Here is a 55,989-nt window from a genome sequence, read left to right as displayed (position 1 = left end):
GGGGGGACCAGGAGGTTCCACGTCTCTTTACTTTCTTTACCCGGGGCGCCCGGGTGGAGTAGCGGGCCTCGGAAAAACGGGTGACGGGAGGCGGATGCGCGCGGGACCATGGAACTCATGTCCGGTCCCTATCCCATCCGCGGTTCGGTCCTCCTGCCCGAGGCCGAGCTGATGTGGCGTTTCTCGCGGTCGTCCGGGCCGGGCGGGCAGCACGTCAACACCAGTGACTCGCAGGTGGAACTGCGCTTCGACCTCGCGGGGACGGAGTCCCTGCCGCCGGTGTGGAAGGAGCGGGCCCTGGAGCGGCTGGCCGGCCGGCTCGTCGACGGGGTGCTCTCCGTACGGGCCTCGGAGCACCGGTCGCAGTGGCGCAACCGGGAGGCCGCGGCCGTGCGGCTCGCGGCGCTGCTCGCGGAGGCGACGGCTCCGCCGCCCAAGCCGCGGCGGCCCACCCGTATCCCCCGCGGCATCAACGAGCGGCGGCTCCGGGAGAAGAAGCGCCGCGGCGAGACCAAGCAGGGGCGCTCCGGACGGGACTGGGGTTAGCCGACCGCCGCAAAGGCGGGCGGGCGCCCTCACCCCAACTGCCGGTAGCGCCCCCGGAAATACGTCAGCGGCCCCCCGTCCGCGCTCGGTGCGGTCGCGGTCAGGACGCGGCCGATGACCAGCGTGTGGTCGCCTGCCGGTACGCGCTGTTCGGTGCGGCACTCCAGGTTGGCGAGCGCCCCGCCCACCAGCAGGGCGCCGGACGCCTCGCCGCGTACATACGGGATGCCCTCGAACAGCAGGCGGTCGCTGACGCGGCCCTTCATGGCGAAGCGGCCCGCGATGTGCCGCTGGCTCTCGGAGAGGATCGAGACCGCCCACAGCGGCTGTTCGGCGAGCAGGTCGTCCATGCGGGAGCCCTCGCGCAGGCTGATCAGGACGAGCGGCGGATCCAGGGACACCGACATGAAGGCCGTGGCCGTCATGCCGACGTCGTCGCCGCGGGGCCCCTCCGGGTCGAGCGCCGGTTCGTGCGCGGTCACCAGCACCACACCCGAGGCCAGCCGGGACATGGCGGCGCGGAACTCGTCCTCACTCACCCCCTCAGCATGCCCGCCGTCATGGGGGAGGTGCGGGAGGGGCGGGGCGGAGGGCGCAGCGGGTGCCGAGGGCACGGGCGGGGCGGAGTGGAGGGAAGGAGTGTTCAGCACATTGCTGAACGCTAATCGTGGGCCACGGCCCCCACATCGGACCAGGGTCGCAAGCGAGGACTAGGACCGAAGGCCGACACTGCGGCCGACCGCGTCCGGGTGCACCGGCCGCCGGCAGTGACGGCGCGCACGGCCGACCGGCGCTCGCGATTTGCGTTCACTAACACTTCTCGGCCCCTCGCGTCGAGCCCGACGCGCTGTCGCCATTGGTCTCCACCTCCTGTGACTTGAGTCACAGGAGGCATTATTTGTTGACCCTGTGTACCGAGTGGACAGCTCACTGTGATTCAGTGGCGGGAGGACGCTGCAAGAAGTACGCCGATGACACTACTGGAGTTGCTGTCGAGGTCTCGGGGAGAGCGAGCATGGAGACCGAGTCGGAGCCGTACGTCCGTCTTGCGACCCTGCGGCAGCTGCATCGGGTGATGGCGGACATGAACACGGCGCGCAGCCTGGCCGACACACTGCAGACCGTCGCCGACGGCGTCGTGAACGGCCTCGGATACGAGCTCGCCGCCGTCAACCTCGTGCGCCCGGACGGCGATCTCGTCGTGGCCGCCTTCGCGGGAAACGCCGCCGCCGACGCGCTCATGACCGGCCGCGTCGGCTCGCGCACCTCCTGGGAGCGCCGCCTCTCCATGGGCGAGGCCTGGGACGACCTCCGGTTCATTCCGTACACCGAGGGCTGGGTGCTCGACGACGACGACGTGCCCCAGTGGCTCACCGACGGTCCCGAGCCCCGCTTCGACGACGAGTGGCACCCCCGCGACCGCCTCTTCGCGCCCATGTACGCGACGGGCGGCGCCGGCGGGGAACTGCTCGGAGTGCTCTCCGTGGACCGCCCGCGCAACGGCCGCCGCCCCGGCGCATGGGGGCGCGAGGCGCTGCAGATGTACGCGTTCCATGCCGCCATTGCAATCAGCAACGCCCGGCTGCGCGCAAACATGCAGCGCGCCCTGGTCCGCCTCGAGCGCGAGCAGCAGGCCCTGCGCGCCAGCGAGGAATCATTCCGGCAGGCCTTCGAGTACGCGCCGAGCGGCATGGCCATCGCCGAGATGGGCGGTGACCAGCACGGACGCATCCTGCGGACCAACGACGCGCTGTGCCGGCTGCTCGGGCGTCCCGCCTCCGCCCTGCGCCGCTACTCCTTCTCCGATCTGGTCCACCCCGAGGACATCGGCACCCTGCTGCGCACCTCCGCCGAGGGCGGGCGGGCGGAGCTGCGGTTCGTCCGGCGCGACGGCACGTATGTCTGGGTGTCCCTGCGCAACTCCGTCGTCGCGGACGCCGCCGACGGGCCGCGCTTCCTGCTCACCCACGTCGAGGACATCGAGGAGCGCAAGCGCCGCGAGCTGCAGCTGGCCCACCGGGCCAGCCATGACTCGCTCACCGGCCTGCCCAACAGCGCCGAGCTGCGCACCCGGCTCAGCGCCCGGCTGTGCAGCCGCCCCCAGCATGTCGCCCCCAGCTCGGTGGCCGCGCTCGACGCGGCGTTCGGCGGGCCCGGAGCGGGCCCCGGTGACGGCGCGTACGAGATGACGTACGAGATGACGTACGAGAGTGGGTACGACACCGGGTACGAGGCGGACGCGCACGGCTTCGACTACGGGCACGGCTCCGACTACGGGCACGCCTCCGACCCGGCCGACCGGGCCTTCGGACCGTACGACCACCATGTGCACGCCGTCGCGCCGGTCGGCGTGGACGACGGGACGAAGGGGCTCGCCGTCCTCTTCTGCGACCTCGACGGCTTCAAGTCGATCAACGACCGGTTCGGGCACCACACGGGCGACGCGGTGCTGATCGAGGTCGCACGGCGCCTGACCAGCGGCGTCCGGGACGGGGACACGGTGGCGCGGCTCGGCGGCGACGAGTTCGTGGTGCTCGCCGACGGGCTGGGCCCGGCCGACGCGCAGGACCTCGCGGTGCGGCTGCGGAACGCGATCATCCCGCCGATCCGGGTGGACGGCCGGGCGGTGCGGGTCGGTGCCAGTTTCGGCATCGGATGGGCACAGTGCGGCATGTCCACGGACGAAGTCTTGAAATCAGCCGACGAGCGGATGTACGACGAGAAACGGTCTCGTCCCAAACAACATCGTCGTGCCGGTTGAACCGCAGGTCAGCGCGGTGGTGAGGCGTAGGCCACCCTTGTGCGCGCCTGGGAGCGGGTAGGCTCGCAAGGTCCGCTGTCTTGCATGTGGTGAGGAGTGACCAAGGGATGACGCCCGGCAACAACGGCGCGAGCACGCCCGAGGACGACGACCCGTTCGGCTACCTCTACGCCGACGGTCAGGCGTCCGGGGCCACCCCGCCGACCGGTGGCGGCGGCTACGGGTACCCGGGTTCCCGCTCCTCGTACAACCAGGTCCGCCCGGTCGGCGAGCGGCAGTACGGGCAGCAGGCACCGCAGGGCTACGGGCAGCAGACGCAGCAGGCCCCCTACGGGCAGGTCCCGCAGCAGTCGTCGCACGGCCAGCAGAACGCCCACTACGCGGCGCCCGAGACGCTGCCCGGCGGTGCGCCCACCACGCAGTACCAGCCGGCGCCGGACCACTCCGGCCACGGCGGCCGGGGGCGCGGCCCCAACACCCGGGGCCTGCTGATAGGCGCAGTCGCGGTGGTCGCCGCCGTCGTCATCGGCATCGGCGTCGCGGTGTTCAACGGCGACGACTCCGATAACAGCGGGGACAACCAGGCGGCATCGACGCCGACGGCGACAAAGTCGGCCGAGCCCAGCCAGTCCGCGACCGGGGAAGCCGACGACCCGGCAGAGCTGCCGGCTGCGGACGCCAAGGCGCTGCAGCTGGGGACCGGCGTGTCCACGGCCTCCGACGTCGAGGGCGCCGACGCCGGCGGCGGCGTGTACGTGACGGGGCTCAACCAGGTCGGTGCCCAGGTCACCTGGACGGTCAACGGCATCCCCAAGAACGGCGTGTACACGCTCTTCGTGGGCTACAGCGTCGCCGGCGAGGACGCGAAGATGACGCTCATCGTCAACGGCAAGGAGTTCGGCTCCAAGCTCAACATGGGCAACTTCGCGGGCGCCGCCAAGGACGACTGGGCGAAGGGCTGGACGCAGACCTTCGCGTATCCCAGCCTCACCAAGGGCACCAACACGCTCACCATCTCGTGCCAGGACGGCGACCAGTGCAACGCCCTGCTCGACCGGGTGTGGCTGAAGGCCGGGCAGGTCAAGAAGTAGGGCACCGGCCCCCGGCGGGAGCGGTTCGAGCGGGCGCGGGCCTCAGGCCGGCGCCCGCTCGGTGGTTTCAGGCCCTCCGCGCCGGGGCCTGCTCGGTGGTCTCAGGCCGCCGTCGCCCGTTCCGTGACCGCGACCCGCGGCAGCAGCTCCTCGTAGGCCGCGCGGTCGAACTCGCCCGCCACCGGCGCCCGTACCGTCGCCGCGGACAGGGCCGCCGCCCGGGCCAGCCGGTCCGGCCACGGAAGGTGCTCGACGAGGCCCGACAGCAGACCGGCGACCGCCGAGTCCCCGGCGCCCGTCGGATTGCCCATGACCTTCGCGGGCGGGGTGGCGTGCCAGTGGCCCTCCGGGGCCATCGCGAGCAGCCCGCCGACGCCCAGCGAGGCGACGACGGCGCGCGCCCCGCGGCGCCGCGCGTCCCGGGTGGCCTGCAACGGCTCGTGGGAGCCGGTGAGTTCGGCGAGCTCGTCGGCGTTGGGCTTGACGAAGTCGGGGCGGGCCGCGATGCCGCGGCGCAGCGGTTCCCCGCTGGTGTCCAGCAGGACGGGTACGGAGGCGGCACGGGCGGTGCGGACGAGGTGGGCGTACGCGCCGACGGGCACCCCGGGCGGCAGACTGCCGCACAGGGCCACGGCCGACGAGGACCGCAGCAGGTCCTCGTACACCTCCAGGAAGGCGCTCCACTCGGCGGGGGCTATGACCGGTCCCGGCTCGTTGAGCTGAGTCGTGTCACCCGTCGTGGCGTCGACGACGGCCACGGTACGTCGGGTGGCGCCGGAGACCGGTACGAGCGCGTCGGTGATGCCCGGGACGCCGGTCAGCGCCTCCTGCAGGGCGCGGCCCGTGCCGCCGCCCGCGAAGCCGGTGACTGCCACGGGATGCCCCAGGGCCGCCAGCACGCGTGCCACGTTCAGGCCCTTGCCGCCCGGCCGTTCGGTCACCTCGGTGACATGGTGTGAGGCATGGGGGCGCAGGGACGGGACGCGGTAGGTGATGTCGAGGGCGGTGTTCAGCGTGACCGTGAGGATCACCTGGGCCTCCCCCGCGAAGTGACGTGGAACAACATGGCTGAAGAGCCGTGGAACAACATGCCTGACGAACCGTGACGTGCGTGGAGAACGGTGGAACCGGCTTGCCGGCTTGCAGAATGCGCTTGCCGCCTGCCGCGCACGATCATGCCAAAGCGACGGCGGTTGGCCCAGAGTGCCGGGCCAACCGCCGTGAGTTCGTTATGCGTTGAACTGGCTGACACCTGTCGAACAGGTCGCCGTGCGACAGCCTCCCGGCGCGGGGACACCGTGAGGCCATGGGGCGCCGCGTCAGCCCAGCCGGGGTTCCACCACCCAGGAGCCCTTGCGCATCACGCCCTTGAGCTCGAAGTCCGCGTCGAGGACCACCAGGTCCGCGTCCTTGCCGGGCTCCAGCGAGCCGACCCGGTCATGGACGCCGAGCAGCTTCGCCGGGACCGCTGAGATGGCCTGCACGATGTCCTCGACCGGCAGCCGGTCGATGGTCACCGCGCGCTTGAACGCCCGGTCGAGGGTCAGGGTCGAGCCCGCGATCGAACCGCCCTGGACGAGCCGCGCGACACCCTCCCGCACCTCGACCTCCAGCGGCCCCAGCAGGTACGTCCCGTCGCCGAACCCGGCCGCGTCCATCGCGTCCGTGATGAAGGCGACCCGAGCGGCGCCCGCCCGGTGGAACGCCAGCTCCAGCGCGGCCGGATGCAGATGCGTGCCGTCGTTGATCAACTCGACGGTGATCCGCTCGTCCTCGAGGAGCGCGGCGATCGGGCCGGGCGCGCGATGGCCGAGGGTGGGCATCGCGTTGAACAGGTGCGTGGCGACGGTGGCACCTGCGTCGATGGCCTCGACCGTCTTCTCGTACGTCGCGTCCGTGTGCCCGACGGCCGCGATCACGCCCTGCTCGGCCAGCATCCGTACGGAGTCGATGCCGCCCGGCAGTTCGGGGGCGAGCGTGACCATCCGGGCCTGCCCGCGCGCCGCGTCGATCAGCTTGCCGACCTCGGCCGGCTCCGGGTCGCGCAGCAGCGCCTCGGAGTGCGCGCCCTTGCGGCACGGGGAGATGAACGGGCCCTCGAAGTGGATGCCGGCGATGTCGCCCTGCTCTGCCAGCTCCGACAGCAGCCCGGCACGCTGCGTCAGGAAGTCCGTCTCGCCGGTGACGGTGGAGGCGACGAGCGTGGTCGTGCCGTGCTCGCGGTGCGTGCGGACGCCTTGGAGGATCTCCTCGACCGTGCCATTGGTGAAGGAGGCGCCGCCTCCGCCGTGGCTGTGGATGTCGACGAAGCCCGGGACCAGCCAGTGGCCTGTCAGATCGAGGGCGGGGGCGTCCTCGGGCGCCTCTGCTGCGATGCGCGTGCCGTCGACGACCACGCGGCCGCCGTCCACGATCCCCGTGGGCAGCACCACCCGGGCACCGGCGAGGACATTCCTAATGGCCATCAGGTGGTTACCTCCGAAGGGGGCGTAGGGGTCGGCGACTGGTCGGTCGCGGTGGTGTCGAGCAGATCCCGGGCGAGCAGGCCGGCGCCCAGGCATCCGGCGCTTTCTCCGAGGGCGGCCGGGACGATGGAGGGCAGCTTCTGGAACGTGACGCGCTGCTCGACGGCGGCCCGCAGGGGCGTGAACAACGTTTCCCCGGCCGCCGCGAGACCGCCACCGATGATCAGGGTGCGCGGGTCCAGAAGGGTGAGCGCGGTGACGAGCCCGTCGGCGAGCGCGTCGACGGCGTCCTGCCAGACAGCGGCGGCCCTGGGGTCGCCGGATTCCAGGGCCTTCGCACAGTCCGCGGCGTCCGCGTCCGGGTCGCCGCAGGCCTCAGCCCACGCCTGTCCCACGGCGGATGCCGAGGCCAGCCGCTCCAGACAGCCGTGCTGCCCGCAGGGGCACGGGGTGCCGCCGGGGCGTACGACGATGTGGCCGATCTCGCCCGCGAAGCCGTGGGCGCCCGCCTCGACGACGCCGTCGATCCCGATCGCGCCGGCGATACCGGTGCCGAGCGCGACGAAGAGGAACCGGTCGGCGCCCTTGCCCGCACCGATCCGCCCCTCCGCGAGCCCGCCCGTGCGTACGTCGTGGCCGAGTGCGACGGGCACCCCGCCGAGCCGCGCGCTGAGCAGGTCGCGCAGGGGCACGTCGCGCCACCCGAGGTTGGCGGCGTACGCCGCGACGCCCCGCTCGGAGTCGACGATGCCGGGGACGGCGACGCCCGCGGCCGCGGCGGGCTCGCCGAAGTGCTCCTCGCCGTGGGCGCTCAGCTCGGCGGCGAAGCGGAGGATCGTCTCGACGACGGCGTCGGCGCCGCGTTCGCGGCCGGTCGCCCGGCGCGTCCGGTGCAGGACCGCCCCGTCCACCCCGATGAGGGCGGCTTTCATCCCGGTGCCGCCCACATCGAGGGCGATGACGTGTCTCACGGTGAACAGTCTCGCGCGTAGACCATGAAAGGTCTAGTCCAGTTGCGTGGGTCTAGTCCACCTGACGGGGCGTCGTATGCGAATGAGGGGCTTGTGCGAGTGTGCCGTGGAGAGCGGTTTCTCCGGATTCAGCCCTTCCGGAGCGCCACCACATTGGTGTAGACCTTACCCTCAGCCAGTCGGGACACTCGTTCATGAAAAGCTTTCACAGGTGTCACAAGGCACGACTGGAACAACATGGATCACAAGGGTGGGAAACGACTGTGCAGCGACGCTCGAGGGGTCTGATGGCGGCGGTGGCCGCACTGGGCATGACGGCGTCGCTAGCGGCCTGCGGCGCGTCCGAGGGCAGCAGTGACGTTACGCTCACGCTCGTCGCCGCCGACTACGGCGACTCGGCGGCGAACAGCTCCCAGAACTACTGGGACAAGCTCGTCAAGGCGTTCGAGGCCAAGAACCCGGACATCAAGGTCAAGGTCAGCGTCTACTCCTGGAACGACGTCGACCGCAAGGTCAAGGACATGGTCGCGGGGGGCAAGGCGCCCGACATGGCGCAGATCGGCTCCTACGCCGACTACGCCGCGGCCGGCAAGCTCTACAGCGTCGACGAGCTGCTCTCCATACCCGTCGAGGCCGACTTCCTGCAGCAGCTCAGCGATGCCGGAGAGGTGAACCGCATCCAGTACGGCCTGCCCTTCGCCGCCTCCACCCGGCTCCTGTTCTACAACAAGACGCTGTTCAAGGACGCGGGCCTCACCCCGCCCAAGACCTGGGCCGAACTGCAGGCCGACGCCCGCGTGCTCAAGTCCCGTGGCGTGAAGATCCCTTACGCCCTGCCCCTCGGCCCGGAGGAGGCCCAGGCCGAGACGATGATGTGGCTGCTGAGCGGCGGTTCGAACTACACCGACAGCGTCGGCGCGTACGACATCGACTCGAGCGAGAACGTCCGGACCTTCGACTGGCTGCGGGACGACCTCGTCGGCGAGGGCCTCACCGGCCCCACCCCGCCCGGTGAGCTCAACCGCGCCCAGGCCTTCGCGGCCTTCACGCGCGGCGATGTCGGCATGCTCAACGGCCACCCCACGCTGATGAAGATGGCCGCCAAGAAGGGCGTGAACTTCGGCATGGTGCCGCTGCCCGGGATCGACGGCCAGTCCAAGGCCACCATGGGCGTCGCCGACTGGATGATGGCCTTCAAGCAGAACGGCCACGCCAAGCAGATCGGCACGTTCCTCGACTTCGTCTACTCCGAGAAGAACGTGCTCGCCTTCTCCCACGAGTACGACCTGCTGCCCGTCACCACGTCCGCGTCCGACGCGATGTCCGAGGACAAGGACGACCGGCAACTCGCCGGATTCCTGGAGGAACTGCCGGACTCGGAGCTCTACCCCGTCGACAAGACCTCTTGGGCCGATGTCAGCGCCGACGTCAAACGGCAGATAGGCAAGGCCGTCTCCAAGAACGGCAACCCGGCGTCGATCCTCGGCCAGCTCCAGCGGCAGGCGGCGGCGGCGGAGAACGCGAGCTAGGCCGACGGGCCCCTGGCCCTGTCGGCGGCGGGCGGTACGGTGCCAGACGTGGAGAGCGAGCACAGGGACGACGGCGCGCGGGGCGGGCTGACCGAGCGGCAGCGCGCCGTGCTGGCGCTGGAGCGCCGCTCCTGGCCCGCGCCCGGCGCGAAGGAGCGCGCGATAAGGGAGCAGCTCGGCATGGTCCCGGTCCGCTACTACCAGCTGCTCAACGCCCTCCTCGACGACCCCCGCGCCCTCGCCCACGACCCGGTCACGGTGAACCGCCTCCGCCGCATACGCGAATCCCGGCGTACGGAACGGTGACGCGGGGGATGGCCGGGGCCCTTGCTGGATAGGGTCGACGCATGGGCAGCCACAGCCAGCAGGACTCCTTGCCGACTCCCCGCAACGACGCCGGCCGCCGCGGACTCGAGGCGATCCTCGCCCACCCCGAGCAGGCCGTGATCGGGGTCGACTTCGACGGGACGCTCGCCCCGATCGTGCCCGACCCCGAACAGGCGCGCGCCCACCCGGACGCCGTCCCGGCCATGTCGGCCCTCGCGCCGAAGGTGCGTTCCGTGGCGGTGATCACCGGCCGCCCGGCCGATCTCGCCGTCCGCTACGGAGGGTTCGCCGACGCGCCGGGCCTCGACCACCTCGTCGCGCTGGGGCACTACGGCGCCGAGCGCTGGGACGCCGTCACCCGCACCGTGCAGGCGCCCCCTCCGCCGCCCGGCGTGGCGGCCGTCCGTACCGAACTGCCCGGCCTCCTGGAAGCCCTCGGCGCCTCGCGCGGCACCTGGATCGAGGACAAGGGCCGCGCCATCGCCGTCCACACCCGGCGCGCCGAGGACCCCGAGGCCACCCTCGAAATGCTGCGCGCGCCGCTCGCCGAACTCGCCGGCCGGCACGGGCTCATCGTCGAGCCGGGGCGCCTCGTCCTCGAGCTGCGGCCGCCCGGCATGGACAAGGGCATGGCGCTCACCGAGTACGTACGGGAGGTGGGGGCCGGGGCCGTCCTGTACTGCGGGGACGATCTCGGGGATCTTCCCGCGTTCGCCGCCGTGGAGAAGCTTCGGGAAGAGGGCGTGCCGGGGTTGCTCGTGTGCAGCGGCAGCGCCGAGGTGCCCGAGCTGGCGGGACGGGCCGATGTCGTGGTGGACGGGCCGGCGGGGGTGGCACGGTTCCTGGCGGCGCTGGCTGCCCGCTTGGGTTGACGCGCGCTGCCGCCGCTGTGGGCAGTCGTTCCTCCCCCAGCCAACGCTGGGAGGTGCCCCCTGGGTGCGCCGGGCTCACAGCGAAGTAACTGCGGTCAGGCGTCCAGGGCGTGCAACTGGTCCAGGAACCACTGGGTCGGCGGAAGCGCGGTCGCGGACGCCGCCAACCGCTTCGAGCGCTCGATGCGGTCCCCGTCCGAAAGGCCGAGCGCCTCGTGCAGCGCCTCGGCCGTGCCCGACACGTCGTACGGGTTCACGGTGATCGCGTCCTCACCCAGCTCCTCGTACGCCCCTGCCTCCCGCGACAGAACCAGGGCGCACCCCTCGTCGGAGACGACCGGCACCTCCTTGGCGACGAGGTTCATGCCGTCCCGGATGGGGTTGACCAGCGCGACGTCGGCGATCCGGTAGGCGGCCAGCGAGCGGGCGAAGTCGTCCTTGAGGTGCAGCTGGACGGGGGTCCAGCCGGGCGTGCCGAACTGCTCGTTGATCTCCTCGGAGAGCCGGCGCACCTCGGCCATGTAGTCCCGGTAGACCGCGAGATCCTGCCGTGAGGGATAGGCCATGGCGACGTGTACGACCTGCTCGCGCCACTCGGGGCGGGTCACGAGGAGCTCCCGGAAGGCGAGCAGGCCGCGCACGATGTTCTTCGACAGCTCGGTGCGGTCGACCCGGACGATGCTCTTGCGGCCCGTACCGACCTGAGCGCGCAGGACGGCCATGCGCTCCTCGACGTCCGGCTGGTGCGACCGCTCCCGCAGGAAGTCCGCGTCCGCGCCGAGCCCGTGCACCCCGATCCGGGTGTCGGCGAGGGCGTCCGGGCCCAGCAGTTCCATGCAGCAGGTGGTGAACGCGTTCGCCCAGCGCCAGGTCAGGAACCCCGCGCGGTCCGCGCCGAGGATGCCCCGCAGCACCTCCCGCGCGATGTCGTCCGGCAGCAGCCGGAAGTAGTCGACCGGCGCCCACGGCGTGTGCGAGAAGTGCCCGATCCTGAGGTCGGGGCGCAGCTCGCGGAGCATGCCCGGCACAAGCACCAGGTGGTAGTCCTGCACGAGCACCGCCGCGCCCTGGGCCGCCTCGCCCGCCAGCGCCTCGGCGAAGGCCCGGTTGTACACCTCGTAGGAGGCCCACTGAGCCCGGAACTCCGCGCCGAAAGCGGGCTCCAGCGGCGTCTGGTACAGCATGTGGTGCACGAACCACAGCACCGAGTTCGCGATGCCGTTGTACGCGTCGTCGTGCACGTCCGGCTCGATCCCCAGCATGCGCACGTGCTGCCCGCCCGTGTCGGCCGGGTCCAGCGTCCCGCCCGTGCGGCGTACGGCCTCGCGGTCGCCTTCGCCCAGAGCGGAGCACACCCACACCGCGCCCGCGTCCGGGCCGATCGCCGACAGGCCCGAGACGAGACCGCCCCCGCCGCGCTTGGCGGTGAGCGAGCCGTCCTCCTGCAGCGTGTAGGAGACCGGGCCGCGGTTGGACGCGACGAGGACCTGAGCACCCTGAGTGGAAGCCATACGCCCAAACTTAGCCCGGCCCGGAAACGCTCAAACGTACGGGCGACTCGGCTGGTCCCATAGCCGTATACGGTCCCCGCTACGGGTTACACGGCGATCACGGACGGCGACCTCCCGCCGGGCCCGGCAGCAGCGCACCGAGGCCCGCGGTCAAGGGTTCGCACTGCTCCGGCACGGCCGGTGAGAGCACCGCACCCCGAGATGTTCATGGCGCGGTTACGCGGCGCGCCGCTCCGCGTACTCCGCGATCTCGGCCATCGGGGGCCGCTCCTCCGTGTCCACCGAGTACGTACGCGGTTCGAATCCGCTGTCGCCGCGCTCGAACTGAGTGAGGACGGGACGTACGAGATGGCCGCGGGCCAGGCGCAGCTGCGCCGTGCGGTAGATCGCGGCAGCCATCCGCCCCAGCGCCTGGCCGTCCTGGTGCCGGTGCTTGCGCACGCCGACGTCGACCTGGGCGAGCGCGTCCAGGCCCCTGAGGTGCAGGGCGTCGACGAGCATGCCCAGCTCGACGCCGTATCCGACGGGGAACGGGAGCTGCTCGAGCAGGGACCTGCGCGCCGCGTACTCACCGCCCAGCGGCTGGACGAACCCGGCCAGCTGAGGCCAGTGCATGTTCAGTAGCGGGCGGGCCATCAGCTCGGTGACCCGGCCGCCCTGCGCGGCAGCACGACCACCCTCACCTGCGGCGTTGCCCGACGAGAGCTCGGCGCCGAGCGGACGGTCGTACATCGCCTTGACCAGGTCCACGCCGGGCTCGGTGAGCAGCGGGCCCACGATGCCGGAGACGAAGTCCGCCGAGAACTCCTTCAGGTCCGCGTCGACGAAGGCGACGATGTCCCCGCTGGTCACGAGCAGCGAACGCCACAGGACCTCGCCCTTGCCGGGGAGCGCGGGTATGCGCGGCAGGATCGCGTCGCGGTGGACGACGCGGGCACCGGCCGCCGCGGCGACCTCCGCCGTACGGTCCGTCGAACCCGAATCGACCACCACGAGCTCGTCGACGAGCGGCATCGCCGGCGTCATCAACTCGCGGCGGATCACCTCGACGATCTCGCCGACCGTCTTCTCCTCGTTGAGCGCGGGAAGCACGACGCTCACCGTCTGTCCCGTGGCGCGCTTCGCTGCGACCAGCTGACGGAGCGGACGGTCGGTCACCGACCAGGACCGTGTACTCAGCCAGCGCTCGACTTCATCAAGCACGTTCTGGTGCCCCCTCACTGGGACCACTCGGTGGCCCGTCACTGAGACCACTGCCTGTGATCCATCTCGCGGTTCGGACGACTACCTCAACTGTCCTGGCCTTCGGTTACAGTCTTGAACAACGCGCATGACCATCGCATGTCGGGGGTCATGGCGCGAACAAACGCTCCGGGACCCGCACGGCCCGGCGCCATACCGCTCATCCAGAGGGGCAGAGGGACACGGCCCGTTGAAGCCCCGGCAACCCTCCAGCCGGTTCTCGTACCGATCACCGTTGATCGCCGATCACTTTTGATCACAGTCGCGAGGCCCCGGCTAGGGAAGGTGCCAAATCCGTCTCGCGGCGAGATGCGCCGCGAGGAAGATGAGGAGAAAGGGCCTCGCCTCCATGGCTGCGCAGACTGTTGCCACCACCGACACGGACACCGCCGGAACCGACACCGCCAAGGCTGTCGACCTCGGACCCGCATCCGCCCTCTCCTGTCGTGAGTGCGGCGAGCGCTTCCCGCTCGGCCCGATCTTCGCCTGCGAAATCTGTTTCGGTCCGCTCGAAGTCGCATACGACCTGCCGACCGGTGACCCCGAGAGCCTGCGCAAGCAGATCGAGGCCGGTCCCGACAACATCTGGCGGTACGCCCCGCTGCTGCCCGTCCCCGCGGACGTGGCCACCAAGCCGAACCTGAACCCGGGCTGGACCAAGCTCGTCAAGGCCGACAACCTCGCCCGTGAACTCGGCGTCACCGGCGGCCTGTTCATCAAGGACGACTCCGGCAACCCGACGCACTCCTTCAAGGACCGCGTCGTCGCCCAGGCCCTCGAGGCCGCCCGCGCCTTCGGCTTCACCACGCTCTCCTGCTCCTCCACGGGCAACCTGGCGGGTGCCGTCGGCGCCGCCGCCGCCCGCGCCGGCTTCCGCTCCTGCGTCTTCATCCCGCACGACCTCGAGCAGGGCAAGGTCGTCATGGCCGCGGTGTACGGCGGCGAGCTCGTCGGCATCGAGGGCAACTACGACGACGTGAACCGTTTCTGCTCCGAGCTCATCGGCGACCCGCTGGGCGAGGGCTGGGGCTTCGTCAACGTCAACCTCCGGCCGTACTACGGCGAGGGCTCCAAGACCCTGGCGTACGAGATCTGCGAGCAGCTCGGCTGGCAGATCCCGGACCAGCTGGTGATCCCGATCGCCTCCGGCTCCCAGCTCACCAAGATCGACAAGGGTCTGCAGGAGCTGATCAAGCTCGGTCTGGTCGAGGACAAGCCGTACAAGATCTTCGGCGCCCAGGCGGAGGGCTGCTCCCCGGTGTCGACGGCCTTCAAGGCCGGGCACGACGTGGTGCGGCCGCAGAAGCCGAACACCATCGCCAAGTCCCTCGCCATCGGCAACCCGGCCGACGGCCCCTATGTCCTCGACATCGCCCGCCGCACGGGCGGCGCCGTCGAGGACGTCAACGACGAGCAGGTCGTCGACGCGATCAAGCTGCTGGCCCGCACGGAGGGCATCTTCGCCGAGACGGCGGGCGGCGTGACCGTCGGCGTCACCCGCAAGCTGATCGAGAACGGCCTCCTGGACCCGTCGCTGACCACGGTCGTCCTCAACACGGGCGACGGCCTCAAGACGCTGGACGCGGTCGAGCCGACCACGGGCCCGACGGCGACGATCCGTCCGAACCTCGACGCGTTCCGCGCCGCGGGTCTTGCCGGTTAGTCGTCGTAGGGGCATGTGATCGTGGCCGGCCGCCGGTCGTGGTCCGTCCTCGCGCCCACGCGGCGGCCGCCGCATGTCGATACAGCCCGCGCCTCTTCAGGGCGCACCCGTTCCTCCCTCGAGGTGAATCATGAGCGTTACCGTCCGCATCCCGACCATCCTGCGTACGTACACCGGCGGCCAGGCCGAGGTGCCCGCTGAAGGGGCCACGCTCTCCGAGGTCATCGCCGACCTGGAGAAGAACCACGCCGGGATCGCCGCCCGCGTCCTCGACGACCAGGGCAAGCTGCGGCGGTTCGTGAACGTGTACGTGAACGACGACGACGTCCGCTTCGAGCAGGGTCTGGAGACGGCGACCCCGGACGGCGCCGGCGTCTCGATCATCCCGGCCGTCGCCGGAGGCTGAGCACCGCACGCTGAGTCACCAGAATTGCCCCCTCCGCGAGAGAAGCGGAGGGGGCAATTCTGCATGGTTGAGCGCGGTACAGTTGGGGAACTCGGTTCGCCGCTCTTGTCCGGTGCATATGACTTCGCGCCCGGCAGTCGATGAGAAGTAGCCAAAGTGCACGACTCTTTTGCGTCGTATATTCCTTTTGCCGGGCCCGACTTGCCCTGAGTACTGGCGGATTCTCCGCATATTCCCGATCGGGTGTGCCCGGATTTCTCGTCCGATTGACCTGTTGCAGACGGCAGTTGGGCAGATACATTCAGCCGCGGTCGACGCGTTCCGGCGCACACCCCCAACCGTTGGGGGGTGAGGTCTGACCCGGGTCCGCGAAGTGCGGTCCTGTGCAAGGGCCAGTAATAGGGGAGTTAGGCATGGCTCAGGGCACCGTCAAGTGGTTCAACGCGGAGAAGGGGTACGGCTTCATCGCGGTCGACGGTGGTGCGGATGTATTCGTCCACTACAGCGCGATTCAGATGGACGGCTACCGCACCCTGGAAGAGGGCCAGCGGGTCGAATTCGAGATCTCGCAGGGTCAGAAGGGACCGCAGGCGGACATGGTCCGCATGGCCGGCTGAAGCGCCGACTGACTGCAACGACATTCACGCAGGGCCCGTATCCCGGTCGGGGATACGGGCCCTGCGGTGTGCCCGGGCGTTCGCGTTCGGGCGGGGTCTGTCAGCGGCGCGTGTCTCTTTGGGGTGCGTCGCCCGGTCGCCACCCCTCAAGGAAGCTCTTCGGGCGCTTGCGCCCACCCGTCTCCCGGCCACCACCCCTCAAGGAAGCCCTTCGGGCGCTTGCGCCCACCCGTCTCCCGGCCACCACCCCTCAATGAGCCCTTCGGGCGCTTGCACTCTCTGGGGTCGAGTGCTAATCATTGGCGTTAGCACTCTGAGAGTGAGAGTGACAACGAAGGACCGGGTCGGTGAGGCCCAGCAGGCCGGGTGGGGCAAGGAACCACGAGGCAGGCAGGCCGTCCGTCGCGGGCGCCAGCGCGGTCCGGAGAAATCCACCCCAGTCCGGGAGGACCACTTCACATGGCCAAGATCATCGCGTTCGACGAGGAGGCACGGCGCGGTCTCGAGCGCGGGATGAACCAGCTCGCCGACGCCGTCAAGGTCACCCTTGGCCCCAAGGGTCGCAACGTCGTCCTCGAGAAGAAGTGGGGCGCCCCCACGATCACCAACGACGGTGTGTCCATCGCCAAGGAGATCGAGCTCGAGGACCCGTACGAGAAGATCGGCGCCGAGCTGGTCAAGGAGGTCGCGAAGAAGACGGACGACGTCGCCGGTGACGGCACGACGACCGCGACCGTCCTGGCCCAGGCGCTCGTCAAGGAGGGTCTGCGCAACGTCGCCGCGGGTGCCAACCCGATGGCCCTGAAGCGCGGCATCGAGAAGGCCGTCGAGGCGGTCTCCGCCTCCCTGCTCGAGCAGGCCAAGGACATCGAGACCAAGGAGCAGATCGCTTCCACGGCCTCCATCTCCGCCGCCGACACCCAGATCGGCGAGCTCATCGCCGAGGCCATGGACAAGGTCGGCAAGGAAGGCGTCATCACCGTCGAGGAGTCCCAGACCTTCGGTCTGGAGCTGGAGCTCACCGAGGGTATGCGCTTCGACAAGGGCTACATCTCGGCGTACTTCGCCACCGACATGGAGCGTATGGAGGCGTCCCTGGACGACCCGTACATCCTGATCGCCAACTCCAAGATCGGCTCCGTCAAGGACCTGCTGCCGCTCCTCGAGAAGGTCATGCAGTCCGGCAAGCCGCTGCTGATCATCGCCGAGGACGTCGAGGGCGAGGCCCTGTCGACCCTGGTCGTCAACAAGATCCGTGGCACCTTCAAGTCCGTCGCCGTCAAGGCCCCGGGCTTCGGTGACCGCCGCAAGGCCATGCTCGGCGACATCGCCATCCTCACGGGCGGCGAGGTCATCTCCGAGGAGGTCGGCCTCAAGCTGGAGAACGCGACCCTGGACCTCCTGGGCAAGGCCCGCAAGGTCGTCATCACCAAGGACGAGACCACCATCGTCGACGGTGCCGGCTCCTCCGAGCAGGTCAACGGCCGCGTCAACCAGATCCGCGCCGAGATCGAGAACAGCGACTCCGACTACGACCGCGAGAAGCTGCAGGAGCGCCTGGCGAAGCTCGCCGGCGGTGTCGCGGTCATCAAGGCCGGTGCCGCCACCGAGGTCGAGCTCAAGGAGCGCAAGCACCGCATCGAGGACGCCGTCCGCAACGCGAAGGCGGCCGTCGAGGAGGGCATCGTCGCCGGTGGCGGCGTGGCCCTGCTGCAGGCGTCGCAGGTCTTCGAGAAGCTGGAGCTCGAGGGCGACGAGGCCACCGGTGCGCAGGCTGTGAAGCTCGCGCTCGAGGCCCCGCTGAAGCAGATCGCCGTCAACGCCGGCCTCGAGGGCGGCGTCGTGGTGGAGAAGGTCCGCAACCTCACCCCGGGCCACGGCCTGAACGCCGCGACCGGTGAGTACGTCGACCTGATCGCCGAGGGCATCATCGACCCGGCCAAGGTGACCCGCTCTGCCCTGCAGAACGCGGCCTCCATCGCCGCGCTGTTCCTCACCACCGAGGCCGTCATCGCCGACAAGCCGGAGAAGGCCGCGGCCCCGGCCGGCGGCGGCATGCCGGGCGGTGACATGGACTTCTGATCGACCTGTTGGTTGATCAACCGTCCTGCAACGTTCCGAGGGCGGCACCCCTTCTCCCAAGGGGTGCCGCCCTCGGGCGTGTCCGGGATCACAGCGGGGCGCGGAAGGCTCGGTGGAATGCCGTGGCCGGCCGGGCGGTTGACCCGTATGAGAGTCGATGCACGTGCACATATCTGCTCGGGTGTTCGACACCTCGTCCGCCAGTCATTCCCCGATTCCGAGGAGCCCCCACGTGACCGTCACGGCCTCCGCCTCCGCATCCCGCGCGGCCCAGATCCTCTCCCGGCCCGTCCAGCTGAACGGCCTGACCGTCCCGAACCGGATCGCGATGGCGCCCATGACCCGGCAGTTCTCGCCGGGCGGCGTCCCCGGGGAGGACGTGGTGGGCTACTACGCGCGCCGGGCGGCGGCAGGCGTCGGACTGATCGTCACCGAGGGCACGTACGTCGGCCACGAGTCGGCCGGGCAGAGCGACCGTATCCCGCGCTTCCACGGCGAGGAGCAGCTGGCGGGCTGGGCGAAGGTCGCCGAGGCGGTCCACGCGGCGGGCGGGACGATCGTGCCGCAGCTGTGGCACATCGGCATGGTGCGCAGCGCGGGCGAGCCCCCGTTCGCGGACGCCCCGGCGGTCGGCCCGTCCGGCATCCGCCTCGACGGCACCGAGGGCACCGGCAAGGCCATGACCCAGGGCGACCTGGACGACGTCATCGAGGCGTTCGCCGAGGCCGCGGCCGCCGCCGAGCGGACCGGCTTCGACGGCGTCGAACTGCACGGCGCCCACGGCTACCTCATCGACCAGTTCCTGTGGTCCGGCACCAACCGCCGCACGGACGCGTACGGCGGCGACCTGGTGGCCCGTACGAGGTTCGGTGCCGAGATCGTGGCCGCGGTCCGCAAGGCGGTCTCGCCGGACTTCCCCGTGATCTTCCGCTACTCGCAGTGGAAGAGCGACAACTACGACGCCCGGCTGGCCGAGAGCCCGAGTGAGCTCGAGGCGCTCCTCACCCCGCTCGCCGAGGCCGGAGTGGACGTCTTCCACGCCTCAACGCGCCGCTACTGGCTGCCCGAGTTCGACGGCTCCGACCTGAACCTGGCCGGCTGGACGAAGAAGCTCACCGGCAAGCCGGTCATCACGGTCGGCTCGGTCGGCCTGGACGGCGAGTTCCACGGCACCTTCCGGGGCGAGGGCGCGCCGGTCAAGGGCATCGACAATCTGCTGGACCGGCTGGAGCGCGAGGAGTTCGACCTGGTCGCGGTCGGGCGGGCGCTGCTGCAGGACCCGGAGTGGGCGGCGAAGGTGCTCGGGGGCCGGTTCGACGAGCTGAAGCCGTTCGGCGCCGACGCGCTCAAGTCGCTGAGCTGAGGCCCAAGGCGACGGTAGTGTCCGGGAGATGAGGATCCTTCATCTCTCGGACACTCACGTGAACCGCACGGACGCTCCCAACCGCCATGGGGTCAACGCGACCGACTCCCTGCGGCTGATGCTCGCCGAACTGCGCCACCAGCAGGGGATCGACGTGATCGTCGTCACCGGTGACGTCGCTGACGACGGGGCGGTGGAGGCGTATGCGGCTGTGCGGGAGCTGATGGGGGAGTTCGCGCGGGGCATCGGGGCGCCGGTGTTCTACACGACCGGCAACCATGACGAACGGACGGCCTTCGGCAAGGTGCTGGGCAGTGGGCACCCGGAACCGGACGTGGTTCTGGATTCCGAGGCGTCGGAGCGGGCGGCGGTGAGCACGGTCGGGGGCTATCGCTTCGTCACGTTGGACTCGCTGGTGCCGGGGAAAGTGCATGGGCACCTCAGCGAAGCTCAGCTGTCGTGGCTGCGCGACGTGCTGAGGACTCCGGCCGAGCACGGCACGGTTCTCGCCTTCCATCATCCGCCGGTCCATCTCGGCACGGAGACCCAGAGTGTCTTCGGGCTTCGCAACCCGGGCGAGTTGGCGGCGGCGATCAGGGGGAGCGACGTACAAGTGATCCTCACCGGTCACTTCCACCTCCAGCTCTTCGGGCTCCTTGAGTCTGTGCCGGTGTGGGTCACTCCGGGCGTGGTCAACCGCGTCGACCTGACGGCCGAACCCGGTACGGAGCGGGCGGTGCGAGGGGCATCGGCGTCGCTGGTGGTGCTGGGTGCGCCCGCGAGCCCGCTGTTCCACACGTTCCATGCGCGTGATCCACGGGCGCACGAGACGGTGTACGCGCTGGACGCCGAGCAGGTGCGTGCGTTCGTCGAGAGGGAGCCTGAGAGGTTTCAGAGATTCCCGAGCGGCTCGATGTCCACGCGGACGGGGGTGCCCCACACCCGCAGTACCTCGTAGTCGGTGAACTCGTGCACGAGCCGGTAGGCCATGGCGGGGCGGGAGCCGCGTCGCTGGGCGGCGAGGTAGAGCTCGGCCTCGTGCCGGTCGCGGCGAGGGGTGCTGCACAGCTGCCATGTCTGGCCGTTCCACTGCTCGGGCAGCCAGCGCTGCTGGGGGTGAGGCCGGCCTTCACGGACGCCGTATCGGGAGGGGGCGGGCTCGGTGGGCCGCGATACGGCGGGTCCGTTGATCTGGGCGCGACGGGCGGCCCGCCGCCGGGTCTCGCACAGCAGACACAGGTCGTGGGCGTTCTCGTCGACCGGCCCGTTGGGGTGCTCGGGGCAACGGGTGCTGGGGGCGGCGGTGGTGACGCTCTCTTCCAGCAACTCCAGGGCCTTTTTGATGTCCCCCTTGATTTCATGCAGCTTGGTGTCGGGGGTCTCACTGGTCAGGTACTCGCCGTGTTCGCCGAGAAGGCGGAGGGCGCGGCCCAGGGCGGTGAGTTGGGCGTGGTTCATGGGATGGGGCTCCCGTTCTCTGCGTCCAGCTGAGCCATGAATGCGTTCCCTGTCGACCCCTGCGCGGGCGTCAGTCGGCGTAGTCCTTGAGTTTCTCGGTGTCCAGGGTGATGTTCACGGGGGAGGGGAGTTCGACGGTCGCTCCCCAGCGATAGGAGGCGGACTGCTGGTAGCGGCCGTCCTTCGGCTCGCTGTAGACGGTGACGGTGTTGTCGTCGCGGTCGATGAGTAGGTAGACGGGGATGTCGGCCGCCGCGTAGCCGACGGGCTTGTCGATGCGGTCGCGTTGGTCGGTGTCCCTGTCGTGTGAGGTGATCTCGACGGCCATGAGGGCACCGTCGGTTTCGGACCACTCGCCGTCCCCCTTGAAGTGGTCCACCGGTGCCAGGAAACCGTCCGTGCGGGCGCGGCCCTTGCGATACGCCTCAGCCTTGACACCCCGCTCGGGCGCGAGGTCCAGGTCGGGGCGTTGCTGCATGCACTGGCGCAGCAGCCACATGAAGATCGACGTGTGGTTGCCGTCCGGCACGGCTTTGACCTCTACTTTTCCGTTGATGTATTCGAGCCGAACCGTCTCGGGGGCGACGGCGGCCAGCTCCTCGAATTCGTCGACGTCGAGCGGACCGTGCCGGACGCACAGCCTCCCGCCGAGGAATTCCAGCCGGTTCTTCAGCTCCCTCGGAGCCCTGCGGACGAGTTCTTCGAAGTCCTCGACGGACATCTGCGGGCGTTCAGCGGTGTCAGGGGTCATGGTGTCGCCTCCTCCCCACCATCGTGCCCCGGGGTGGTGTCGTCGGACCGTAGGAGCGGTCATGCGGGTGTCCTCTCTCGTCGTCGTTCGTCCATTGCCGCGCGGATCCCGGCCGCGCGGGCGCGGACCGCAGGGGCGGACAGGGGCGTATGGGGGCGGACGGGGGCGCGCTCACCCCGGCAGGCGCTGCAGATGCCGCCCGGCAGCGCCTCCGGGCGGCCCGGGGTGCCGCACTTCGCGCACTCCAGCACGCGCAGGGGTGGGCGCGGGGCGCGTACGGGTTCGGGTGGGAGCTTGTCCTTCAGGCGGGTGCGTACGAGGGCGGCCGGGCTGTGGACGGGTACCGGGAGCCCGGTGGTCAGCGCGCGGAGTACGTCCTCTTCGGTGGCCCCTCGCGCGAACCACTCGGTGGCCAGCGGAGCGAGATCCGCGCAGGCCGCGGCGGACAGGGACAGGGCCGGGGCCGTACGGCCGAGGGCGGCGAGCAGGATGTAGGCGCGGGAGCGAGGGGGGCGGCCGGGCTTGTCCGGAGGCTCTGGTGAGTCCTGCGGTACGTCGCCGCGTGTGAACGCCGCCCACCAGCCGTCGTCCCGCGCGGTACGGGAGAACCACGTTCGGGTGATCCAGCGCGGGCTGCCCGAGCCGGCCACGTGCTCCCGGCCCCTGCGCAAGTGGCCAGCCCGTTGAAGGGTGTTGAGGCTCGTGCGCAGCGCGCACTGGCCGTACGGGAGCGTCTTGGCCAGCGTCTTCACGGAGATGTCGGCGCCTTCGGGGAGGCGGTCGATGTAGGCGGCCACGGCTGCTTCGCGGGGTGGGAGGTGCGCGAAGTCGTGAGCGGTGCGGGGGAGTTGGTCCGGCGCGGAGCGCTTTCCGTAACCCGGATTGGCCATCGGGTGCGGGACTGCGTGCGCAGGGCGGAGGGCAGCACTAAGCTTGGCGTCAGCCACGGGATCGACTCTCATTCGATCTTGTTGGTCAAGCCCCCGCAGGTGTTGCTAGCGCCTGGCGGGGGCTGTTCGTTATGCGGGCACGCTAGACCCTCGTGACTGTGCGTTGCAGCTGGTTGCACGATGTCAACTCGCAGGGTGGGAGGGTGGGTTGAGACCCTCCACCCGTTCTTTGAATAGAAGGCTCGGAGCTGGGGGCTTGAGCCCCGGGCGGTTCACAGGCCGAGAAGTACGGGTTCCTCTGGAACTCCTTGATCGATCAATTCCTCCAGTGGTGTGGCGAGATCGCGGGGTCCGAACACGTCGGGGCCGCGGTAGTCGGCGATGTCCTGCGGCCACCACCACCGCAGCCCGGTGATGTTCTCGGCGGCGAGTTCCTCGGTGGACATCGCTCCGCGAGGGTCGAACGACGCGGTGCGGACCAGGAAGTAGTCGTTGACCACGCCGTCGTAACCGGCCGTGTGTCCGGGCGCCACGACCTCCTGGTGCCATACGTGTGGAGGGTCGGCGTCGACGGCGAGGCCGACCTCTTCCAGCAGCTCGCGGCGGAGGGCGGCGAGCTGCGTCTCGCCGGGCTCGATGCCTCCGCCGGGAGCTGCCCATACGACCAGGCCGGCCCGTTCTGGAATGGCGAACCGGCACAACAGGATCCGGTTGTCCTCGTCGAGGATGATCGCGCGGACCGAATGGCGCAGCCTCACTTGGGGCGCCTGATGTCCGTGATGAACGTCGACCAGGTCTCCGCCCGGAACACGAGCCTCGGGCCGTGGGGGTTCTTGGAGTCGCGTACCGGGACGACGGCGGGGTGGCCGTCGGCGACTTCGAGGCAGTTGCCGCCGTCGCCGCCGCTGTACGTGGACTTGCGCCAGCGGGCGGCTTCGAGGCAGTTGCCGCCGCTGCCGCCGCTGTAGCTGGACTTATGCCAGGTGGCCGCGCTCAGGTCGTACTCATGGATGCTCCTCATGGGCGTAATCGTGCGCCATCGCCTCGATCAGGGACAGGGAGTTTTCCGGCGAGAGTGCGCAGGCCGTGAGGAGTGCGTAGGTGTGCCGCTGGTACCTGATGGTGGACGGGTCGTCCTCCAGCCGTCCGGTGCCGACCCCCTCGAAGTAGACCAGAGGGGGGGCGTCCTCGAAGTCCATCAGCTTGATGGCGCCCTGCATCGCCGCGTGTGCCCCGCCGTCGAACGGCAGCACTTGCACGATGACCCGGTTCCGGCGGGCCAGGCCTGCGATGTGGCGCAGGGCTTCTGCCATCACGGCACGCCCGCCCGTCTCGCGGCGCAGCGCGGCCTCGTCAAGCACCGCCCACAACAACGGTTCTGTTGGATCGTCGAGGATGCGAGCCCGTTCTATCCGGGCCGTCACCAGCTGCTCGATCTTCTCCTCGGGCGCTGTCGGCTGGTACGCGCGGCAGACGGCCCGTGCGTACGCGGGCGTCTGGAGCAGCCCGGGGATCAGCAGCGGTGCGTACTCCCTGATCGCCGTGGCGGCCGCCTCCGCTTCGGCCGCCTCCGCGAAGTGCTCCGGGTACTTCGACTTGGCCGCCGCCTTGCAGTTCCGCTGGAAGAAATCCTCCGTGCCGAGGACTTCGTCGAGCATCTGCGCGTACTCCGGCTGCATCCGCCGCGTACCCGCTTCCAGCTGTCCGATGAACGAGCCGCTCACGAAAAGCCGTTGGCCCAGTTCCTCCTGGCTGAGGCCTGCCTTCTCGCGGGCGTGGCGCAATTCGGCGCCCAGCAAGGCGCGGGGAGATGAGGACGGGTCGAGATCCTTCGGTCCAGGCATTGGCAACTCCCGGTCCTGCACGAGGGGTTGTTGGGAAGCCGTTGCTGTTCAGGCTAGCGGGAGTCGACCACGCTGAGTGAGGGAAGGTGAACATTCAGTGTGGAGGTGCCTGGTCATGGTGGTGCGATCTGCGGAGCGGCTGCGGGCGGTCGAAGAGGTGGTGGCCCAGCTGCGGTGCGAGCTCGGCGAGGTGGGAGTCGTCCTGCCGTCCCTGCGTGTGGACCCGGTTTCGGCCGCAGGCGAAGCGCCGTATCCGCTCGTCGACCTGGGGTGCTGCAACCTGGATACGGCGATGAGGCTCGCCGCCGTACTGCACGAGGTGCGGAGATCGTCGGGCAGCTGCTGCTGATGGCTGCCGAGCGCGGGCCCTGGCTCGGGTACAGCGTGGACGACCTGGTGCGGTTCTTGCGGACGACGGCAGGGGGTGGCGGGGAGGGCGGCGCCCCGCGAGCCCGGGGTGCCGCTCTCGGGCGGCATGGGGTTCAGGCTGCGGGGTGGGCGGTGAACGTGACCTCTTCGTGGTTCGCGTCGATGGCGATGTTGAGGGACGCGTCGAGCGCCTGAGCCAGTCGTCGCAGCAGAGGCAGTGTCGGTACGGCATCGGCGCCTTCGACGCGGGAGATCTTCGCCTGGGTGAGTCCCGCACGCTCGGCGACCTCGGCCTGGGAGAGGCCGAGCTCTTTGCGTCGGTCATAGACGGCCTTCGCGCAGGCCATCGCGAGCCGGATCTCAGCACGCTCGGCCTCGACCTCCGGGGACTCGACGTACCCCTCGATGAGTTTCTTCTCGCGGGCCGGCTTCCAGCGGGTGTGGTTCACGATGCGTCCCCCTTTCTCGCCGCGGCTGTACGTCTCGTGTGCCGGGCCGTGCTCGCTCTCGCACACCTTACGAGCTGTCACTGCGCGGGCCACCTGAGCAGCTTCATGCATGCGGGTGCGAGCAGAGGGCTGACGGCCTCGCGCTGCGTATTGAACGCAGAGTGAGGCCGAGCGGCGAGACCGGGCATGTGTCGGCTGCTGCGTCCCGGCCCGGGGTTGCGGGTGGCGTCAGGCGTTGGCTGCGTTGATCGCGGTGCGTAGGTGGCCTTGTGCGTCGGTCAGGAGGCGGGCGGCCGTGGGGCCGTCGACGTCGGCGAGGATGATCAGGATGGCCGTCTTGACCTCTCCGTCGGCCGCGCTCAGGGCCGCCTCGATCTGGTCGTCGGAGGCGCCCGTGGCGAGGGCGACGATGTGGCGGGAGCGGGCGCGGAGCTTTTCGTTGGACGCCCGTACGTCGACCATCAGGTTCCCGTACGTCTTGCCCAGGCGGATCATGGTGATCGTCGAGAGCATGTTCAGGACGAGCTTCTGGGCCGTGCCCGCCTTCAGGCGCGTCGAGCCGGTGAGGAGTTCGGGGCCCACGACGACCTCGATGCCGTGGTCCGCAGCGGCCGCGAGCGCGCTGTCCGCGTTGCAGGACAGGCCGACCGTCAATGCGCCACGCGCGCGTGCGTGTTCGACGGCGCCGATCGCGTAGGGGGTGCGGCCGGAGGCCGAGACGCCGACCACCGTGTCGTCCGCGGTGAGGCCGAGCCCGTCCAGATCGGCGGCGGCCAGCTCCCTGGAGTCCTCGGCGCCCTCGATCGATGTGACCACGGCGCTCGGGCCGCCCGCGATCAGGCCGACGACCTCGGACGGGTCGGTGCTGAAGGTGGGCGGGCACTCGGAGGCGTCGAGGATGCCCAGCCGGCCCGCCGTGCCGGCGCCCGCGTAGATCAGACGGCCGCCGCGGGACATACGGGCGGCGATGTCGTCGATCGCCGCGGCGATCTGCGGCAGCTGCGCGGCGACGGCCGACGGGACGGTGGCGTCCTCGCCGTTCATGATCTTCGCGATCTCCAGCGTGGGCAGCCGGTCGATCTCGGAGAGTTCGGGCCGGAACGCCTCCGTGGTGAGACCCGCCAGCTCGGCGCGGAGATCGCGGTATGCGGCGGGTCCGCGGTGGGCGGCGGACGCGGCTCCGGATGCGGTCTCGTCGGCGGCTGGGCCGTCGTCGGTTCGGAAGGAGGTCATGGGGGGCGGCTCTTTTCGGTGCCTGGTGTGGGGGGTGGGGTGGGTGCGGTGGTTTTGGGGTGGGGCCCGACGAGGGTGCGAGGTGGGTTCAGCGGCCCGTGCTGCGTGGGGAGTGGCGGTGCGCCAGGGCCTCGTACGAGGCGGACAGAGCCGGTGCCGCGGACTCGTACGTCCGCTGGGCCACGCCCACGAACAGGCAGTCCACGACGAGCAGCTGGCTGGTGCGCGACGACATCGCCGCGGGGCGCAGCTCGCTCTCCCGTGCCGTGGACGTGGTGAGGATGTGGTCGGCGTACTGCGAGACGGGCCCGTCCGGGCGGCCCGTGATCGCGATCGTCGTCGCGCCGTGTTCGAAGGCCACGCGCAGCGGTTCGATGACGTCGCCCGTCGAGCCGGAGTGCGTGATCGCGATCGCGACGTCCTTGGCGCGCAGCTGGACGGCGTTGGTTATGGCCAGGTGCGGGTCGCCGTGGGCATGGGCGATGAGGCCGATGCGCAGCAGCTTCTGCGCCAGGTCCTGGCCCACCAGGGACGACGCGCCGATGCCGTAGATGTCGATACGGCGGGCGGCGGCGAGCGCTGTGACGGCCGCGCCGAGCTGGGCGGTGTCGAGTCCGGCGGCGGTGTCGGCGAGGGTCTGCTGCTCGTCGTACGCCAGCTTCGCCACCACGTCCGCGATGGGGTCGTCGACCGCGATGTCCGCCGTGACGGACGGGGCGCGGCCCGACTGCTGCTGGGCGGCGAGGCCGGCCAGGGCCAGACGCAGATCGCGGTACCCGGGGTAGCCGAGGAGGCGGGCGGTGCGGACCACCGTCGCCTCGCTGGTGCCCGTGAGCTCGGCGAGTCCGGTGACCGTGAGGGCCGCGCAGCCGGCCGGATCGCCGGCGACGGCTTCGGCGACCCGCTGCATCGAGCGGGTCATCGACGGTGCGAGCGTGCGCACCTTGGCCGCGAGGGCGGCGGGGGCCGGTGAGGCGCCGCCCGCTCCCGCGAAAATTTCCTTCACTTTGCTGGTCACCTTTGAAAGATATTTTCGGCGCGGCCGGGCGGTCAAGAGTGCGTCAGGCCCCCGTTTCCACCGGTCTCGACCTCTGGGGACACGTGGAAGCTTGGTGGTACGGGCGGGGGCTGCGCACAATGGCGTCATGGACTCCTCGGACGCACCGCACCCTGTCAGCCCGCTGGAGCAGGCACTTCACGCGGCGCGTGCGCTGGTGCTGGCGGATCTCGTCGCAGGTGACGTGGCCGAGGCCGAGATCGTCTCCCTGGTGGAGGAGTCGGTGGTCCAGCGTCGCTGGTGGGCCGAGCAGTGGCCGGAGGGTATGCAGTACGTGGCGGGACTGGTCGCCCAGGACGTACAGGACGCCCTCCTGGAGCGGTACGGCCGGTGGCCGCTGTGTCCGGTCTGCGGCTCCGGAGATCCGCATGCCCTGGACGTCGAGCCCGAACTGGGGCCCGATCCGCACTGGGTGTGCGGCAAGATCGGGGTGAAGGTCGCGGCGGTCGGCTCGCTCGGCTCGTGCGGCGAGACGACCACGTCGTGACGGTCTACATCGACCCGCCCAACTGGCCCGGCCACGGCCGCATGTGGTCCCACGTGATCAGCGACGTCTCGTACGACGAACTGCACGCCTTCGCCGAGCGGCTGGGCGTTCCGGCCAGGGGCTTCGAACGCGACCACTACGACCTGCCGTCGCACCGGTACGCGGACGCGGTGGCGGCGGGCGCGGTGGAGGTCGGCAGCCGCGAGGTGGTGCGGCTGCTCACGGAGGCCGGGTTGCGGCGGCGGAAGCGGCGGGGAGCGCCCGTGGGGTCGCCCGACGGCGGGCCCGAAGTCAGCCGTCCAGCAGATTCAGTTCCGCGGTGAGGTTGTCGCGGGCGCTGTCCTCCCAGTGCGCCCTGCCGTACGGGGTGCGGAACAGGTGCGGCAGCGCGAGGAGCTGGCGGAGGACCGCGGCGCGGCCCTCGCGGAAGGCGTCGTCGGGTACGAAGCCGTACTCCTCGCGGACGGCGGCGGCGTAGGCGGCGTAGGTCTCGGGGGGCGAGGCGAGGATCGCCAGGTCCGCGTCGCACAGAACCTCGCCGTTGGCGTCGCCGGCGGCCGGGTCGTGGGTGATCGTGAGGCGGACCAGTCGCGCGACCTCGGCCGTGCCGGACTCGTCCAGCCCCAGCTCGCGCAGCGCCCGCTCGGCGATGCGGGCGCTGCGCTCCTCGTTCGTCGAGCGCTCGGGGAGGTAGACCGCGTCGTGGAACCAGGCGGCCAGGCGGACCAGGGCGGCGTTGTCGGCGTACTCCTCCAGTACGTCGACGCGGTCGAGGACCGCGCGCAGGTGGTCGACGGTGTGGTAGCGGCGATGGGGTTCCGACCAGCGGGCGAGGAGTTCTTCGGCGTACGGGCTCGGGGACGGCCTCGGGGACGGTTCGTCCCTGCCTGCGTCGTTCTTGCCCGCACCGCGGGCGGCCGTGACGGTTGAGGACCAGCGGGTGTGCAGGTCCGTGGGGGCGGGGGGAGGTGTGGCGGCCATGCCCGCCATTGTGTCGGGCCGCGGGGGCTTCGGCGCTCCGCGCCGGGGTTTTCCGCCGCTTCGCTGCGCGGCTCTGTAGGCTGGGCTATTGGACTAGACCTGTTGGGCGTGCAGGTCTGGAGGGCCCTCAGGCCCGTATGCCCTGTAGCCACCCGACGATTGGGGTCCCATGAGCAAGCGTGCACTTCTGGAGGTGATCGCCCTCACCGCCGAGGACGCGGTCGCCGCTCAGGCAGGAGGCGCGGACCGGCTGGAGCTGGTCACCGACATGGCGGCCGACGGGCTCACGCCGTCACGCGAGACCTTCGCCCGCATCCGCGCGGCCGTCGGCATTCCGCTGCGCGTGATGCTGCGTGCCGCGGACGGGTTCGCGGTGGGCGACGCCGCCGCGCTCGACATGCTCGTACGGGAGGCCCGTGCCCTGCGGTCGGAAGGCGCCGACGAGTTCGTCCTCGGGTTCCTGGACGCGGCCGGCGACCCGGACCTCGGTGCGATCGAGGCCGTGGCCGGCGCGGTCGACGGGTGCCGGTGGACGTTCCACCGGGCCGTCGACCACGCCGCCGACCGCGACGCTCTGCGCAAGCAGCTCGCGGACCTGCCGGGACTCGACACCTATCTGACCGCCGGCTCGGCGGCCGGAGTCGACGACGGTCTCGACGTCCTCGTCGGCGAAGCGGCCCGGCACGGCGAACCCGGGTACACGCAGCAGATCCTGGTCGGCGGCGGGCTCCGCCTCGACCATGTGCCGCGACTGCGGGCCGCGGGCATCGACGGCTTCCACATCGGTGGCGCGGCCCGCCCGGGCGGCTGGTCGGAACCGGTCTCGGCGGACGCCGTTGAGCGGTGGCGCGGCGTGCTGGACGGTGCCTGACCAGGACCCCGGGTCTCGGGGCCCGCGCGGTCTTCGCCGTCCGGGCCCCGGGCCCCGCCTTTGCTGCAGGGCCCAGCAGCTGTCTCCACCATCAGCCCCTCAGCCGCCGCCACAGCACCAGTACGCCGCCGAAGGCCGTGGCCAGCAGAGCTGCCGTGGCGGCGAGGAACACCAGCGGGCTCCCCGAACCGGTGTGTGCCAGCTGCGGTGGACACGTCTTCGTCGGCTTCGGAGTGGTCGGCACGCCCGGTGGGGCGGTGCCCGGTGGCGTGGCGCCGGGACCGGTGGCGCTCGGTGTGGTCCCGGGCTGGGTGGTGGTGCCCGGCGCTCCCGGTGTCGTGGCGCCAGGTGAGCCGGGCGTCGTGGGCAGTCCCGGCTCGGTCGCCGTCGGCTGCGGACAGGTGGGCGACGGCTCCGGCGTCGGCTCGACCGGTCCCGTGGTGCACTCCAGGTCCGAGGCGAAGGGGAACTCGTGGATCTCGCCGGCGTTCCCGCCGATGGGCGGGCCTGCGGTGAAGGTGCTCGCGACCACGTCCCCCTCGATGTTGGACGGGACCACGTCCGTCAGGTCCGTACGCGGTGCGTAGATGGTCCCTTCGACCGTGTCCCCGCTGGCGATGGTGATCGTCGTGGCGTCCGGGTAGTTCCACATGAGGTACGGGGCGTCGCTGCCGGTGATGCCGGCCAGGGTGGGGGTGTGCCAGGAGAACGACCCTCCGCCCGCCGTGGTGTCCACGACGACGACCAGCGGCCCCGAGAGTGTCGGGCGGTTGAGGAACGTCAGCGTGGCGATGTTGTTCAGCATCGCTCCGGTCAGATGGAGCACGTTCGTACGGTCGGTGGCCAGCGAGATCTTGATGTTCGACCCGGGCGGTACGGTGCTCTGGTCCGCCAGCGGATTGCCGTTGCCGTCCAGCAGCTCCACCGTGTTGTTGCATCGCGCCAGGGTCGTGGACCGCTCGCGGAACCGGGCGAAGAGGGACGCGAAGTCCATCAGACCGGAGACGGGGCCGACCGACGCTGCGGGCTGGCGCGTCGTCAGTTCGATCCGTGGTGCCGAGCTGTACGCCGCGCCCGCGACGACGACCTGTGTGTTGACGGAGGCGCCGTTGCTGTCCTGCGTCAGGACATCGCTTCCCGTCAGGTCGCCGATCTTGACGTAGCCGTTGTTGAGGATCCTCAGCACGCCCGACGGGTTGGTGTTGGCGAAATCGACCCTCCCTCCGACGAGGAGTGCCGTGGGCTCGGCGTCGCCGGGGGCGGTGAACAAGCCGGTGCCGTGCAGGGCGATGTTGTACCCGGCTCCGAAGGCCAGGTTGCCGCCGGCGGCGACGGTGCCTTCGGTCTCGGTGCTGCCCAGCACGAGGTCGCCCTCGGTGATCACACCGAAGCCGTTGTTGCCGTTCAGCGGGTTGCCGATGGTGAGGGTCTGCTGCATGACTGCTGTGGCGACCGCCTGCTGCGGTGCGGCCGCGAGGGCGAGGGCCAGGATGGCCGCACAGGCGCCCATCGCACGGGCGGGGCGCCACCTGATCTTCTTCATGCGGCCGAGGGTCCTCGCTCCACCGTGGGCCTCGACGAGGCACGCTCGGTGAGGCCTTGAGGATGACCCCGGGGCTTGTACACTCGCACGCCAGTACGGATGTATGAGCAGAATCAGGCCGGTTCTTGTCGAAAGGCTTAATTTCCGCTTGAAAGTGGGCGAGTTCGATCAGAAGCGTTCAGGGTGTGGGTGTGTGAGCTGTTCCGGCAGCGGTGCCGCATGTACCACGATCAGGCCCGAGACCGCTCGGGTCAGGGCGACGTAGAGGCGGCGCAGGCCCGTGCGTTCGTCCGGTTCGCCGTCGACGACGGCGGCGGGCTCGTCGAGGACCACGTAGTCGTATTCGAGGCCCTTCGCCAGGGAGGCCGGTACCAGGGTCAGGCGGGTGTCCGGGGTCGTCTCCTCGCCGGGGGAGAGATACGTCATCCCGGCGGCCGTCAGCGCCTCGGCCAGCGCGGGGACGCGGGCGTCGGCCGCGATCAGGCCGATGGAGCCCTCATGGCGCAGCGACTCCGCACAGGCCTCCAGGGCCACCGCGTCCAGGCCGGCGGCATCGTCGACCCGGCGAACCGTCAGTGAGCCCGGGGCCTCACGCACCGACTCCACCTCCGCCAGCCCGGGGGCGATCGCGGGCAGCAGCCGGGACGCGTACGCGATGACCTCGCGGGGCACGCGGAAGCCCGCGGTCAGCTCCTCGACGATCGCGTCCGAGTGGCCGAGGTGACGCAGCGCCACGTCCCAGCTCGGCGTCGCCCAGGGCGTCGTGCCCTGCGCCAGGTCGCCGAGCACGGTCGCCGAGCCCGTCGTGCAGCGGCGGCCCACCGCCCGGTACTGCATGGGCGAGAGGTCCTGCGCCTCGTCGAGCACGACGTGCCCGAGGGAGTGCGTGCGCTGCACCAGGTCCGTCGCCTCGTCGATCAGCACCGCGTCCGCGGCCGACCACTTCGCCGACTTCACGCTCCGCGCGGGCTTGGACCAGGTGATCGACTTCTGCTCGTGCTCGTCGAGGATCTCCTCCGCGTGTTCGGCGAGGAAGTCCGCGTCGGAGAGCAGGCGCAGCACCAGTTTCGCCGGGTCGACGGGCGGCCAGATCGCCTTGACGGCCGCCTTCACGGCGGCGTTGCGGGCCACCGCGTCCTGCACCCGGTCGTCCGGTGCCTCGCCCGCCTGCTCCATCCGCACCAGCACGGCGTGCGCGATGCGCTGCGGAAGGGCCTCGCGGGCGGCGCCGTAGCGGATGTCCCGGGCCAGCAACTCCTGGACGATCTCATCCAGTTCGTACGCCGGAACGCGCCAGCGGCGCGAGCCGCGGACCACGACGACCGGCTCGGTGGGCATCGTGACGTGCGAGCGGACGGCCCGGCGCAGGACCTCCGCCATCCTCGCGTCGCCCTTGACCAGCGCGGCCGCCGCGTCGTCCGTGCCCCGCACCTCCACGTGCGCCACCAGGTCGTCGACCGTCGCCTGCTTCACCTCCAGCTCGCCCAGCGCCGGGAGCACCTGCTCGATGTAGTGCAGGAAGGACGCGTTCGGGCCGATGACGAGGGTGCCCGTGCGGGCGAGGCGCTCACGGTGCGCGTACAGCAGATACGCGACCCGGTGCAGGCCGACGGCGGTCTTTCCGGTGCCCGGGCCGCCCTGTACGCAGACGGTGCCGGACAGGCCCGACCGTACGATCTCGTCCTGCTCCGGCTGGATCGTGGCGACGATGTCGCGCATGGGGCCGACGCGCGGGCGCTCGATCTCCTGCTGGAGCAGCTTGCTGGTGCGCGCCCCTCCGGCGGAGCCGGAAAATGTCGCAGCTGCCGGGTCGGAGAGGTGTTCGTCCTCGTACGCGGTGAGGTCGCCGCCGGTGTAGCCGAAGCGGCGGCGCAGCGCGACGTCCATGGGGTCCTTCTTGGACGCCCGGTAGAACGGCTGGGACACCGGGGCGCGCCAGTCGATCACCATCGGGTCGCCGTCGGCGTCGTGGACGTGCCGCCGTCCGATGTAGAACTGCTCCCCCTCCGCGCCCTCCGCCTGCTCGGCGCCCGGGGCGTGCAGATAGTCCAGCCGCCCGAAGAACAGCGGGGTGTGGGCGAGGTCCGCGAGGGACTTGATGCGCTCGTCGATCTGGCGGCCCAGGACCTCCGCGTTCACCCAGTTGGCCGTGACGTCCCTGATGTCGAGGGACTCCACGTCCTCGCGCATCGCCCGCAAGGCGGCGCGGGACGCGGCGAGATGGGTGCGTTCGCGGGTGAGGAGATCGTCTGACGGGCCGTCGGATGGGCCGGGGCCGTCGGAGGGGCCGTTGGACGGGGCGGCGGACGGCGCGGACGAGCTGGACACGGGGTTGCCTCCGGAAAGGTGCTGCGTGACAAGGTGCTGCTTCGGTGCTGCTCTGAGCAGGGCGTTACGGCTCATGACGCGGCTGTCCGGCGGCCGGGCGGCGGTGTGCCGTACGGGGGCCGCGGCGTGCGCATGCTGTCGTAGCGGGATGCCGGCCGGTTTCCGTCCGGCCGGCCGCGCCCCTCGCAGGGAGGCGGGCAAGGTCGGCGATTCTAGGACACGGGCCGGTGGCATGGCCAACGAATTACCGCGGGCGGGTCGTCGCGTGTGTCACGGCCGCGGGAAGCCGGCGGTCTCCCGGCGCGTCCGCGCGCCCGTACCGGAACCTCCATGGCCGGGCCTCCGTATCAGGGCCTGCGACCCTGACACGACCTCAGGGGGACGGGTCCGTCGCGGGGTGTACACGGAGCCGCCGCAGATTACATCGAAGGGCCGATGCCCCTGCCGGGCCCGGTTTCCACAATGGAGACATGAGCACTGCAGCCTTCTCTCCGTCCCCCTTCCACTCCGGCCCACCGGGCGCCTCCGCGGCCACCGGAAGCCGCCACAGCCACCGCATCGGCGACGTGCTGCGCGCCGTCAGGGTCTTCGCGAGCGCCGCCTTCAGAGTGATCGTCCTCGGCGAGTACGCGGAGGAAGCGGGCGTCCACCGCCGCTGACCACCACCGCCGTGGCCCCGTTGCCGCTGATCACCACCGCCGTGGCCCGCTGTCGCTGACCACCGTCGCCCTGGCCCCTGCCACTGACCCGCAGGCGCCGCAACCCCTGACGCGGGCGTCCATCCACTAGGGTCGCGCCCGTGAAGCACCGGACTGTGATCCTCCGATCACATACCGCAGCAGCCCTGCTCCTCGCGCTCTCCGTCTCGGCCCTTCTCGCGCTCTGTGCCGTCCAGCGCATCCCCATGGCCGACGCCCTGGTGTACCGGGCCGAGGGCTCCGCCGTCGTGACCGGTCGTGATCTCTACGGCTTCACGGTCACCCGATGGCGACTGCCCGCCACCTATCCGCCGTTCGCCGCGATCCTTTTCGTACCCACCACCTGGCTTCCCGTGGCGATCCTGAAGGCCGTCTTCGTCGCCGGGAACGCCGCGCTGCTCACGCTGCTGGTGTGGCTCTCGTGCCGGTTCGCCGGGCTGCGCGCGACGCTCCCCGCGGTCTGTGCCGCATCGGCGGCCGCCCTCTGGCTCGAACCCGTCTTCCAGACCCTGATCTTCGGGCAGATCAACCTCGCCCTGGCCTGTCTGGTCCTGTGGGACCTGACCAGGGCGCCCGGTGCGATCGGCAAGGGCTTCGCCCTCGGCATCGCCGCCGGGGTCAAGCTCACGCCCGCCGTGTTCATCCTCTATCTGCTGCTCACGCGCCGGGTGCGCGAGGGTCTCACCGGGCTGGCCGCCTTCGCGGGCACCGTACTGCTGGGCGCGCTCGCCCTGCCGGCCGCCAGCGTCGAGTTCTGGACCCGCCGGGTGTTCGAGACCGACCGGGTGGGCAAGGCGTGGATCGTCGACAACCAGTCGCTCCAGGGGCTCGTCGCCCGGGTTCTGGGGGACCCGTCGCCCGGCCTCGCGTGGGCCGTGCCCGCGGCCGCCGTCGCGGCGGCGGGCCTGTGGCTCGCCCGCCGGGTCCCCGACGACCGGTGGGGCATCCTCCTCACCGCCGTCACGGCGCTCCTCGTCTCGCCCATCAGCTGGTCGCACCACTGGGTGTGGTGCGTCCCGCTGCTCGCGGTGCTGGTCGCGGAGGGCCGCCCGCGGCTGGCCGCGGGTGTGGCGGTCCTGTTCGCCGCGCGCACGATGTGGCTGGTCCCGCACCAGGGCGACCTGGATCTCCGGCTGCCCTGGTGGCAGCAGCTGCTGGCGTCGCCGTATCCGCTGCTGGGGCTCGGGCTGCTGGCCGCGATGGCGGTGCGCCGCCGGGTCGCACCGGTGCCCGGACTCCCCGTGCCACGCGGAGAGCGGAACCCGCGCCCGCGCGTACGGGTCGGCTGAGTGCTGGGAGCGCGGCCGCTCAGCCCTCCTCGGGCAGGAGGATGTCCGCGTCGTCGAAGATGCGCAGCATGATCAGCAGCAGCCGCCCGCGGGACACCATGTACTCCGCGACGATCTGTGATGTCAGCCGGATCTCCCGGTCCTGGTCGCCGATGCCGATCGGCCGGGAGACCTCGGTGTACGGATCGCGCGCGAGGATGTCTATGGCCTTGTCGAAGGCAGCCCTGCGCACCGGGTCCAGGCGGTCGCGGTCACGGGCCGCCGACTCCGTGTACAGCACCTCGTAGACGTCCTCACGAGGCATGGGGTGCCCTCCTTGCCATGACTTGTGCCGTCCGGCCAGCGTACCGACCGGTCCCGGCATCCCGGGAGCCGTCGGATCAGCCCCCGGCCAGCAGCTCGTCGGCGTCCACGATCCGGTACGCGTATCCCTGCTCCGCCAGGAACCGCTGGCGGTGGGCCGCGAAGTCCTGGTCGATCGTGTCGCGGGCGACCACCGAGTAGAAGACCGCCGGGTGGCCGTCGGCCTTCGGGCGCAGGACGCGGCCGAGGCGCTGGGCCTCCTCCTGGCGGGAGCCGAACGTGCCCGACACCTGGATGGCGACCGTCGCCTCCGGCAGGTCGATGGAGAAGTTGGCGACCTTCGACACGACCAGGACGCTGACCTCACCCTGCCGGAACGCGTCGAACAGCTTCTCGCGCTGCGCGTTCGTCGTCTCGCCCTTGATCACCGGGGCGCCCAGATGCTCGCCCAGTTCGTCGAGCTGGTCGATGTACTGGCCGATGACGAGGGTCTGCTGCCCCTTGTGCTTGCGCACCAGGGCCTCGGTGACCTTGCGCTTGGTGTCCGTCGTCGCGCAGAAGCGGTACTTCTCCTCGGTCTCCGCTGTGGCGTACGCGAGCCGCTCCGAGTCGGTGAGGTTGACGCGGACCTCGACGCAGTCCGCGGGCGCGATGTAGCCCTGCGCCTCGATCTCCTTCCACGGAGCGTCGAAACGCTTCGGCCCGATCAGCGAGAACACGTCCGACTCGCGGCCGTCCTCCCGTACGAGCGTCGCGGTCAGGCCCAGGCGGCGGCGGGCCTGCAGGTCGGCCGTGAACTTGAAGACCGGCGCGGGCAGCAGGTGCACCTCGTCGTAGACGATGAGGCCCCAGTCGCGGGAGTCGAACAGCTCCAGGTGCGGGTAGATGCCCTTCCGCTTCGTCGTCAGGACCTGGTAGGTGGCGATGGTGACCGGGCGGATCTCCTTGCGCGTACCGCTGTACTCGCCGATCTCGTCCTCGGTCAGCGACGTCCGCTTCACCAGTTCGTGCTTCCACTGGCGGGCCGAGACGGTGTTCGTGACGAGGATCAGCGTCGTCGCCTTCGCCTGCGCCATCGATCCCGCGCCGACCAGCGTCTTTCCTGCCCCACAGGGCAGGACGACGACACCGGACCCGCCGTGCCAGAAGCTCTCCACGGCCTGCTTCTGGTACGGGCGCAGCGCCCAGCCGTTCTCGGCCAGCTCGATCGGGTGCGCCTCGCCGTCGACGTATCCGGCGAGGTCCTCGGCCGGCCAGCCGAGCTTCAGCAGCGTCTGCTTGATCTGGCCGCGCTCGGACGGGTGCACGGCCACCGTGTCGGCGTCGATACGGGCGCCCACCAGCGGCTTGATCCGCTTCGACCGCAGGATCTCCTCCAGTACGGGCCGGTCGGTGGTCGTCAGGACCAGGCCGTGCGTCGGGTGCTTGGAGAGCGTGAGGCGGCCGTAGCGGTCCATCGTCTCGGCGATGTCGACGAGGAGCGCGTGCGGGACGGGGTAGCGCGAGTACTGCACGAGGGCGTCCACGACCTGCTCGGCGTCGTGGCCCGCGGCGCGCGCGTTCCACAGGCCGAGCGGCGTCACACGGTAGGTGTGGATGTGCTCGGGGGCCCGCTCCAGCTCCGCGAAGGGCGCGATGGCACGACGGCAGGCGCCGGCCTGCTCGTGGTCGACTTCGAGGAGAAGGGTCTTGTCCGACTGGACGATGAGGGGTCCGTTCACTCGTGTCCGTCCCTTTCTGCGCGGTCTGTGCGGTGTGCACAGCCAAACGTCCAGTTTGCCGCACCGCCGAAAACGGTGGGGCTGTCATGTGGCGCCGGTCACATTCCCGTGCGTGGTGCGACGGTCAGATCTGGTCCTCGGCCAGCTCCGCGACGCCCGTGATGCGGTGCAGCGGATAGGTGCGCACCTCGTCCGCCGTGTGGTCGTACGCCGTGACGAAGCCGCCCTCCACGCGGACCGGCGCGATCACGCGCTGGCTGGCGGCGCCCTCGGCGTTGACGTACCCGATCCAGACCGCCTGGCCGGTCAGCACCGCCGCCTGCATCGTGGCGAGGGTCTCGGCGGCCGTGGTGCGCGGCAGCTCGCCGGCGTGCTCAGGACCCGTCCTGGGGGCGGCCGTCGACGCCCGGTCGCCGGCGCGGATGGCGCGCACCGCGGCGCCCAGCAGCGTGGCGTCGGGCACGGGCGGGCCTTCCGGTACGGGCTCGGGGGCGGTGCGCGGCGGGGTGCGGTGGGCGTGCGCCCGCGTGATCAGTACGTCGCCCTCCGGGCTCTCCGCCGCGGGCGCGAACCCCATGCCGCGCAGCCCGTCGAGCAGCGTGGCCGGATCGGCCTGGGCGGCCAGCACCGTCGGCGCGAGACGGCGCAGCCGGAGCGGCGCCGACCGCTTGTCGGCGAGGATCTCGTTCAGCACCGCGTCGTCGTCGCACCGGACGTACGCGGAGGCCGCCCCGATGCGCAGATGCCCGTGTTTGCGGGCCACGTCGTCGATCAGATACGCGAGGGGCTGCGGGATGGGGGTGCGCGAGTGCGCGGCGAGGAAGGCGTGCAGATCGGACGCCGTACGGCCCGCGTCCAGCGCCCGCCGTACGGACCCCGGCGTGAACCGGTACACGGTGGCGCCGCCCTTCGACTCCACGTCGGCGAGCACGTCGAGCGTGTCGGCGAGCGGCCGCTGCAGCGGGCCTGGCGCGACGGCCGTGAGGTCGGCCTGGAGGAGGACGTGGTCGAGGGGCTCGGGGAGAAGGGGCGCGAGAAGGCTCGTGGCGCGGGCCGCGTGGACGGCGGCTTCGGCGGGGGAGGGGGGTGTGGCCGGGGTGAGGGTGGCGGACGGAGTCTCGTCGGCGCTGTCCGCCTGGCGGGCGGGCGCCTTGGCACCGTGGGTGGGCAGCTTCGCACCGGCGCCCGCGCCTGGCCCGGAGGGCGCCTCCGGCCTGGCGCCCGCGTGCGGTCCGGCGCCCGTGCCGGGTCCGGTGCCCGTGGCCGGCGGCACCGTGGCGACCCCCAGCAGCGCGCGGCCGTGCGACGACAGAGCGCCCCGGCCCGTGACGCCCAGGAGCTCCGCCTCCGTCAGCGTCCATCGGGCGAGGCGGGTGCGCAGGTCGTCCTGGGCGGGTGGCCGGCTGGACGACTGGGCGGTGCCGGTGCGCAGCGGGCGTTCCCAGCGGAGGCGGGCGAGAAGGGACTCGGCGGTCGAGGCGGCGCCTTCGGGGAGCGTGGCGAGGAGCGCGAGGACGCGGTGGCGTACCTCCGGCGCGGCCGAGCGGTCCAGGCCGGGGCCCAGCGCCGAGAGGGTGCGGTCCTTCGCGTCCCGGCCGCCGACCACGCCGGCCGTGCGGGTCGCCGCCAGCCACGCGGAGGCCAGCTGGGCCCAGCGCTCGGCGGGCGGCAGCTCCAGCCATTCGTCGTACGCGGGCGTCGCCGCGTACCGCTCGTCGGCCTCGCCGTCCGACGCCACCAGACCGGCCGCGTACACGAGTTCGACCCAGAAGGCGGCCACCGGTTCCGGGACGTCGAGTGCCACCGCCGTCCGCTTCAGATCGCGGACGCTGAGGCCGCCCGCGCGCAGTACCGCCGGGCCGCCCTCGTCCCAGTCCTTCAGCAGCTCCTCTACGGTCGCCAGCGCCGTGTACGCCTGGCCTGCGGCCGTCGCGTCCACAACCTGTGGACGGTACTCGGCCGCGGACTCCAGCGCGGGCGGCACCGGCTCCGGCCGACGGTGCGCACGGCCACCGCGCAGGTGCAGCGCGGCCTCGCGGGGCAGCACCACGGTGCCCGGAGCCGTCGGCAGGAGCAGACCGCGGTCGAGGAGCCAGCGCAGATGCGCCGCGGGATCGGCGGTCACCTGCCCGTACGGAGGACCCCACACGAGCCGCGACAGCACCGACACCGAATCCGCCGGCGCCCCGTCCAGCAGCGCCGACATACGGGTGCGGTCCGTGAACAGCTCGGTCAGCGCGGCGACCGCCGACACCGCGTCGTGCGTCGTCGGCAGCCCGGCCGCCGCCACGATGTCCTGGATCCGGCCGGGCGACATCCCCGCCGTGGCCTCCGCGACCGTCGGGCCGAGCCCTGTCGGGGACGGGTGCTGCGGCGACGGAGTGAGCAGCTCGCGGGCGGTGCGGACGAGGCGGAGACGGTCGTCCGGGCCCCAGACCAGGGCCTGTTCGCGGAGCGTCGCGAGGGCTCCGGGGAAGGCGTGCTCGATCGTGGTCACGTCCGGGGCCGCGTCGGCGCGGTCGCCGGTGAGGAGGGAGAGCAGCGTTTCGTACGCCGCGGGGTCCGGGGCCACGGCCAGGGCCTCCGCCGTCTGCAGGGTGAAGCGGTCGAGGTGTTCCAGGGCGCGGACGACCGAGGCGCGGGTGCCGGCGCGGGTCGCCAGCTGGGTGAGATCGCCCGGGACGGGCGTGAGCAGGTCGGGGCGGGCGCGCAGGAGGGCGGCCAGCGACTCGTCGTCGCGGGCGCGGAGCGCTTCCGCGAGGGAGCGCGGGGGTGCGGGCGTGTCCGCCGTTTCCGGAGCCGACTGCGCCGGCGCGGGGGCGGGCTCCCGGGTCTGCTCGGTGCTCATCCGGTCAACGGTACCGGGTGCCTCCGGCGGGGGGCGGGTTCCGTGGGCTCAGCTTGTTCGCGGGGTGCCGTGCGTCGGGGGCGCCTTCCGTTGCACGGGGCTTGGGACGCACGCGGGGTGCTGCGCGGCGTGGGCTGTGCCCACCCTCCCCCATTGCCTTGAGGGCATGGGAGGTACCCCCATCGCCTGGGGGCACCTCCCGGCGTGGCTGGGGGAGGAACGGCTGCCCACAGCGGTAGCGGTTGCGGGGTGTGGCGCGGTGGGCGCGGTAACGTCGTCGGCGGGTAGTTCAATGTGCTTGTCCCGGAGGGGACTTCGTGGGGATTGAGAGCGATCAGCTCGTCTTCGACTATCTGAGCCGGGTCGGCGACCTCGCCCAGCAGCGGCAGTTGCCGTCCGCCACCCGGATGCGGCTGGTCTCCGAGCTGCGGAGCGAGATCGAGCGGCGCAGGTCGGATGCGACCGCCGACAGTCCGGCCGTGGTCCGCCGCATCCTGGACCGGCTGGGTACCCCCGACGAGGTGGTCGCGGCGGCGGACCGCACCGGCCGCGGCGACGTATCGCGTACTGAGCAGCAGGAGAGGCCGGGAGCCGTGCCGAGCGAGCGGCGGAGCCGGCCCGCGGTGCCGCGGCAGCGTGCCGGCGATGCGGCGGCGCCGCCGGAGCGGCCGAAGGGGCTGCGCCGCATGGTGCCGCGGCCGCGTCGCGAGCAGGATCCGCCGCGACCCCGGACCGGGGCGTCGCCGCCGCATCTCGCGGGCGAGGACGAGCTGGGGCCGAGCGGTTCCGAACCGGACTGGTGGAGGGTGGACAGCACCCCGTTCGGCGTCGCCGACACCGTGCCGGGTTTCGTGGGCGGCGTCGAGATCCCCGAGATACTGCGCCCGCCGGAGGCGGAGAAGGATCACGAAGAGGGCGAGGACGAGGACGGCGGGGCCGCCGATGTCGCCGACCCCGCCGACGGGACAACGGCCGGGCGGCGCCTGAGCCGGCTGCGTGTCACCGGCTTCGGCAGCCCCCTGTTGCTGCTGGCCGCGGCCCTCCTCGTTGGCGGCGTCGTCCTCGACAAGTGGTTCGCCCTCGCGCTCGGCTGGCTCATCGCCTACGGCTCACGCCGGCTCAGCGCCGCCGAGACCAAGTGGGCGGTCCTGGGGATGCCCGGGGTGGTCGCCGCGGCAGCGGTCGGCTGGCTGTGGGGCCGCAGCGAAGGCCGCTGGGGCGAGCCGATCGCCCAGGGACACATGGCGGCCGCGGTGACCGAGACCTGGCCTTGGGCGGTACGCGGCGCGGCCGTCGCCTCCGCACTGTTCCTGGTGTGGCGGGCACGGCGGCACCGGCGGTGAGCTGGGCGCCGCCAGCGGCGGGGAAGGCAGCGGGCCGCAGGCCGTCTTCGCGACCTGGGCACAATGGCCTGCATGACCTCGCGCGCTCTGACGGTCGGCTTCGACCTCGACATGACCCTGATCGACTCCCGGCCGGGCATCCACGCGGCGTACCTGGCGCTTTCGACCCGTACGGGCACGTACATCGACGCCGATCTCGCCATCACCCGGCTCGGCCCGCCGCTCGAGGTGGAGCTCGCCCACTGGTTCTCGGAGGACCGGATTCCGGAGATGGCCGGTCTGTACCGTGAGATGTATCCCACACACGCGATCACCGGGACGCCGGCGATGCCCGGCGCGCGGGAGGCGGTGGCCGCCGTGCAGGCGGCGGGCGGCCGCGCCATCGTCGTCACCGCGAAGTACGAGCCCAACGCCAAGCTGCACCTGACGCATCTGGGTATCGACGCGGACGAGGTCATCGGCGACCTGTGGGCCGAGCGGAAGGCCGAGGCGCTGCGCGAGCACGACGCGAGCGTCTACGTCGGCGACCACACCGGTGACGTACGCGGCGCACGCACCGCGGACGCGCTGTCCGTCGCCGTGTCGACCGGCCCGTGCGATGCGGAGGAGTTGCGCGCGGCGGGCGCGGACGTGGTGCTCGGCGACCTCACCGAGTTCCCGGCCTGGCTGGCGGACCACTACCGCGCCATCGCCTAGCCCGGGGCTCCGGCCCCTGGCCCGGCTGACCCGCCGAGCGACTAACGCCCCGAACGCGCCTGGCGCCGCTGTGCCGCGATGGAGCGCAGCACTCCCGCGCCCGCGATCAGGAACCCCACGCCCATGAGCATGCTCAGGCCGAACATGAAGGTGGGAAAGGGCTTGGTGCCGAGGAGCAGCGGTGCCACCGTGACCAGCGTGGCGACGGCCCCGGCGAAGAAGACGATCGCACCGACCCGGACCAGCCGGTCACCGGCTCCGGCGGAATTCGCTTGGTCCGGGAGTCCGGGAGACGTCCCCAGGGAAGAATGAGTGTCACGCACCGCACCAGGGTAGTTCCCAGCCCAGAGGAACAGTCCGGCGACGTCTTGTCACGGGCCCCCGGACCATTAGCCTGGTGCCGGCGGGTCGCTGGACCCGCTGTACTGCTATCCAGAGCCGTTTTCCCCTGCCGCTCTCAACCGACGAAGCGGCGCAGACGAGTACGAGGACGAGGACTTCAGGTGCCTACCGGCAAGGTCAAGTGGTTCAACAGCGAGAAGGGCTTCGGCTTTCTCTCCCGCGACGACGGCGGTGACGTCTTCGTTCACTCCTCCGTACTGCCCGAAGGCGTCGACGCACTCAAGCCGGGCCAGCGCGTGGAGTTCGGTGTCGTCGCCGGTCAGCGCGGCGACCAGGCCCTGTCGGTGACGGTGCTGGACCCGACCCCCTCCGTGGCCGCCGCGCAGCGCCGCAAGCCGGACGAACTGGCATCGATCGTCCAGGACCTGACGACGCTGCTGGAGAACATCACGCCGATGCTGGAGAAGGGCCGTTACCCCGACAAGGCCTCCGGCAAGAAGATCGCGGGCCTGCTGCGGGCGGTAGCGGACCAGCTGGACGTATAGACGCCGACAGACGACCGTTCACAAACGGCTGGAAGGCCGGCTTACGGGAACGACAGCGCATCCGGGCCGAGGGGCGGTACGAGCCCCTCGGCCGCCGCGCGTGTGAGGAGCCCGCGGATCGCGGCGTAGCCGTCCTCGCCCAGGTCGGCCGTGAACTCGTTGACGTACAGCCCGATGTGCTGGTCGGCGACGGCCGGGTCCATCTCCTGGGCGTGCTCCAGGACGTACGGACGGGAGACCTCCGGGTCGTCCCACGCCATACGGACGGAGGTGCGCGCCGACTCGGCGAGCAGCCGCAGGGTCTCCGCGCCCAGCGACCGCTTGGCGATGATGGCGCCCAGCGGGATCGGCAGGCCGGTCGTGAGCTCCCAGTGCTCGCCCATGTCGGCGAGGGAGTGCAGACCGTAGTTCTGATACGTGAAGCGGGCCTCGTGGATCACCAGACCCGCGTCGACCTTGCCGTCGCGCACCGCGGGCATGATCTCGTGGAAGGGCATCACCACGATCTCCCCGACCCCGCCCGGCACGGTGTCCGCGGCCCACAGCCGGAACAGCAGATACGCCGTCGACTTCTCGCTCGGCACGGCGACCGTCTTGCCGCGCAGGTCGGCCCCCGCCTCGCGGGTGAGGACGAGCGGCCCGCAGCCGCGGCCGAGCGCGCCGCCGCAGGGCAGCAGGGCGTACTCCTCGAGTACCCAGGGCAGCACGGCGTACGACACCTTCAGCATGTCGAACTCGCCGCGCTCGGCCATGCCGTTGGTGATGTCGATGTCGGCGAAGGTGACGTCGAGCGCCGGGGCACCGGGGACACGGCCGTGCGCCCAGGCGTCGAAGGCGAAGGTGTCGTTGGGGCAGGGGGAGTACGCGATCTTCACGGTCCCGGTCTCCGTCTGCGGCTGCTCAGTCATGCTTCTTCCAACTTTCCACTACGTGCACGGTCTTCCCGAACGCCTCGGTGAGCGCGGCGAGTGCCTCCGGGATGCGCCAGGCGGCGCGGTCGCGCGGACCGACGGGGTTGGAGACCGTGCGGATCTCCAGCACGGGACGGCCGTGTGCGGCGGCCGCCTCGGCGACGCCGAACCCCTCCATGGCCTCGGCGGTGGCGCCCGGGTGGCGGGCGCGCAGCTCGGCGGCGCGCGCGGCCGAGCCGGTCACCGTCGAGACGGTCAGGACGGTCCCCATCACACCACCGGTGGCAGCGGCCACATCCCGTACGAGTGATCGCGGGGGACGGTGGGTGACGGTGCCGAAGCCGAGACCGGTCACGGACACGAAGCCGTCGGCGGTCTCGGCCCCCAGATCGGCGACGGTGATCTCGTCGGCGACGACGACCGAGCCGACGGGCGCGTGGGGCGGGAACCCGCCGCCGATGCCGGCGGAGACGACGAGGTCGTAGGGCTCCCCGGCGAGCGCGGCGGCGGTGAGCGCGGCTCCGGTGGCGGCGGCCGCGGCGGCGGGGCCCACGCCGGCGGCGAGCAGGTCGTACCGGCTCCCGGTGCGGTCGTCCGTGGCGGATGCCGGGCCGGGGCTTGCGGCGGGTATACCGACGGGAGGGGCGGCGGACGCCCCGGTGGGTGCCTCGGCCGGCGGGGCCTCGGGCTCGACCCGGTGCAGGATCGTCCCGGGGAGCGCCACCTCCCGCACCGGGCAGGCGAAGGCCCGCGCCACCGCGTCCCGTTCGACGGGGACGGCGGTGGCTACCAGGACCCGTACGGAAGCCGTGGTCAGGCGTCCTTCTTGAGCTTGAACGACCACAGGCCGGTGGCCTTCGAGTTGCTGCCCGCGAGGATGCTCACGGTCGTGGTGGAGCCGCTGGCCCCGTACTGCTGGTTGAAGAAGACGCTGCCCGGGATGGTGCGGTACGTCTTGGTGCTGGCGTCGGTCAGGGCCTGGCCGTTCATCAGGATCGTCCAGCTTTTGTCCGCGATGTCCGGGTCCACGCCGAAGCGCACGGTCTCGTCGGGGTCGACCTTGATGGTCTTGATGTCCGTGTCCTTCAGGCACTCCTGCAGCTGCGAGGTCTTCAGCGCCTCGCCGCCCGCATAACAGGAGGCCTCCGAGTGCACCGAATCGCCGCCGACCGTGATGGTGGCGATCGGCGTCGGCTTCTCACAGGCAGACAGGAGGAGCAGTCCGGCGGAGACGGCGCCGAGCGCAGCGACGGCGCGGCGGCGGTTCGCCGGGCGGTGTTCACGTGCGGCACTGCCGCGGGGCAGGGAGGTCATGGCTGAAGGCTATCGGCGCCCTACGAGGACATGCCATGTGGGGTACGGCGTGCCGCGGGGTCGTGTCACCCCCGGATGCGGTGCCGGCCCGGTCAGGCGACCCGGGCCCGTGCGGTGCTGCCGTGCCGGGCCGCCTTCAGCAGGCCGCGCACCGTCGACAGCCAGCCGACGGCGACGATGCCGGCGGCCACCGACAGCCCCAGTACGCCGTTGAGGGGAAGGGCGATACCGATCGCGCCGCCCACCACCCACGACATCTGCAGCAGCGTCTCGGAGCGTGCGAACGCCGACGTCCGCACGAGCTCGGGCACGTCCCGCTGGATCAGCGCGTCCAGCGACAGCTTGGCCAGCGCCTGCGCGAAACCGGCGCACGCGGCCAGGCACGCGACGAGGAACGTCCCGAAGAACACCGCCGTCGTGATGGCCACGGCCAGCACGATCGCGACGACCGTCACGATGATCACCTCCGGCGCCCGGGCCTTCAGCCAGGCCCCGACGGCCGTGCCCAGCGCATTGCCCGTGCCCGCCGCCACGCCCACCACGCCCAGCGACACCGCGGCGCTCTGCCCGGCCATCGGATGCTCACGCAGCAGGAACGCGAGGAAGAAGATGAGGAAGCCGGACAGGCAGCGCAGCGCCGCGTTGGCGGCGAGCGCATGCGTCACGGCCGGGCCGACGGTACGCAGTCCCGGGCGCCGCCCCGCCGTCTTCTTCAGGTGCGGACCGTGCAGATGCTCCTCGTCCGCGGCCAGCAGCGCCTTGCCCTCGCCCTTCGCCGAGTCGACCTTGGGCGGCAGCGAGAACGACAGGAGCATCCCCACGACGAAGATCACGAACGCGCCGTACAGCGGCCAGCGCGGGCCGATCAGCTGCAGCCCCGCCCCGATCGGCGCGGCCACCCCGGTCGCGAGCAGCCCGCCGAGCGTGACCCGTGAGTTCGCCTTGACCAGGGAGAACCCGGGCGGGAGGAGCCGGGGGACCACGGCGCTGCGGACCACGCCGTACGCCTTGGAGGCGACGAGGACGCCGAGGGCCGCCGGGTACAGCTCCAGGCTTCCCGTCACGACGGCGCTGGACAGTATGAGCGCCAGGAGGGCCCGCGCCAGCATCGCGCCGGCCATGGCGGCGCGGCGGCCGTGCGGGACGCGGTCGAAGAGGGGGCCGATGACGGGGGCGAGGAGGGTGAAGGGCGCCATGGTGATGGCGAGGTAGAGCGCGACGCGGCCGCGGGCCTCGTCGGTCGGCACGGAGAAGAAGACCGTCGAGGCGAGGGCGACGGTGATCATCACGTCGCCCGCGCCGTTCACGCCGTGCAGCTCGATGAGCTTGCCGAGGCCCGATTCGCCCGCGCCGTGCGCGTGCGTCGCCTTTCTGATGCCGCGCGCCGCGCCCGTGAACGGCAGATGCAGGGCACGCCCGACCGTGCGGGCGCCCCTGCTGACCGGACCTGCCTCCCCGCTCGAGGCGGACGATTTTGCGGCTGCCACTCCGTCATAGTGCCCCGCGGGGGCGGTGGGTAGTGCGGTTACCGCGCGTATGGGCGTCTCGTCCGGGCGCCGCCCCGGCTTCCGGCCGGTGGGCGGTGCCGTCCCGGGGAGGGTGGGCACGACCCACGACGTACGGTTACCGGAAAGCGTGGGTCCGGCCCGCGCACCGGAAAGCGCAGCGGGACAGACGTCGGTGTGGGCCCACGGGCCCGGAGAGGGTAGCGTGCATAGCGCGCAATTCAACGGCAGTCCGCGGCCGCGCACCCCTCCGGCATCCCGCAGAATGGGTGACGTAGGTGCGCCCGGGACGAACCGGGCGCGGACGTCGACGCGGCCCCCAGGTCCGCTCCGTCCCGCTCCCGGTACATCCGCTGCCGTACGGCGCACTCGTGAGACGGCGTAGGAGAGAAGCGATACCTGTGAGCGCAGCGACAACGCGAAGCCGTACCCCTGACCGCCTGTGCGCCGAGGCCGTCGAGCTTGCCCGTGCCGCGGCGGAGGAGACAGCCGCGCCCGGTGTCGTCGGCGAGCATGCCGGGATGGTCGTCGAGGGCGACCGGGTCGTCACGCACCTCTTCGAGTGCAAGGAGCCGGGGTACCGGGGCTGGCGCTGGGCCGTCACGGTGGCGCGGGCCTCGCGCGCCAAGGTCGTGACGCTGGACGAGACGGTGCTGTTGCCCGGTCCCGACGCGCTGCTGGCCCCCGAGTGGGTGCCGTGGAGCGAGCGGCTGAGGCCCGGCGACCTCGGTCCGGGCGATCTGCTGCCGACCGAGGCGGAGGATCTGCGGCTCGAGCCGGGATTCAGCGACGAGGACGTGCCGCCGCCGAACTCCGCCGTGTCGGAGGAGATGGCCGAGCTCGTCGAGGCCGAGGACGCCGAGGTCACGGGCGGGGCGCCGGCGAACCTGCCGGTCGCGCCGTCGCGGGGCTCGATCGCCGGGGTTGCCGAGGAGCTCGGCATGCGGCGGGCGCGGGTGCTCTCGCGGTACGGGCTGCACACGGCGGCCGACCGCTGGGAGGAGTCGTACGGACCCAAGACACAGATGGCGCAGGCCGCGCCTGCGTCCTGTGTGAGCTGCGGGTTTCTGATGCCGCTGGCCGGGTCGCTGCGGCAGGCCTTCGGCGTGTGCTCGAACGAGTTCTCACCGGCCGACGGCCGGGTGGTCTCCCTTGCGTACGGGTGTGGGGCGCACTCCGAGGCGGCGGTCATGCCGAAGCCGCCGCGGCCGGCTCCGCCGGTGCTGGATGAGACTCGGGTGGATGAGATGCCGTTGCGGCCTGCGGCGGACTCGGGGTCTGTGGAGACGGAGGGGCCGGCGGAGGAGTTCGGCCACAGCTAGCCTCCGGCGGCCGCAGCTTTGGGGCGCCCGCGTTTTTGGGGTGCCCCCCGGTCGTGGGCGGGGCCCCATGCCCCGGGCTGGACGACGGTTTGCGCGCACCGTGCGTCGTGGTGTTGTGCCCACCCTCCCCCAGCTACCGCTGGGAGGTGCCCCCAGCCCTGCGGAACGATTGCCCACAACGGCGAGACCTGCAGGTGCCCTGTGGCCCCGACCCAGCCACCGGCAGGTGGCGCACCAGCGGACCCGCAGGGGCAGACGCGCGGTACCTTCGGGCGGCGGCCGCGCGTAACCGCGTCGCCGCCGGGAACAGCAAACCGTGCCGGAGGCGGAGGCAAGGAGTGACCACCGTGAGCAAGTTCGTGCGGCCGGCCCCTGAGGGGGCGGATCCCTTCGGGACGGCGCGTCTGCGGCGCGGGGTGCTGGACGCCTGGGGCGCGAGTCCGGCCCGGTTCCGGGAGGACGCCAACGCCGAGGAGGACGTGGCGCTCGGCGGCTACCGCGACCGCCTGGTCGTGGAGCTGGCGCAGAACGCCGCCGACGCGGCGGCACGCACAGGCGTCCCCGGCCGGCTGCGCCTCACCCTGCGCGACGGCGTCCTCGCCGCCGCCAACACCGGCGCCCCCCTCGACGCGGTGGGCGTCGAGTCCCTGTCCACGCTGCGCGCCTCCGCGAAGCGAGAGGAGCACGGCGAGGGCAGGCCCGCGGCCGTCGGCCGCTTCGGCGTCGGCTTCGCCGCCGTGCTCGCCGTGTCCGACGAGCCCGCGCTGGTCGGCCGCCACGGCGGCGTACGGTGGTCGCTCGCCGAGGCCCGCGAGCTGGCCGCCGAGACCGCGCGCCACAGCCCGGGACTGGGCGACGAGCTGCGCCGCCGCGAGGGCCACGTACCGCTCCTGCGCCTGCCGCTCCCCGCCGAGGGCACCGCCCCCGACGGCTACGACACCGTCGTCATCCTGCCGCTGCGCGACGCGGCGGCGGGCGACCTGGTCGAGCGGCTGCTGGAGGGCGTCGACGACGCGCTCCTGCTGAGCCTCCCGGGTCTCGAGGAGGTCGTCATCGAGACCCCGGGCGCGGCGGACGGAGTCCGCACGCTGCGGCGGCGCCCGCACCCCGAGGCGGCTTCCGACATTGTCATCGACGACACCCGCCACGGCACGAGCCGCTGGCGCACGGTCGCCCGCCACGGCTCCCTCGACCCCGAGCTGCTCGCGGACCGCCCGGTCGAGGAGCGGCTGCGCCCGTACTGGTCGGTGACCTGGGCCGTCCCGGTGGACGAGGAGGGCGCCCCGCGCCGCCCCCGTACCGCCCCGGTCGTGCACGCCCCGACCCCGAGCGACGAGCCGCTCGGCGTGCCGGCGCTGCTGATCGCGTCGCTGCCGCTGGACACGATGCGCCGGCACGCCGCGCCGGGCCCGCTGACCGACTTCCTCGTGCAGCGGGCGGCGGACGCGTATGCCGAACTGCTCGCCGGCTGGCGCCCGCTGAGCACGCAGCTGATCGACCTCGTTCCGGGCCCGCTCGGCAAGGGCGTCCTGGACGGGGCGCTGCGCGAGGCCGTCCTTGACCGGCTGCCGCGCACGGCGTTCCTGCCGCCCGCGGTGGAGCGCGAGGAGGAACAGGCCGAGCCGGCCTGGACCCCCGAGGGCGAGGCCCCGGCGCCCGGCACGGAGCCGGCCGTCCCCGTGGCGCTGCGGCCGCGCGAGGCGGAGGTCGTCGAGGGCGCGGGCGCCGACACGGTGCGGGTGCTCGCGGAGGTGCTGCCGAGCCTGCTGCCCGCCGGCCTCGAACGCCGCGTGGAGCTGCGCACCCTGGGTGTCGCCCGGGTCCCGCTGACCGAGGCGATCGACCGGCTCGCCGGTCTGGAGCGGGAGCCCGAGTGGTGGCGGCGGCTGTACGACAGCCTTGCCGGCGTCGACCCGGACCGGCTGTCGGGGCTGCCGGTGCCGCTGGCCGACGGCCGTACCACGATCGGGCCGCGGCAGGTGCTGCTGCCGGTGCCTCCGTCCGGCGAGAGCGTGGAGGCCGGCGAGTATGCGAAGGCATACGAGGAGGAGTACGCGGAGGAGCTCGCGGAGCAGCCCGGGGAAGAGCCCGGTGCTCCGGCCGCCGCCGCGCTGGCCCGGCTCGGCCTCAAGGTCGCCCACCCCGACGCCGCGCATCCCCTCCTCGAAAAGCTCGGCGCGCTTCCCGCCACGCCCCGCGCCGTGCTGACGACGCCTCAGGTGCGGGCCGCCGTCGCGGGCTCGCTGGAGGACGACTCCTGGGACGAGGACGCGCTGGACGCGGAGGAGCTCGCCGATCTCGTCCTCGCGCTCGTGCGGGACGCCGGGCTCGAGCCGGGCGACGAGCCATGGCTCGGTGCGCTCGCGCTGCCCGACGAGGAAGGGGAGCTCGCCCCGGCCGGCGAGCTCGTGCTGCCCGGCAGCCCCTTCGCGCAGGTCATGCGCGAGGGCGAACTGGCCGAGGTGGACGCCGAACTGGCCGGGCGCTGGGGCGAGCAGCCGCTCGCCGCCTGCGGTGTCCTCGCGAACTTCGCGCTGGTCCGTGCCACGGACGTGGTCCTCGACCCGGACGAACTGGAGCCGCGCAGCGGCGACTTCCCCGAGCCGGACGACGCGGGCCTGCTCGATGCCGTCGACGTCTGGTGCGAGGACATCCTGGACCGGCTGCCCGAGACGCCCGTACCGCCGGTCGCCACCGAGATCGTCGCCGTACGCGATCTCGACCTCGTCGACGACGACCGCTGGCCGCAGGCGCTCGCGCTGCTGTCGCACCCGCCGCTCAGGGACGCCCTCACCCAGCCGGTGCGCATCCTGCTGCCGGACGGTACGACCGAGACGGTTCGCCCGTACACGGCCTGGTGGCTGCGCGGCCACCCGGTGCTCGACGGCCGCCGCCCGGCCGGTCTGCGCGCCGCCGGCGGTGACCCGCTGCTTGCCGGGCTGTACGACCCGGCGGACGCGACGGGCTTCGACGACGAGCAGGTGCTGCGGGCGCTCGGCGTCCGCACCTCCGTCGCCGCGCTCCTCGCCGAACCCGGTGGCGCGGCCGAGCTGCTCGACCGTCTCGCCGATCCGGAGCGCGACGTCACGGGGGCCCAACTCCACGCCGTCTACGGGCTGCTGGCGGATCTCGACCCCGAGCAGGTGACGCTCCCGGACGATCTGAGGGCCGTCGTGGACGGCCGCGTCACGGTCGTCGACGCGGCCGACGCGGTGGTCGTCGACGCCCCGGACCTGCTGCCGCTCGCCGCGGGGCTGCCGCTGCTCCCGGTACGCCCGTCGCGCGCCGCGGACCTCGCCGAGCTGTTCCAGGTGCGCCGCCTCAGCGAGACGGTGACCGCGGAGGTGGCGGGCGAGGGAGTGGTGCACCCGGTCCCGGAGTCGGTCCGGGTGCTCCTCGGCCCTGCGACCCCGGAGACGTACACGGAGTACGAGGAACTCGTCGTGGCCGGCACGGAGCTGGACTGGCGTCAGACGCCCGACGGCACGGTCCACGCGGCGACGCTGGAGGGCGTCGCGGCGGGCCTGGCCTGGGCGGCGGGCCAGTGGCCGCGCCGCTTCGAGGTCGCCGCGCTGCTCGAAGACCCGTCCAGGACGGAGGAGTTGGCGCGCGACCGCTGGTTCGACTGAGCGCCCGTACGGGTTCGAGATCCCGAAGCAGACGGAGGCCGCGCGGCGTTGTCCGCGCGACCTCCGGGCCGTTTGCTGTGATCTCGGTAATGTGCGCACATAACTTGGTAATGCGTACACAAAGACTTAACAATCCGCACAACCATTGTTTTCCGGCGCGGATCTGATCACTCGAGTCAGACAGACTCCACGATCACTTGGGCCCCACGTGAAGGCGACAACCGTCGGGCCCCTTTCTCCACTTGGGGATCGCATGCACATACGCGCCACTGTGGCCGCCGTCTCCGGCGCCCTGGCCCTCTCCGCCTTCGCCGTGCCGGCCGCGCAGGCTGATGACTCCGCGTCCTACCGCGCGGACGTCGCCAAGATCCAGGAGGCCGCTCGCGCCTCCTCCGGCAAGACCGCGTTCAGCACCGCCGACACCACGGACCCCGCGCCGTACGCCATGGACGTCACCTTCTCCGACCTCAAGATCGGCAAGGCGATCAAGGTCGGCACCACCAACCACGTCGCCGTCCCGGTCACCTACACCCTGACCCACGGCTCCGACGTCGACATCACCGCCGACGACTTCTACACCGGCCCCTACATCTACAAGGGCACGTGGGACGCGCCGGACAACGAGCTGTTCGGCGACGACCCGGCGACCTGCACGGCCACCTCGTCGACCACCGCCACCTGCACGGGCGACATCGACATCTACCCGGCGAACGGCGACCTGTCCAACACCGACGCCGGCGGCTGGAAGGCCGGCGCCCTCGCCATCGCGTACAACGGCCAGGACCCGTCCAGCAGCGACTTCGACATCACCAAGGTCGGGTACGCCGACCAGGGCGACCTCGGCTCCACCCTGGTGCAGCGCTACTCCAAGCTGACGGTCAACGCCTCGCCGGAGCCGGTGGCGAAGGGCAAGACCATCACGGTCACGGGCAAGCTGACCCGCGCCAACTGGGACACGAACACCTACAAGGGCTACACCAACCAGTCCGTCAAGCTGCAGTTCCGCAAGAAGGGCACCACCACCTACACCACGCTCAAGACGATCACGTCCGACAGCACGGGCTACCTGAAGACCACCGTCACGGCCTCCGTCGACGGCTACTTCCGCTACAGCTTCGCGGGCACCTCGACCACCCCGGCGGTCAACGCCACGGGTGACTTCGTCGACGTGCAGTAGTACGCGCAGCAGTAGCCGCTGGTACCCGAAGCAGTAACCGCCGGGCCCACAGGGCTCAGGCAGGAAAGCGGCGGCCGACCCATCTCCACAGGAACTCCAGGGCGGCCGCCGCCACCGCCGCGATGGCCACCGCGGCCCACGGCATCGTCGTGCCCACCAGCTTCAGCGCGAAGAACTGCTCTAGCCGGGGAACGACGAGCACCAGCAGGAATGCCACGCCCATCGCCGCGACGAGGCCGATCCGCCACCACGTGTAGGGGCGCGCGATGATCGCGAGGACCCAGATGGCGATCAGGAAGAGCGTGAGCGTCGCCGCGCTCGTCTCGGCGTCCAGTTCGTCGGGCCCGGTGTAGTGGTGGCGCGCCAGCATGTACGTCGTGAAGGTCGCGACCGCCGCGACGGTCCCGCCCGGGATCGCGTACCGCATGACCCGCCGTACGAAGTGGGGCTGGGCGCGTTCCTTGTTGGGGGCGAGGGCGAGGAAGAAGGCCGGGATGCCGATGGTGAGCGTCGACAGCAGGGTCAGATGGCGTGGCAGGAACGGGTATTCGACCTGCGTGCAGACCACCAGGATGGCGAGGAGCACCGAGTAGACGGTCTTCACCAGGAAGAGCGTCGCGACGCGTGTGATGTTGCCGATGACCCGGCGGCCCTCCGCGACGACCGAGGGCAGCGTCGCGAAGCTGTCGTCCAGCAGGACGATCTGGGCGACGGCCCGGCTGGCCTCGGATCCCGAGCCCATGGATACGCCGATGTCGGCGTCCTTCAGCGCCAGGACGTCGTTGACGCCGTCACCCGTCATCGCGACCGTGTGCCCGCGTGACTGCAGCGCGCCGACCATGTCCCGCTTCTGCCGGGGGGTCACCCGGCCGAACACGGTGTGATCGTCGAGGGCCTCGGCCATCTCCGGGCGCGCCTGCGGGAGCGACCGTGCGTCGAGGGTGTTCTCGGCGCCGGGCAGGCCGAGTTTCGCGGCGACCGCGCCGACCGACACGGCGTTGTCACCCGAGATCACCTTGGCGCGTACGTCCTGGTCCGCGAAGTAGCGCAGGGTGTCGGCGGCGTCCGGCCGCAGCCGCTGTTCCAGTACGACGAGCGCGGTGGGGCACGCGCCGTCCGTGACCTTGGGGTCGTCGAGCTCCTTGACCGCGCGGGTCAGCAGCAGCACCCGCAGCCCCTGTTCGTTGAGGTGCTCGGTCTCGGCCAGCGCCGGGTGTCCGGCGGGCAGCAGGATGTCGGGCGCGCCGAGAAGCCATGAGCTGGACTCGCCGTTGCCCTCGCTGAAGCTGGCGCCGCTGTACTTGCGGGCCGAGGAGAAGGGCACCGACTCCGTGCAGCGCCACTCGTCACTGTCCGGATACGCGTCGATGATCGCCTGGAGGCTGGCGTTCGGCCGCGGGTCGGACTCGCCCAGGGCGCCGAGGACCTTGCGTATGTACGTCCGGTCCGCGCCGTCCAGCGCACGCACGTCGGTGACGTCCATGCCGCCTTCGGTCAGCGTGCCCGTCTTGTCCAGGCAGACGGTGTCGACGCGCGCGAGCCCCTCGATCGCCGGAAGCTCCTGCACGAGGCACTGTTTTCGGCCAAGCCGGATGACGCCGATCGCGAAGGCGACGGAGGTCAGCAGCACCAGCCCCTCGGGCACCATCGGCACGATGCCGCCGACCGTGCGGGCGATCGCGTCCTTGAAGCCGGAATTGTCGGTCTCGTCGGCGAGTTGGCTGATGATCAGGCCGAGCGCGGTCGGGATCATCATCCACGTCACGTACTTGAGGATCGTGGAGATGCCGGTCCGCAGCTCGGAGTGGACGAGCGTGAAGCGGGACGCCTCCTCGGCGAGCTGCACGGCGTACGCCTCGCGGCCCACCTTCGTCGCGGTGAACGCGCCGCCGCCCGCCACCACGAAGCTGCCGGACATCACGGGGTCGCCGGGGTTCTTGACGACGGGGTCGGCCTCGCCGGTGAGCAGCGACTCGTCGATCTCCAGACCGTCGGCCTCCGCGACGGCACCGTCCACGACGACCTTGTCACCCGGGCCGATCTCGATCAGGTCGCCGAGGACGATCTCGGAGGTGCCGATCTCGGCGGCGACACCGTCGCGCCGCACCGTCGGTCTCGCCTCGCCGATCACCGCGAGGGAGTCCAGCGTCTTCTTGGCGCGCAGCTCCTGGAGGATGCCGATGCCGGTGTTGGCGAGGATCACATAGCCGAACAGGCTGTCCTGGAACGGCGCGACGAACAGCATGATCACCCACAGCACGCCGATGATCGCGTTGAAGCGGGTGACGACGTTGGCCCGGACGATCTCGGCCGTCGAGCGGCTGCTGCGCACGGGGACGTCGTTGACCTCGCCGCGCGCCACCCGCCGGGCGACCTCGGCGGCGGTCAGCCCCGGCGAGGGTCGCCCGCGGGGTATCGGCACGGGGTGCACCGGATCGAGCTCGGCGCCCGCATCGATAGGCGTCATGCAATCGACGGTACGGGCGGAACGCCGCCTTCACCCGCCGAGCGCCCTCGGGCTCCGCGGCGGGGCAGCCCTAGGAATGTCCTGAAGATCTTGGAATCGCGCCCGGCTTGCATCGGTTCATGACGATTGACATTTACTGGCAATCCGGGGCGAGCCGGGTGGTCGGAGCAAG

Annotated in this window: 51 protein-coding genes and 1 riboswitch; of the genes, 24 read left to right on the top strand and 27 right to left on the bottom strand. The window is 71.6% G+C overall.

What is annotated here, in order from left to right; translation table 11 throughout:
- Window positions 1-117 precede the first annotated feature (117 nt).
- The gene (gene arfB, locus ACWD4J_RS20875) at window positions 118-546 is read left to right on the top strand and encodes an alternative ribosome rescue aminoacyl-tRNA hydrolase ArfB (RefSeq protein WP_451396887.1); all 429 of its coding nucleotides are present in this window, start codon (window positions 118-120) and stop codon (window positions 544-546) included.
- A gap of 29 nt (window positions 547-575) precedes the next feature.
- On the opposite strand, the gene ACWD4J_RS20870 is transcribed toward arfB, so the two are convergent.
- On the bottom strand, window positions 576-1,085 hold the full coding sequence (locus tag ACWD4J_RS20870; RefSeq protein WP_451396886.1) for a flavin reductase family protein: 510 nt from the start codon (window positions 1,083-1,085) through the stop codon (window positions 576-578).
- Window positions 1,086-1,561: 476 nt separating this feature from the next.
- On the opposite strand from ACWD4J_RS20870, the gene cdgB reads away from it, so the two are divergent.
- Both cdgB and ACWD4J_RS20860 read left to right on the top strand, forming a co-directional pair.
- On the top strand, window positions 1,562-3,307 hold the full coding sequence (gene cdgB / locus ACWD4J_RS20865) for a diguanylate cyclase CdgB (protein ID WP_451396885.1): 1,746 nt from the start codon (window positions 1,562-1,564) through the stop codon (window positions 3,305-3,307).
- A gap of 107 nt (window positions 3,308-3,414) precedes the next feature.
- A complete protein-coding gene (locus ACWD4J_RS20860; protein WP_451396884.1) occupies window positions 3,415-4,398 on the top strand; it encodes a carbohydrate-binding protein in 984 nt (327 codons plus the stop codon).
- 101 nt (window positions 4,399-4,499) lie between these two features.
- Here ACWD4J_RS20860 and ACWD4J_RS20855 read toward each other — a convergent pair whose 3' ends face one another.
- The 3 genes from ACWD4J_RS20855 to ACWD4J_RS20845 all read right to left on the bottom strand — a co-directional run bounded on the left by ACWD4J_RS20855 (window position 4,500) and on the right by ACWD4J_RS20845 (window position 7,834).
- Window positions 4,500-5,429 carry a 1-phosphofructokinase family hexose kinase gene (locus tag ACWD4J_RS20855; protein ID WP_451396883.1) on the bottom strand — a complete coding sequence of 310 codons (930 nt, stop codon included), beginning with the start codon at window positions 5,427-5,429 and terminating at the stop codon, window positions 4,500-4,502.
- Between the two features lie 288 nt (window positions 5,430-5,717).
- Entirely contained in the window at window positions 5,718-6,863 is a 1,146-nt protein-coding gene (nagA, locus tag ACWD4J_RS20850) for an N-acetylglucosamine-6-phosphate deacetylase (protein WP_451396882.1), read from the bottom strand.
- Window positions 6,863-7,834, bottom strand: coding sequence for an ROK family protein (locus ACWD4J_RS20845; RefSeq protein WP_451396881.1), 972 nt, complete (start codon window positions 7,832-7,834; stop codon window positions 6,863-6,865). The genes nagA and ACWD4J_RS20845 overlap by 1 nt, the downstream gene beginning before the upstream one ends.
- 287 nt (window positions 7,835-8,121) lie before the next feature.
- On the opposite strand from ACWD4J_RS20845, the gene ACWD4J_RS20840 reads away from it, so the two are divergent.
- From ACWD4J_RS20840 to otsB, 3 genes are read left to right on the top strand one after another with little or no spacing between them, the layout of a single operon-like run.
- Entirely contained in the window at window positions 8,122-9,363 is a 1,242-nt protein-coding gene (locus ACWD4J_RS20840) for an ABC transporter substrate-binding protein (RefSeq protein WP_451396880.1), read from the top strand.
- A gap of 48 nt (window positions 9,364-9,411) precedes the next feature.
- Window positions 9,412-9,669, top strand: coding sequence for a DUF3263 domain-containing protein (locus ACWD4J_RS20835; RefSeq protein WP_451396879.1), 258 nt, complete (start codon window positions 9,412-9,414; stop codon window positions 9,667-9,669).
- A 41-nt stretch (window positions 9,670-9,710) separates the two neighbouring features.
- Window positions 9,711-10,562, top strand: coding sequence for a trehalose-phosphatase (gene otsB, locus ACWD4J_RS20830; RefSeq protein WP_451396878.1), 852 nt, complete (start codon window positions 9,711-9,713; stop codon window positions 10,560-10,562).
- A gap of 95 nt (window positions 10,563-10,657) precedes the next feature.
- Here the strand turns inward: otsB and ACWD4J_RS20825 are convergent, their stop codons facing one another.
- Both ACWD4J_RS20825 and ACWD4J_RS20820 read right to left on the bottom strand, forming a co-directional pair.
- Complete coding sequence (locus ACWD4J_RS20825) at window positions 10,658-12,073, bottom strand: alpha,alpha-trehalose-phosphate synthase (UDP-forming) (protein WP_451396877.1); 1,416 nt, start codon at window positions 12,071-12,073, stop codon at window positions 10,658-10,660.
- Between the two features lie 216 nt (window positions 12,074-12,289).
- A complete protein-coding gene (locus ACWD4J_RS20820; RefSeq protein ID WP_451396876.1) occupies window positions 12,290-13,276 on the bottom strand; it encodes a glucosyl-3-phosphoglycerate synthase in 987 nt (328 codons plus the stop codon).
- Between the two features lie 196 nt (window positions 13,277-13,472).
- Window positions 13,473-13,647: riboswitch (SAM riboswitch) on the top strand.
- On the opposite strand from ACWD4J_RS20820, the gene thrC reads away from it, so the two are divergent.
- The 6 genes from thrC (at window position 13,641) to ACWD4J_RS20790 (ending at window position 20,404) form a co-directional block, all read left to right on the top strand.
- Window positions 13,641-14,978: a threonine synthase gene (gene thrC / locus ACWD4J_RS20815; RefSeq protein ID WP_451396875.1), complete on the top strand. Its 1,338-nt coding sequence runs from the start codon at window positions 13,641-13,643 to the stop codon at window positions 14,976-14,978. It overlaps the preceding riboswitch by 7 nt.
- 130 nt (window positions 14,979-15,108) lie before the next feature.
- Window positions 15,109-15,384, top strand: a complete 276-nt coding sequence (locus ACWD4J_RS20810) for a MoaD/ThiS family protein (RefSeq protein WP_451396874.1) — start codon at window positions 15,109-15,111, stop codon at window positions 15,382-15,384.
- Between the two features lie 413 nt (window positions 15,385-15,797).
- Window positions 15,798-16,001 carry a cold-shock protein gene (locus tag ACWD4J_RS20805; RefSeq protein WP_052859305.1) on the top strand — a complete coding sequence of 68 codons (204 nt, stop codon included), beginning with the start codon at window positions 15,798-15,800 and terminating at the stop codon, window positions 15,999-16,001.
- A gap of 459 nt (window positions 16,002-16,460) precedes the next feature.
- Window positions 16,461-18,083: a chaperonin GroEL gene (gene groL, locus ACWD4J_RS20800; protein ID WP_451396873.1), complete on the top strand. Its 1,623-nt coding sequence runs from the start codon at window positions 16,461-16,463 to the stop codon at window positions 18,081-18,083.
- Between the two features lie 232 nt (window positions 18,084-18,315).
- Window positions 18,316-19,446, top strand: a complete 1,131-nt coding sequence (locus ACWD4J_RS20795; protein ID WP_451396872.1) for an NADH:flavin oxidoreductase — start codon at window positions 18,316-18,318, stop codon at window positions 19,444-19,446.
- A gap of 28 nt (window positions 19,447-19,474) precedes the next feature.
- Window positions 19,475-20,404, top strand: a complete 930-nt coding sequence (locus ACWD4J_RS20790; protein ID WP_451396871.1) for a metallophosphoesterase family protein — start codon at window positions 19,475-19,477, stop codon at window positions 20,402-20,404.
- On the opposite strand, the gene ACWD4J_RS20785 is transcribed toward ACWD4J_RS20790, so the two are convergent.
- The 6 genes from ACWD4J_RS20785 to ACWD4J_RS20760 form a co-directional block, all read right to left on the bottom strand.
- Complete coding sequence (locus tag ACWD4J_RS20785) at window positions 20,338-20,904, bottom strand: hypothetical protein (protein ID WP_451396870.1); 567 nt, start codon at window positions 20,902-20,904, stop codon at window positions 20,338-20,340. The two genes, ACWD4J_RS20790 and ACWD4J_RS20785, sit on opposite strands and share 67 nt — an antisense overlap.
- 70 nt (window positions 20,905-20,974) lie before the next feature.
- Entirely contained in the window at window positions 20,975-21,655 is a 681-nt protein-coding gene (locus ACWD4J_RS20780) for a Uma2 family endonuclease (RefSeq protein ID WP_451396869.1), read from the bottom strand.
- 59 nt (window positions 21,656-21,714) lie between these two features.
- Window positions 21,715-22,545, bottom strand: coding sequence for a hypothetical protein (locus tag ACWD4J_RS20775; protein ID WP_451396990.1), 831 nt, complete (start codon window positions 22,543-22,545; stop codon window positions 21,715-21,717).
- Between the two features lie 272 nt (window positions 22,546-22,817).
- Complete coding sequence (locus tag ACWD4J_RS20770; protein ID WP_451396868.1) at window positions 22,818-23,303, bottom strand: NUDIX domain-containing protein; 486 nt, start codon at window positions 23,301-23,303, stop codon at window positions 22,818-22,820.
- Window positions 23,300-23,566, bottom strand: coding sequence for a DUF397 domain-containing protein (locus ACWD4J_RS20765; RefSeq protein WP_451396867.1), 267 nt, complete (start codon window positions 23,564-23,566; stop codon window positions 23,300-23,302). The genes ACWD4J_RS20770 and ACWD4J_RS20765 overlap by 4 nt, the downstream gene beginning before the upstream one ends.
- Window positions 23,550-24,389, bottom strand: coding sequence for a helix-turn-helix domain-containing protein (locus tag ACWD4J_RS20760; RefSeq protein WP_451396866.1), 840 nt, complete (start codon window positions 24,387-24,389; stop codon window positions 23,550-23,552). The genes ACWD4J_RS20765 and ACWD4J_RS20760 overlap by 17 nt, the downstream gene beginning before the upstream one ends.
- Window positions 24,390-24,504: 115 nt before the next feature.
- Between ACWD4J_RS20760 and ACWD4J_RS20755 the strand changes: the two genes are divergently transcribed.
- Window positions 24,505-24,738: a hypothetical protein gene (locus ACWD4J_RS20755; RefSeq protein WP_451396865.1), complete on the top strand. Its 234-nt coding sequence runs from the start codon at window positions 24,505-24,507 to the stop codon at window positions 24,736-24,738.
- Between the two features lie 133 nt (window positions 24,739-24,871).
- Here ACWD4J_RS20755 and ACWD4J_RS20750 read toward each other — a convergent pair whose 3' ends face one another.
- The 3 genes from ACWD4J_RS20750 to ACWD4J_RS20740 all read right to left on the bottom strand — a co-directional run bounded on the left by ACWD4J_RS20750 (window position 24,872) and on the right by ACWD4J_RS20740 (window position 27,458).
- The gene (locus ACWD4J_RS20750; protein ID WP_451396989.1) at window positions 24,872-25,207 is read right to left on the bottom strand and encodes a helix-turn-helix domain-containing protein; all 336 of its coding nucleotides are present in this window, start codon (window positions 25,205-25,207) and stop codon (window positions 24,872-24,874) included.
- 228 nt (window positions 25,208-25,435) lie between these two features.
- Complete coding sequence (murQ, locus tag ACWD4J_RS20745) at window positions 25,436-26,440, bottom strand: N-acetylmuramic acid 6-phosphate etherase (protein ID WP_451396864.1); 1,005 nt, start codon at window positions 26,438-26,440, stop codon at window positions 25,436-25,438.
- A gap of 88 nt (window positions 26,441-26,528) precedes the next feature.
- On the bottom strand, window positions 26,529-27,458 hold the full coding sequence (locus tag ACWD4J_RS20740; RefSeq protein ID WP_451396863.1) for a MurR/RpiR family transcriptional regulator: 930 nt from the start codon (window positions 27,456-27,458) through the stop codon (window positions 26,529-26,531).
- A 127-nt stretch (window positions 27,459-27,585) separates the two neighbouring features.
- Between ACWD4J_RS20740 and ACWD4J_RS20735 the strand changes: the two genes are divergently transcribed.
- Complete coding sequence (locus tag ACWD4J_RS20735; RefSeq protein ID WP_451396862.1) at window positions 27,586-27,984, top strand: hypothetical protein; 399 nt, start codon at window positions 27,586-27,588, stop codon at window positions 27,982-27,984.
- Complete coding sequence (locus tag ACWD4J_RS20730; RefSeq protein WP_451396861.1) at window positions 27,981-28,307, top strand: DUF4031 domain-containing protein; 327 nt, start codon at window positions 27,981-27,983, stop codon at window positions 28,305-28,307. The genes ACWD4J_RS20735 and ACWD4J_RS20730 overlap by 4 nt, the downstream gene beginning before the upstream one ends.
- Here ACWD4J_RS20730 and ACWD4J_RS20725 read toward each other — a convergent pair.
- Window positions 28,276-28,965, bottom strand: coding sequence for an HD domain-containing protein (locus tag ACWD4J_RS20725; protein ID WP_451396860.1), 690 nt, complete (start codon window positions 28,963-28,965; stop codon window positions 28,276-28,278). The two genes, ACWD4J_RS20730 and ACWD4J_RS20725, sit on opposite strands and share 32 nt — an antisense overlap.
- A gap of 169 nt (window positions 28,966-29,134) precedes the next feature.
- On the opposite strand from ACWD4J_RS20725, the gene ACWD4J_RS20720 reads away from it, so the two are divergent.
- Entirely contained in the window at window positions 29,135-29,836 is a 702-nt protein-coding gene (locus ACWD4J_RS20720; RefSeq protein ID WP_451396859.1) for a copper homeostasis protein CutC, read from the top strand.
- 91 nt (window positions 29,837-29,927) lie between these two features.
- Here the strand turns inward: ACWD4J_RS20720 and ACWD4J_RS20715 are convergent, their stop codons facing one another.
- Window positions 29,928-31,379 carry a collagen-binding domain-containing protein gene (locus tag ACWD4J_RS20715; protein ID WP_451396858.1) on the bottom strand — a complete coding sequence of 484 codons (1,452 nt, stop codon included), beginning with the start codon at window positions 31,377-31,379 and terminating at the stop codon, window positions 29,928-29,930.
- 168 nt (window positions 31,380-31,547) lie between these two features.
- Window positions 31,548-33,707 carry a HelD family protein gene (locus ACWD4J_RS20710; protein WP_451396857.1) on the bottom strand — a complete coding sequence of 720 codons (2,160 nt, stop codon included), beginning with the start codon at window positions 33,705-33,707 and terminating at the stop codon, window positions 31,548-31,550.
- 470 nt (window positions 33,708-34,177) lie between these two features.
- On the opposite strand from ACWD4J_RS20710, the gene ACWD4J_RS20705 reads away from it, so the two are divergent.
- Both ACWD4J_RS20705 and ACWD4J_RS20700 read left to right on the top strand, forming a co-directional pair.
- Window positions 34,178-34,366, top strand: a complete 189-nt coding sequence (locus ACWD4J_RS20705; protein ID WP_451396856.1) for a hypothetical protein — start codon at window positions 34,178-34,180, stop codon at window positions 34,364-34,366.
- Window positions 34,367-34,506: 140 nt separating this feature from the next.
- Window positions 34,507-35,694: a glycosyltransferase 87 family protein gene (locus ACWD4J_RS20700; RefSeq protein ID WP_451396855.1), complete on the top strand. Its 1,188-nt coding sequence runs from the start codon at window positions 34,507-34,509 to the stop codon at window positions 35,692-35,694.
- 19 nt (window positions 35,695-35,713) lie between these two features.
- On the opposite strand, the gene ACWD4J_RS20695 is transcribed toward ACWD4J_RS20700, so the two are convergent.
- From ACWD4J_RS20695 to ACWD4J_RS20685, 3 genes are all read right to left on the bottom strand, one after another.
- Window positions 35,714-35,998, bottom strand: a complete 285-nt coding sequence (locus ACWD4J_RS20695) for a type II toxin-antitoxin system RelE family toxin (protein WP_451396854.1) — start codon at window positions 35,996-35,998, stop codon at window positions 35,714-35,716.
- A gap of 76 nt (window positions 35,999-36,074) precedes the next feature.
- The gene (locus ACWD4J_RS20690) at window positions 36,075-37,718 is read right to left on the bottom strand and encodes a DNA repair helicase XPB (RefSeq protein ID WP_451396853.1); all 1,644 of its coding nucleotides are present in this window, start codon (window positions 37,716-37,718) and stop codon (window positions 36,075-36,077) included.
- Window positions 37,719-37,842: 124 nt separating this feature from the next.
- The gene (locus tag ACWD4J_RS20685) at window positions 37,843-40,566 is read right to left on the bottom strand and encodes a helicase-associated domain-containing protein (protein ID WP_451396852.1); all 2,724 of its coding nucleotides are present in this window, start codon (window positions 40,564-40,566) and stop codon (window positions 37,843-37,845) included.
- Window positions 40,567-40,883: 317 nt separating this feature from the next.
- Between ACWD4J_RS20685 and ACWD4J_RS20680 the strand changes: the two genes are divergently transcribed.
- Both ACWD4J_RS20680 and ACWD4J_RS20675 read left to right on the top strand, forming a co-directional pair.
- Window positions 40,884-41,909 carry an HAAS signaling domain-containing protein gene (locus tag ACWD4J_RS20680; RefSeq protein ID WP_451396851.1) on the top strand — a complete coding sequence of 342 codons (1,026 nt, stop codon included), beginning with the start codon at window positions 40,884-40,886 and terminating at the stop codon, window positions 41,907-41,909.
- Window positions 41,910-41,981: 72 nt separating this feature from the next.
- Window positions 41,982-42,605 (top strand): HAD family hydrolase, encoded by a 624-nt coding sequence (locus tag ACWD4J_RS20675; RefSeq protein ID WP_451396850.1) that lies wholly within the window; start codon window positions 41,982-41,984, stop codon window positions 42,603-42,605.
- A 41-nt stretch (window positions 42,606-42,646) separates the two neighbouring features.
- Here the strand turns inward: ACWD4J_RS20675 and ACWD4J_RS20670 are convergent, their stop codons facing one another.
- On the bottom strand, window positions 42,647-42,928 hold the full coding sequence (locus tag ACWD4J_RS20670; protein WP_451396849.1) for a hypothetical protein: 282 nt from the start codon (window positions 42,926-42,928) through the stop codon (window positions 42,647-42,649).
- Between the two features lie 180 nt (window positions 42,929-43,108).
- Here ACWD4J_RS20670 and ACWD4J_RS20665 point away from each other — a divergent pair, with 180 nt between their 5' ends.
- Window positions 43,109-43,492, top strand: a complete 384-nt coding sequence (locus ACWD4J_RS20665; RefSeq protein WP_451396848.1) for a cold-shock protein — start codon at window positions 43,109-43,111, stop codon at window positions 43,490-43,492.
- A gap of 41 nt (window positions 43,493-43,533) precedes the next feature.
- Here the strand turns inward: ACWD4J_RS20665 and ACWD4J_RS20660 are convergent, their stop codons facing one another.
- The 4 genes from ACWD4J_RS20660 to ACWD4J_RS20645 form a co-directional block, all read right to left on the bottom strand.
- Window positions 43,534-44,400: a 1,4-dihydroxy-6-naphthoate synthase gene (locus tag ACWD4J_RS20660; protein WP_451396847.1), complete on the bottom strand. Its 867-nt coding sequence runs from the start codon at window positions 44,398-44,400 to the stop codon at window positions 43,534-43,536.
- The gene (locus ACWD4J_RS20655; protein WP_451396846.1) at window positions 44,393-45,247 is read right to left on the bottom strand and encodes a futalosine hydrolase; all 855 of its coding nucleotides are present in this window, start codon (window positions 45,245-45,247) and stop codon (window positions 44,393-44,395) included. Before ACWD4J_RS20655 ends, ACWD4J_RS20660 begins: the two co-directional genes overlap by 8 nt.
- On the bottom strand, window positions 45,217-45,717 hold the full coding sequence (locus tag ACWD4J_RS20650) for a DUF2771 domain-containing protein (protein ID WP_451396845.1): 501 nt from the start codon (window positions 45,715-45,717) through the stop codon (window positions 45,217-45,219). The genes ACWD4J_RS20655 and ACWD4J_RS20650 overlap by 31 nt, the downstream gene beginning before the upstream one ends.
- Before the next feature lie 92 nt (window positions 45,718-45,809).
- A complete protein-coding gene (locus ACWD4J_RS20645) occupies window positions 45,810-47,204 on the bottom strand; it encodes an MFS transporter (protein ID WP_451396844.1) in 1,395 nt (464 codons plus the stop codon).
- A gap of 419 nt (window positions 47,205-47,623) precedes the next feature.
- Here ACWD4J_RS20645 and ACWD4J_RS20640 point away from each other — a divergent pair, with 419 nt between their 5' ends.
- From ACWD4J_RS20640 to ACWD4J_RS20630, 3 genes are all read left to right on the top strand, one after another.
- Window positions 47,624-48,544: a DUF3027 domain-containing protein gene (locus tag ACWD4J_RS20640; protein WP_451396843.1), complete on the top strand. Its 921-nt coding sequence runs from the start codon at window positions 47,624-47,626 to the stop codon at window positions 48,542-48,544.
- A gap of 347 nt (window positions 48,545-48,891) precedes the next feature.
- Window positions 48,892-52,173: a sacsin N-terminal ATP-binding-like domain-containing protein gene (locus ACWD4J_RS20635; RefSeq protein WP_451396842.1), complete on the top strand. Its 3,282-nt coding sequence runs from the start codon at window positions 48,892-48,894 to the stop codon at window positions 52,171-52,173.
- A gap of 253 nt (window positions 52,174-52,426) precedes the next feature.
- On the top strand, window positions 52,427-53,350 hold the full coding sequence (locus ACWD4J_RS20630) for a hypothetical protein (protein WP_451396841.1): 924 nt from the start codon (window positions 52,427-52,429) through the stop codon (window positions 53,348-53,350).
- Window positions 53,351-53,405: 55 nt separating this feature from the next.
- On the opposite strand, the gene ACWD4J_RS20625 is transcribed toward ACWD4J_RS20630, so the two are convergent.
- The gene (locus ACWD4J_RS20625; RefSeq protein WP_451396840.1) at window positions 53,406-55,817 is read right to left on the bottom strand and encodes an HAD-IC family P-type ATPase; all 2,412 of its coding nucleotides are present in this window, start codon (window positions 55,815-55,817) and stop codon (window positions 53,406-53,408) included.
- Between the last annotated feature and the right edge of the window lie 172 nt (window positions 55,818-55,989).

This window comes from Streptomyces sp. NPDC002577, from assembly GCF_053594815.1.
This window is presented reverse-complemented; position numbering and strand designations above follow the sequence as displayed.

Excerpts from the sequence above, each read along its gene's own strand:
- ACWD4J_RS20650 (WP_451396845.1), bottom strand. The coding sequence starts at position 45,717 with ATGACCTCCCTGCCCCGCGGCAGTGCCGCACGTGAACACCGCCCGGCG.
- arfB (WP_451396887.1), top strand. The coding sequence starts at position 118 with ATGTCCGGTCCCTATCCCATCCGCGGTTCGGTCCTCCTGCCCGAGGCC.
- cdgB (WP_451396885.1), top strand. The coding sequence starts at position 1,562 with ATGGAGACCGAGTCGGAGCCGTACGTCCGTCTTGCGACCCTGCGGCAG.
- ACWD4J_RS20725 (WP_451396860.1), bottom strand. The coding sequence starts at position 28,965 with ATGGCCGCCACACCTCCCCCCGCCCCCACGGACCTGCACACCCGCTGG.
- ACWD4J_RS20625 (WP_451396840.1), bottom strand. The coding sequence starts at position 55,817 with ATGACGCCTATCGATGCGGGCGCCGAGCTCGATCCGGTGCACCCCGTG.
- ACWD4J_RS20765 (WP_451396867.1), bottom strand. The coding sequence starts at position 23,566 with ATGAGGAGCATCCATGAGTACGACCTGAGCGCGGCCACCTGGCATAAG.
- ACWD4J_RS20860 (WP_451396884.1), top strand. The coding sequence starts at position 3,415 with ATGACGCCCGGCAACAACGGCGCGAGCACGCCCGAGGACGACGACCCG.
- ACWD4J_RS20715 (WP_451396858.1), bottom strand. The coding sequence starts at position 31,379 with ATGAAGAAGATCAGGTGGCGCCCCGCCCGTGCGATGGGCGCCTGTGCG.
- thrC (WP_451396875.1), top strand. The coding sequence starts at position 13,641 with ATGAGGAGAAAGGGCCTCGCCTCCATGGCTGCGCAGACTGTTGCCACC.
- ACWD4J_RS20685 (WP_451396852.1), bottom strand. The coding sequence starts at position 40,566 with ATGAGCACCGAGCAGACCCGGGAGCCCGCCCCCGCGCCGGCGCAGTCG.
- otsB (WP_451396878.1), top strand. The coding sequence starts at position 9,711 with ATGGGCAGCCACAGCCAGCAGGACTCCTTGCCGACTCCCCGCAACGAC.
- ACWD4J_RS20735 (WP_451396862.1), top strand. The coding sequence starts at position 27,586 with ATGGACTCCTCGGACGCACCGCACCCTGTCAGCCCGCTGGAGCAGGCA.
- ACWD4J_RS20720 (WP_451396859.1), top strand. The coding sequence starts at position 29,135 with ATGAGCAAGCGTGCACTTCTGGAGGTGATCGCCCTCACCGCCGAGGAC.
- murQ (WP_451396864.1), bottom strand. The coding sequence starts at position 26,440 with ATGACCTCCTTCCGAACCGACGACGGCCCAGCCGCCGACGAGACCGCA.
- ACWD4J_RS20810 (WP_451396874.1), top strand. The coding sequence starts at position 15,109 with ATGAGCGTTACCGTCCGCATCCCGACCATCCTGCGTACGTACACCGGC.
- ACWD4J_RS20660 (WP_451396847.1), bottom strand. The coding sequence starts at position 44,400 with ATGACTGAGCAGCCGCAGACGGAGACCGGGACCGTGAAGATCGCGTAC.
- ACWD4J_RS20790 (WP_451396871.1), top strand. The coding sequence starts at position 19,475 with ATGAGGATCCTTCATCTCTCGGACACTCACGTGAACCGCACGGACGCT.
- ACWD4J_RS20785 (WP_451396870.1), bottom strand. The coding sequence starts at position 20,904 with ATGAACCACGCCCAACTCACCGCCCTGGGCCGCGCCCTCCGCCTTCTC.
- groL (WP_451396873.1), top strand. The coding sequence starts at position 16,461 with ATGGCCAAGATCATCGCGTTCGACGAGGAGGCACGGCGCGGTCTCGAG.
- nagA (WP_451396882.1), bottom strand. The coding sequence starts at position 6,863 with ATGGCCATTAGGAATGTCCTCGCCGGTGCCCGGGTGGTGCTGCCCACG.
- ACWD4J_RS20760 (WP_451396866.1), bottom strand. The coding sequence starts at position 24,389 with ATGCCTGGACCGAAGGATCTCGACCCGTCCTCATCTCCCCGCGCCTTG.
- ACWD4J_RS20630 (WP_451396841.1), top strand. The coding sequence starts at position 52,427 with ATGCACATACGCGCCACTGTGGCCGCCGTCTCCGGCGCCCTGGCCCTC.
- ACWD4J_RS20775 (WP_451396990.1), bottom strand. The coding sequence starts at position 22,545 with ATGGCCAATCCGGGTTACGGAAAGCGCTCCGCGCCGGACCAACTCCCC.
- ACWD4J_RS20825 (WP_451396877.1), bottom strand. The coding sequence starts at position 12,073 with ATGGCTTCCACTCAGGGTGCTCAGGTCCTCGTCGCGTCCAACCGCGGC.
- ACWD4J_RS20755 (WP_451396865.1), top strand. The coding sequence starts at position 24,505 with ATGGTGGTGCGATCTGCGGAGCGGCTGCGGGCGGTCGAAGAGGTGGTG.
- ACWD4J_RS20695 (WP_451396854.1), bottom strand. The coding sequence starts at position 35,998 with ATGCCTCGTGAGGACGTCTACGAGGTGCTGTACACGGAGTCGGCGGCC.
- ACWD4J_RS20780 (WP_451396869.1), bottom strand. The coding sequence starts at position 21,655 with ATGACCCCTGACACCGCTGAACGCCCGCAGATGTCCGTCGAGGACTTC.
- ACWD4J_RS20840 (WP_451396880.1), top strand. The coding sequence starts at position 8,122 with ATGGCGGCGGTGGCCGCACTGGGCATGACGGCGTCGCTAGCGGCCTGC.
- ACWD4J_RS20705 (WP_451396856.1), top strand. The coding sequence starts at position 34,178 with ATGAGCACTGCAGCCTTCTCTCCGTCCCCCTTCCACTCCGGCCCACCG.
- ACWD4J_RS20805 (WP_052859305.1), top strand. The coding sequence starts at position 15,798 with ATGGCTCAGGGCACCGTCAAGTGGTTCAACGCGGAGAAGGGGTACGGC.
- ACWD4J_RS20675 (WP_451396850.1), top strand. The coding sequence starts at position 41,982 with ATGACCTCGCGCGCTCTGACGGTCGGCTTCGACCTCGACATGACCCTG.